Source organism: Parabacteroides bouchesdurhonensis (assembly GCF_900186615.1).
Taxonomy (GTDB): Bacteria; Bacteroidota; Bacteroidia; order Bacteroidales; family Tannerellaceae; genus Parabacteroides; species Parabacteroides bouchesdurhonensis.
Map to the genome: position 1 here is coordinate 3532024 of NZ_LT896588.1, position 57671 is coordinate 3589694.

Here is a 57671-nt window from a genome sequence, read left to right on the forward strand (position 1 = left end):
TAGAAACAACAAACTGGATACTTATCAATGCTGTACGCAATTTGCGTCCGGAAGGAGAAAGTCCGAAACTTCCCTTTAGCACCAATGCCGGAGGAAAAGAAGTTATATAGAAAGCAGGATACAGCCCTGCTATAATGCCTGTTAGCAGAGCAACCAATGCCGATAGGAAAATAACCGGAAGATTGTCTGATATACTGAGATCAGCCTCTATAAAAGGTAATGAGGCCGTTTCATTCAGTGTCCACACGATAAAAAGGCTGATAGACCAACTCACCATACATATAACAATTGCTTCCACCAGCAAAGAACCGCGCAATATACGGTCGGAACTTCCCAAAACCTTTTGTGTATTGATACTCTTAATACGCAATGGAGTAAGCGCCGTACTGAAATTAGTGAAATTAATAGCAGCCACAATAATAACAAGCAACGCGATCCAAAACAAAAGCATTGTAGCCTCTGTATTTCCGCTTCGGAAAATATTCCCGTCATGGTCTTCATTCAGATAATAAATATCAGTAAGTGGAACCAGTTTAATCTTTTGGTCCGAACGATCTATCTTTGAAAAATCGAAATGCTTATTAAAATTATCCGTCACATTCTGAGCCGACAATACATTATCCAGCAGCACATAACAAACATAATTACTGGATTGGTAATTCGTTAGCGAATATTGAGCATCTATGGCAGAATAGATAACATTCCTCAACTGCGTGTTGCCCGGAAAATCACGATAAACCGCCCCTACTACAAAATCCTGACGTTCCTTAGACCAAACGTATTCTTCCGCACGAATCGCCTTTCCTACAGCCGGTTCGTTCCCGAATAATTTATGAGCCAGGCTCTGAGGAATAATCACCTTTTCGGGTTCATTCAAACAATCGGCCGTTCCTTCGATAATAGGAAAATCAAACAGGCGGGTTATATCCGGATGGCATGTTTGCATTGTCTCCCGGAAACCTCTCTTTTCACCATTCTCCATTACCGAGAAATAAACCGGCGCAAGAAAAGGGTTTATAAGTGAACCCGCCTCAATATGAGGAGAAGAATGAATAACATCTTCAATAAAGGCACGAGGTAAAATAGTGGAAAAAGCCCCTGCTTCACTCAAATCCACCCGAAAAACCCGATCTGCCGTAGGATGGCATTTATCAAAATTACGCTCAAAATTTACTTGTACAAATATGACGATAAAGGCGGCAAAAGCAACCGCTAGTCCGGCGACATTCAACACGGTTGCCATCTTAAACCGCCTTAACACACTTAGAAAGTTACGTATGATCGTTTTCATCTATATTTATTTTTTATTTTGTTTCATGCTGATGGAACAAATGTTTCATGCCGACGGAACAAGTGTTTCATGCTGGTGGAACAAAAGTTTCACGCCGGTGGAACAAAAGTTTCACGCCGGTGGAACAAAATGGAACTTTTCTCTTTTTATTCACTCTTGATGCTGTTTACCGGATTCTCGTTAGCCGCCCGCCAATTCTGAAAGGTTACCGTAACTACAGTAATAAACGATATCAGCACAAAAGCGACAGCGTATACCCACCAATACATCGGGACTTTATATGCAAAATTCTCCAACCAACGGGATATCGAATATCCGGCAATAGGAGCTGCCAGAACAAAACATATTATCAAAATCCGGACGTATGATTTATTAAACATCACAATAATCTGACCGGTAGTAGAACCTAATACTTTACGTACGCCTATCTCTTTTTTCCGGTATTCACTGTCGAACACTACCAAGCCAAACACGCCTACCATAGAGATAAAAATAGCAATCAGGCTAAAGAGTGTAATAAGGGAACTCAAGTTCAATTCTTTTTCATAAAGGCTGTTCAATACTTCATTGAAAAAACGAATATTAAACGGATATTCCGGGTCCATCGATTTAAGAGTAGCCCTCACATGTTGCATCGCATCGCCTAAATCCACGCCTTTACTAACTTTAATATACGCAAAGTTAGCCTTCGTCCCCCAATTTCGGGTTCCCCATACGAAGAAAGCCATAGGAGAAACTTCGGTACGGAAAGATGCGAACTTTACATCCGGCATAAAGCCTATAATCTCAGCACCTTCAATCCGCTCTCCTATCGCAAGGTCATAACTTTCCTTTGCTTTCTGGTTAAAGATATAAACTCCTTCCTGGGTGTTTTTATCTTCTTCGCGGAAATTTCGTCCTTCTTTAATCTCCACGCCCATTACTTCAAGGAACTGGTAATCTACCGGCAGGCATTGGAAGTTGATTTCTTTATCACGATACGAACGCCCCCAACCCATATACTGATCGGAACTTGACAGAAGAGGTTCGGCAAACGCAACAGCCGTAATGCCTGAATATGACTTCAACTGGTTGGCAAAAGCCTCCTGGCTGTCTTTTATCTCCTTACTTAGATTCGTTACGATAATTTCATCTTTCTCATATCCCAACGGCGTATGTTGCATATAATAATTTTGCAAATACATAAACAAAGAGCCTATGACTAAGGAAAACGAAGCGATAAACTGAATGCTTATAAGGACATTTCGCAACTGCCTCCCTGTCGGCGATAAACCAAAACTACCCTTTAATACTAAGGCAGGAGGAAACGACGTCATATAATAAGAAGGATATAATCCGGCCAGCAAACCGGTAAGCAGAGCCAATACCGCTGTAATAGAGATCAACACCGGATGCACGGATATAGACAAATCGGCATCCACCAAAGAAGCCAAAAAAGAATATTGTAATGAATAAAGAAGGCCTAAAGAGCAGACAAAAGAAAGCAAGCTGATGATAACCGCTTCGGCAATCAACGACAAACGGATCATTTTTTCTTCGCTGCCCAGTACTTTTTGCGTATTAATACTTTTAATACGCATAGGAGTAAGAGCCGTACTAAAGTTTGTAAAGTTAATGCCGGCAATAATAACTATAACAATTGCGATGGCAAACAAAACAAGCAATGCCTGCTTGCTGGCCTTCGGAGTATGATCGTATGTAGTATCGGTAACAAAGTGCAAATCTTTGATCGGAGTTAAACGAAGTTCACGGCCTTCCAGAGACGCACCTTCTCCTGTAGCTGTAAAATTCTTCTTGAAATTAGCAAACAAACCTTCTCTGCTTTCGGGTTTATCCAGACGAACATAACACGTATAATTCCAATTCTCCCACGCATGCAGGTTCTCATCTCCCATTTGCAGGTAAATAGGGTTGTTTAATGATGTGTTTTTAGGAAAATCTTTATAGACGCCGCCTACGGTCAATGTCTGGAAATCGGTCTTTAATAGTTTATTTAAGGCAGATTCGTTACCAAACAATTTCCGGGCAATGCTTTCAGGAATCAATATTTTATCCGGTGCTTGCAAAACATCATCGCTTCCCTCTACCATGTCAAAATGGAAGACTTGGGTAATGGACGGATATGTCATTACAATGGGTTCTTTATAAGACTTTACGCCATTGGCATCATTAACGGTGAAGAAAATCTCACCCATCCACGGATTACATAAGGCTAATGCTTTGATGTGTGGAGATGATTGGGCAAAAGCATCACTAAGGGGACGGCAAATAACAACACCTGCTCCTCCTTCATAAGCATTCTCCACGCGAAATATGCAATCACCCTGAGGATGGCTGGTATCGAAGCTTTGGTCATAGTACCATTGCATCATAATCACCATAAAGGCGGTAAAAGCGACAGAAAGTCCCAGCATATTTAATAAAGCAGCGAACTTGAAGCGCCTTAATACCCCAAGGAGATTTCGTAGAATTGTTTTCATACGGGTTTTGTTTTAAATAAACTCACTGACAGACGAAACGATACTACCGTCGAACAAGTTAATAACACGATGTGCAAAACTGGCGTCATGCTTGGAGTGGGTTACCATTACAATGGTTGTGCCTTCCTTATTCAATTCCGTCAATAATTGCATAACTTCTGCTCCGTTCTTTGAATCCAAATTACCTGTAGGCTCATCGGCTAGGATTATCTTCGGGTTAGATACAACGGCACGGGCTATGGCCACACGCTGCTGCTGACCGCCGGACAACTGCTGAGGAAAGTGAGCCGCACGGTGACTGATGTTCATTCGTTTCAGGATGTCCGTTACCATTTGCTTACGTTCGGCAGCTTTTATCTTTAGGTAAGTCAACGGCAGTTCTACGTTCTCGAACACATTCAGTTCGTCAATCAAGTTAAAACTCTGGAAAACGAAGCCGATATTCCCTTTACGTACCTGAGTACGTTCTTTCTCTTTTAAATGGCCTACTTCCAGTTCTCCCAAGTAGTAATTACCCTCAGAAGGATTATCCAACAAACCAAGGATATTCAATAATGTTGACTTACCGCAACCGGAAGGTCCCATGATTGCAACAAACTCGCCGTCCTTTACTTCCAATGATACTTTATTCAATGCAATTGTTTCTACTTCCTCTGTGCGGAAAAACTTACTCAATCCTTCAATCTTGATCATAATCGTATTTGTTTATTTATATTTACATTTATAATTACAAATGAATATTCAAATAGTATGCCAAAAACAACAACTTATTATTTATCAAAGCATTAAATCATATATTAACAAACAAGAGTGTCCAATAATTAGACACTGTTGTCTAATTATTGGACACTCTTGTTTACTTTCCCTACATTTCGGGAACAGATCCTTACTTAACCGTTCATTGAAGCAAGGAATTCCATATTATCAGAAGTTTGTTCCATACGTTGCTTAACAAATTCCATCGCTTCAACAGAATTCATATCAGACAAGTATTTGCGCAAAACCCACATTCTATTCAAAGTACTATCGTCTTGCAGCAAGTCGTCACGACGCGTACTTGAAGCCGTAATATCAACAGCCGGATATATACGTTTATTAGATAACTTACGATCCAACTGTAACTCCATATTACCTGTACCTTTAAATTCTTCAAAGATTACGTCATCCATCTTTGAACCGGTTTCCGTAAGAGCTGTTGCCAGAATTGTAAGACTGCCTCCATGCTCGATATTACGAGCCGCACCAAAGAAACGTTTGGGCTTCTGCAAAGCATTTGCATCCACACCTCCTGAAAGAACCTTACCGGATGCAGGCTGAACCGTGTTATAAGCACGGGCCAGACGAGTAATTGAGTCTAATAAAATAACGACATCATGACCGCATTCTACCATACGTTTTGCTTTGTTCAAAACAATTTCGGCAATCTTCACATGGCGTTCTGCCGGTTCATCAAAAGTAGAAGCAATAACTTCGGCATCTACACTACGAGCCATATCTGTTACTTCTTCAGGACGCTCATCAATCAAAAGGATAATCATATATACTTCCGGATGATTGGCGGCAATAGCATTAGCAATGTCTTTAAGTAACATTGTTTTACCGGTCTTCGGTTGGGCTACGATTAAACCACGCTGTCCTTTTCCTATCGGAGAAAATAAATCGACTACACGGACTGCGATATTATCATACACTTTAGGTGCACGACGAGCAGTAAGCATAAACTTTTCATCCGGGAATAACGGAGTCAGGTGATCAAAAGGAACACGGTCACGAACTTCTTCCGGTCCGCGTCCGTTAATCTTATCAACCTTCACCAACGGGAAATATTTCTCCCCTTCCTTCGGAGGACGAATAGCGCCTTCCACTACATCACCGGTCTTTAGGCCAAACAGCTTAATCTGTGACTGTGATACATATATATCATCAGGAGATGTCAGATAATTATAATCAGAAGAACGTAGGAAACCATAACCGTCCTGCATCATTTCCAATACGCCGGTTCCGGTCAGGATACCGTCAAACTCATATTGTTTCTCTTGCTGTTGGTTATTATTGTTATTATTACGCTGATTATTATAGTTATTATTCTGACGATTATTCTTATTATTGTTGTTATTGTTATTTTGAGAAGGTGTATTTTGTTCGTTTTGTACCGGACGGTTTGTATTTTCAGATTTAGGATGTGAAGGAGAGAAAGGGAAAATCTGATCAAGCACGGAATTTGCATCCGGATGACGGAATACAACACGTTTTGGCTCATCTTCTGTATGATTGGAAGCCGGTGCTTGTGTTGTTTCCACAACATCTTCAACGGTTGTTGCTTCCGGCAATTTTACTTCTTCAACCACTTCCGGCATCACTGGCGGTAATAAAGGTTTTTCTTTCTTTTTATTTACTTTCACCACCGGGGCTTCTTCTACTACAGGAAGAGTTTCTGTAACTTTCTCTACAACAACGTCCTCAGTCGGGAGTACAGGAGCAGCAGCACCTGCTACTTTTTCTTTCTTTTCAATTCGAACTCTCTTTTTACGTTCGGGTTGTTCTTTCTTTTCTACTACTTGTTTGGTTTCTTCTACTGTTTTTTCAGAAATAGGTTCTTGTTTAGTTTCAGCATTTGTCTCAGCCTTTACAACTTTTGAAGTCTTTGCCGGTTTTGCCGGTTTAGGAGCTTTCTTAGTACGGGTTTGTTTTTCAGCTTTCTTAGCTTCTTTCTCTGCTTGTATACCAGCATATGAGATAGCTTGTTCATCAAGGATTCTATATACAAGTTCCTCCTTTTTCAAGCTGCTTACTTTTTTAATACCTAACTCTTCCGCTATACTTTGAAGTTCAGGAAGAAGTTTTTCATTTAGTTCTAAAATGTTATATTTTTGCATATTGAGAAGTGAATAATATAAACGTCACACGCACAGCCATAAATAAATGCGTGCACAACGCTTTCATTGTATCTTAATTAGTGAAATAATAATTTTTCATGTAAAAACCGGATTGTTTATCTAACCGAATCATTAGTAACACATCTGCGGAGTAAATCTTTGCAAATGTAAGAACATTTTTATAGATTCTACTTTATTCTGTAAAAAATTTTACGATCAAAGCCTGTTTCGTTGTTTTATCTATACGAAAACGATTATCGGATCGCTCTCCAACCAACCAAATAACATCATTACCACTACACAGTAACCACGTTTGTTCCTTATCAAAAAGACTATATTTATGATCGGAGAAATAATCACTCAGCTTTTTTCGGCCAGTCATTCCAAATGGTATAAACCAATCTCCTGCCTGCCATTTACGTAACACAAGGGGAAATGTAAGTTTATCATAATCAAAATAAGCTATATTCTTATCTTTTTCTATTTGGAATTCATTACTTAAAACAATTTTACGGAAAGATAGTTCAATCGGTATATGGCATTCAACGTTTCCCTCTTCTATCATATATTGAAACGTTTCTTCTTTTTGTAATGGAGCAAGAAGCAAATAATCCCGGTCTTTTATCAAACGATGAGTAGATGAATAAAAAGATTTACCTGATTCATGGCGTAATGACAAAAACAGGTCATCCGTAACTAACCGGGTAAAATTGAACGGTTTCAATAATTCATATAATATTGTCTCCGGAGCAGGATATCGAAGTAGAGCATTAATAGACAAACGCTGCTCTCCCACCATTACATCTCTGCGAGCTTCATTTATTACATTTATATATATGGTTTCAACAGCCGATAAATGTTCCGCGGTTCTGGCTATCGTATTTCTTACGGAAGGATTTATTTCCTCTAATAAAGGAAGCACCTTTAAACGAATAAAGTTTCGCGTATAAACATCAGACAGGTTCGAGCTATCCGTAACATACGAATAATGCTGCTCAGATAACCATGCAAGAATATCGTCCCTGTTTACCGGCAATAAAGGACGGACTATATAACCGTTTTTCGGACGAATCCCCCGCATACCTCTTATACCTGTTCCACGTACCAGATTCATCAGTAAAGTTTCAACACTATCGTCTCGATGATGAGCTACGGCAATAGCTTGTGCATCCAGTTTGCATCTCATATCTTCAAACCATTTATAGCGCAACTCCCGTGCAGCCATCTCTATGGAAAGATGCTTTTCTTCCGCATATGCAATCGTATCGAAATCTACTTTATAAAAAGGGACATGTAACGAGCGGGCAAATTCTTCGGCAAAATGCTCATCCCTGAGTGATTCATCACCTCTCAAATGAAAGTTACAATGAACGGCGATACAAGAATAATCCAGACGTACAAGTGCAGCCAGCAAAGCAACAGAGTCCGCTCCGCCACTCAAACCAACCAAAACAGGCTTATCATTATCAATAAGCAATTGGTATTTTTCTATATATGTACGTATGGTGCTTATCATAAAATACGGTAATAACCAAATCCCCTCTTGAACCACAAACTTTAAAGTCCGCATTCAAGAGGGGAATTCAATATCGTATATAGAACGTAATTATTCTTCTACGCCTGCCAATTCAGGGTCAATCATAATACGTCCGCAATATTCACAAACAATAATTTTCTTACGAAGTTTAATATCCATTTGTTTCTGAGGCGGAATCTTATTAAAGCAACCACCACAAGCATCGCGCTGGATATAAACGACAGCCAAACCATTACGAGCCCCTTTACGAATACGTTTAAACGCAGTAAGTAAGCGAGGTTCAATAGCAGCTTCGAGTTTCTTCGCTTTTTCACGAAGTTTTTCTTCGTCTTGTTTTGTTTCAGAAACGATCTGTTCCAATTCGCCTTTCTTCTGAACTAAATCAGCTTTACGGCCTTCCAGTTTCTCAGAAAGACCGGCAATTTCTTCTTTCTTTAAAGTTATTGCTTCACTAAATTCACGAATCTTTTTTTCTGAGAACTCGATTTCCAAACCTTGGAATTCAATTTCTTTTGAAAGATTGTCAAACTCACGGTTGTTACGAACGTTATCCAACTGTGACTTATATTTCTCAATCAGGCTGGTTGAGTCAGAGATTTTATTCTTTTGTTCTACAACAGAAGTCTCAAAATCTTTAATATCTGACTGATAATTCTGAAGACGGGTTTCCAGACCTGCTATCTCATCTTCCAAGTCTTGCACTTCCAAAGGAAGCTCGCCACGAAGCGTCTTAATTTTATCAATTTCAGTCATCATCGTCTGAAGTTGATACAGTGCAGAAAGCTTTTCTTCAACTGTATATTCTTTTTCAGCTGATTGTTTATCTGTAGCCATTCTATAAATATTTTACTGGGTTTGAATTAACACTCGATAAATGCACCGCAAATGTAGGAAATTTTTTCGATATTATATTATAAAAGATGTCTTTTGTACAGACTTCGGATTCATAATGTCCTATCACAGCGAGCAGAATGCGATCTTCCACATCGTAGAAGTCATTATACTTAGCTTCGCCTGTAATAAAAATATCCGCTCCATAACGAATTGCCTCATTTACAAGAAATGCCCCGCTTCCACCACAGATAGCAACTTCGCGAATCATTTTTCCCGTAAACGGAGAATGTTTGATACATCCTACGTGGAAAATATCTTTTATCCGTTGCAAGAAACTTAGTTCATTCTCGCTTTCCGGTAATTCGCCAACCACACCGGAGCCGGCCTGAGCCCATGAGTTCTCTAAAGGATAAAAATCAAAAGCAGGTTCTTCATACGGATGAACGGACAATAATGCCCGCATCACACTGGATTTCCGGTAAGCCGGCAAAATAGTTTCTATACGCACTTCGGGCTCTACATGCAATTCTCCTACCTCACCACAAAACGGATTGCAACCTTCGTTTGCCCGGAAAGTTCCTTCGCCTTTCAGATTATAACTGCATGAATCGTAATTACCTATACTTCCTGCTCCTGCATTAAACAAAGTATTCCTTACAATATCCGCATAAGCTTCAGGAACAAAAGTAACGAGCTTCAACAAAGCCTTTTGCTGCGGGCTAAGAATCCTGACATTTTGCAATCCTATCATTTCAGCCAACCTGTAATTAACGCCTCCCACTGCATTATCCAGATTTGTGTGGGCAGCATAAATAACAAGATCATATTTGCAAGCTTTTATCATACATCGCTCTATGTAGGTAGAACCAGTAAGCGACTTAAAAGGTTTAAAGGCTAAAGGATGATGTGAAATAATCAAATTACACTCAGATTCTATTGCTTCGTCTATGACTTCTTCCGTAACATCCAGACAAAGCAAAGCACCGGTAGCCGGTTGGTTTACATCGCCAACCTGCACACCTGCATTATCGAAACTTTCCTGCAATGGTAGCGGAGCATAATGCTCTATTTCTTTTATTATATCCTTAACCTTTACCATAATCAATAATTTATTAATTCGTCAATATGCCAATGTGCCAATCGGAGAAAGACTCTTTCATTGGCTAATTGGCACATTATCCAATTAACACATTATTCCTTTATATTTACTTGCAAACACAGTTCTTCCAACTGTGAATCGTCAATAACCGAAGGTGCATCCAGCATAACATCACGACCGGAATTATTTTTCGGGAACGCAATACAATCGCGGATAGAATCCAATCCTGCGAACAACGAAACCCAACGATCCAAACCGTAAGCCAATCCTCCATGAGGAGGAGCACCGTATTTAAAGGCATTCATCAGGAAGCCAAACTGTTCCTGAGCTCTTTCTTCCGTAAATCCAAGTAATCTAAACATTTTATCCTGTAATTGACTGTCATGAATACGGATAGAACCTCCACCCACTTCAACGCCATTGATAACCATATCGTAAGCACTGGCACGAACAGCTCCCGGATCTGTATCCAGCAATGGAATGTCTTCCGGTTTAGGAGAAGTAAACGGATGGTGCATTGCATAAAAACGCTGATCCTCCTCGTTCCATTCAAACAATGGAAAGTCGATCACCCACAAACAAGCAAATTTATTCTTATCACGTAATCCCAGTTGATTACCCATTTCAAGACGCAATTCACAAAGTTGTTTACGGGTTTTCATGGCATCGTCACCTGAAAGTATCAATATTAAATCACCCGGTTTCGCTCCGAATGCATTCTTCATTTCCTGCAACGTTTCCTGAGGATAGAATTTATCAACGCTCGACTTAACATTCCCGTCTGCTTCCACACGGGCATAGACCAAACCTTTCGCTCCTATCTGAGAACGTTTTACAAACTCCGTTAACTGGTCTAATTGTTTGCGCGTATATGAAGCTGCTCCTTCTGCGCAAATACCTCCAATATAAGCGGCATTATCAAATACAGAAAAGCCATATCCTTTCATTACATCCATCAACTCGACAAATTTCATACCGAAACGCAAATCGGGTTTGTCACTTCCATAATATTTCATGGCATCATGCCAAGTCATACGCTGAAACGGTTCTTTTATGGTAATGTCACGAATGACTTTGAACAGATGCTTTGCCATCCCTTCAAAAGTGGTAATTATATCTTCTTGCTCAACGAAGCTCATTTCACAGTCAATCTGTGTAAACTCCGGCTGACGGTCCGCACGCAAATCTTCGTCACGGAAACATTTTACGATCTGGAAATAGCGGTCGAAACCGGAAACCATCAATAATTGTTTCAACGTTTGCGGAGATTGGGGAAGTGCATAAAACTGTCCCGGATTCATACGGGAAGGAACAACAAAGTCACGTGCGCCTTCCGGCGTTGAATTAACAAGAACCGGCGTTTCCACTTCAAGGAAACCTTGCTTATCTAAATAATTACGTACTTCAAAAGCCATCTTGTGACGAAGTTCCAGATTAGCACGCACTACATTACGGCGTAAATCCAGATAACGGTATTTCATGCGTAAGTCATCACCTCCATCTGTTTCATCTTCAATAGTAAACGGAGGAGTAATTGCAGAATTCAAAACAGTTAACTTTGAAACAATCAATTCAATATCACCCGTAGGTATATGAGCATTCTTACTGGAACGTTCCCTTACTGTTCCTGTTACCTGGATAACATATTCGCGTCCCAGTTTATTCGCTTTTTCACAAAGAGAAGCATCTACTTCCTGATTAAATACCAACTGAGTTATGCCGTAACGGTCACGAATATCCACAAAAGTCATACCGCCCATTTTACGGGTTTTCTGTACCCATCCGGCTAAAGTAACAATAAGTCCTTCATCGGCCAGACGCAAGTCGCCACAAGTTCTCGTCCTGTACATCTTTGATTTATCTATTTAATTTTGAATACATACTAAACAGGTTACCTGATAATAAATAACCTCTCCTACCGCAAGCAAACCATATAAAGAGCAAACGGCAGCTGCAAAGATATACATTATAATAATATTATTATTCATTGCTTATTATTAATTTCGAACGAACATTTAATACTTTATATTAAAGTCCGGATAAGAAGTTTTGAACCTGATTATGTTTTTTACTGTTATTTACTCATAAACAAACAAACAATGAAAATCATATTATCCATATTCATTTTCATAATAATGATTCCTTTCAATGCATTTTCACAGGAACATAACCATGCCCACGCCAGAAATGAAATAGGCATAAGTCCCGGAGCAACCTATTCTTCATCTCATCATGAATGGGGATTTGGTGTACATGCGCATTATTTCAGGACATTAGGCAACCATAGTCCATGGGCATTAGGTGGCAGCATAGAACAGGTTTCATCACATGGTTCACATTGGACTCTTAGTGCAGGAGGAAAATATGAGTTATTTGATAAATTGAACATAGCTATAATGCCGGGTATTACTTTCTTCAATCATAAACATGAGCATAACGAAGAACATGAACATACAAAGAAAGTTCAATTCTCCACGCACTTCGAATTAGTTTACAACTTAATTCATTTAGAGCACTTCCATTTAGGGCCGGCCATAGATTTCTCTTGGACAAAACACGACAACCATTTTATGCTAGGCATTCATTGTGCCTATGGATTTTAATTCGGTTGTCGTGTTTCGGCATATAATTATCTCAACATTACCTCGGTAACATAGGAAACAATTGTAATATTTTTTCTCTGTCCGGTACATTTCCATATTCACAAACTTCAAAAGCTTCAAAATAAGTTATAGATTTAATCTGTTCCGGAGAATACCACTTTAACGCCGGCTCTGTATATCTATCAGACATCTTCTGCCACAAAAAATGATCAGCCGACAATTTTCTTTTACCCGGCGCGTCAGCAGGCACGTCATTTTCATAACCTCCATTCCATGGCAACCATTCATATACCTGTGATTCATGAGCACAAATAGCATCTAATTTCTTTTCTACCACAGGAGTTATATCAATTACGATATCTGGAGAAAAAGGATTTGGTTTTAGGAAACTATCCTGCATATATAAAAACACTGGAGCTTTTAACAAAGGTTCACCTCCCGGAACCATTAACGGAACAGAAATCATATAAGCTGCATCTTGTACGATTGTTGATGTATACCGATGATCCGGGTGATAATCATTCGGACGATGGGTAATTACAACATCAGCCTTCCAGTCACAGATCATACGGATTACCTTTTTCCTGTTTTCCAAAGTAGCCATTAATTCTCCATCATGATTATCCAAATTTTCATATACGATACCTAAACTGCGTCCGGCTTCTTGCATTTCCTTTTTTCTTCTGGCAGCTAAGGCTTCCGGCTGCATCTGATGGTGTCCTTTATCACCATTCGTCAAAGAAACGAACTTTACCTTATGCCCCATTTGCGCAAACAATGCAGCCGTCCCTCCAGCATTCACATCACAATCGTCCGGATGAGCCCCAAACACAATAACACGGATTGGCTCACCTGCACACAGACAAGAGAACAACGATACCATGACTAAAAAGATAGTACCTACAAACAGCTTTTTCATACTTAGCAAAAATTTTAATCTTACATCAACAAACTTATTATAAAAAATCACACTGATTCTATAGTTAAAATCAATTTTATGAATAATAGAGTCTTTTTATTTCGTACTCGCACAAAAATACAAAAAACAATACTAATTAAAGAAAAACATTTATTTATTCTTCAATTTTTCACTATTTATTATCAAAATACTTCTTCAAATCACCATTATTTATAAATTAAGTCAAATAAGATAGTCTTTTAATTATTATTTTTGCAGCATAAATATATAATTAACAACTTAATTTATTAATCTGGAGACATTTTATATTTAATACTAATTATGGATAGACGTAAATTTCTACAATTAACAGGACTAGCTGCCACTGCAGCATTGATACCGAACGACTTGATAGCATCAAAGTACAAACAAAACCCGAATATAAAACCGGTTGCCGGCTCCTGGTTCGAGTTTCTACATCATTCTCATGCTGCTGCAAAGTATTGGAACCCTATTCTTTATAAATACACTGATGAACAGTGGCGGGCAATGATAAAAGATATCCGCGACTTAGGTATGGAATATCTCGTATTACTTTCAGTTGCCGATGATGGAAAAACTTTTTATCCTTCCAAATTGCAACCCAGGTATGATTTGGCTTCTCCCGATCCATTGGAAACAGTCCTTAGCGCCGCTGATGAATTTGGGCTAAAATTCTTTGTCAGCAACGATTATTGGGGAGATCCCCGCGAATTGGGTAAAATGATGACAGGCAAAGAAATTGCAGCCTTACGTGCTAAGGGCATGGAAGAGGTTGCCGAAAAATACTCCCATCATAAGAGTTTTTACGGCTGGTATTATCCAAACGAATCAAACCTTGTTGAGACAATGGATGATATTACAATAGGTTATGTAAATGATAATTCCAGACTGGCTCATGAGTTGACTCCAAATTGTAAGACAATGATTGCTCCTTACGGAACACGTACTGTAAAAGCTGACGATTATTATGCAAAACGATTGGAAAAACTGGATGTGGATATTATCGCTTACCAAGATGAAGTTGGCGTACAAAAATCAAAAGCAGGAGAGGTAGGTAAGTATTTTGAAGCTTTGTCTAAAGCTCATAACAAAGCGGGGCGTGCAAAAATCTGGGCGGATCTGGAAATTTTTGATTTTGAAGGGCCTGTCTATACTAGTCCGGCAATTCCTTCTACATTCGACCGCCTTTTAGTGCAAATGGAAGATGTTTCTCCTTTCGTCGAAAAGATATTGATTTATCAATATAGCGGATTTATGAGCAAACCCGGCTCGATTGCAACATTAGGACAACCTAAAGCTGATAAGTTTTATTCTGATTATGCAGCCTGGCTGAAATCTCAGCGGTAATTAATCTTTTCGGGTTGCTTCCACCGACTAACACTTCTCAGCAAATAAATAAAAAAAGCTATCACAGCCGGAATATCCTTTCTGTGATAGCTAAAATATTTCAAGTATTATTCAAAAGGATCAGATATTCCACGGAGCACGCATCGGCTGATCGATCAGGCGATTTGCGGCCTCATCGTCAATAAACTCCAGTTTTACGGGATCAAAATTCAAAGTACGGTTCAAGCGGAGAGCAATTGTTCCCAAGTTGACAATTGTCGCCGAACGAAAACCATTTCGCTCGTTCAACGCAAATGGTTGACGGGTCTTCACACTTTCCAGAAAGTCTGTCACCTGAGGTTCCGGCTCAGGATAATCGGCCAGCTTCTTCTCCCAATTCGGAATATCACATACAAAATTCTTATACACGTTGCCTTTCGGGCCTGATACATAAGGTGTATTAGGATCACCGAAATCTTCACCCCAAAGTACGATCTGACAACCATCATCATATGTATAAGTGATAGAACGCCATACACCTACTGCATCAGGGTGTTGCTGCGGAGCATCTACCTCCACCTTCACAGGACTGGTTTCATCTTTACCCAAAAGATATTGAACAGGATCAATATAATGCTGCCCCATATCTCCCAGACCCCCTCCATCATAATCCCAATAGCCGCGAAAAGTCTGATGTACGCGATGAGCATTATATGGCTTATATGGAGCCGGCCCCAGCCAGAAGTCGTAATCCAGTTCCTTTGGTATTGGTTGCGGTTCGAGATATTCTTTCCCTACCCAGAAGAATTTCCAATCGAAGCCGGTGTGTTTACTAATGGTTACCTTCAATGGCCAACCCAGCATACCGCTTTGAATCAACTTCTTCAACGGTTTTGCAGGTGTGCCTAGTCCATAGAACATTGAATCGGCAAAACGGTATATCGTATTTAACCTAAACATACGTCCATTCTGCTTTATGGTTTCCATAACCCGTTTTCCTTCTCCAATGGTACGGGTCATCGGCTTTTCACACCAGATATCTTTTCCCGCCTTCGCCGCTTCAACAGACATAATTCCATGCCAATGAGGCGGGGTAGCAATATGGACTATGTCTACATTCGGATCTAAAATCAAATCACGGAAATCATGATAAGCCGCTATCTTTTCATTCACCAGCCGCCTACCCTGCTCCAAGTGGTTTTTGTCTACATCACAAACAGCAACCAAACGTGTCCCCGCATAGTTTACATGGCCACACCCCATGCCTCCTGTTCCTATAATTCCTTTTGTTAATTGATCACTTGGGGCAATAAAACCCCTTCCTAACACATGACGTGGCACAATGGTAAAAGCAGCCACCCCTCCAAGAGTCTTGAGAAATTCTCTTCTATTCGTTTTCATACATTATTGATAAAAGGCACATTGTTCTAAACCGGTTACAAATTTACAAAATAAAAAGAAATTACATCGAAAACCTGAGGGTATAAAAAAAATCAGACAGCTAATAACAGCTATCTGATCTTCTATGTCGGGGTACCAGGATTCGAACCTGGGACCCCCTGCTCCCAAAGCAGGTGCGCTAACCGGACTGCGCTACACCCCGTTTTGCAAATCAGGGACGTTGTTTATTTCTGATTGCGGTGCAAAGGTAGGCTTTATTTTTTAATCTCCAAACCTTGGACAACTTTTTTATAAAAAAAATGCAGATTAGAGATAAGTTATTGAAGACGAGCCATAGATTATGGCTTTGAAATTAGGTGGGTTATGCTTTGGCGAAAGTGCAATTGCTCTGTATTGCCGTGCTTTGCATATCTTTCAAATAACTCTATGCAAATATAAAAAACAATTTGAATATACACAAGAAAAAAGCAGATTAGAACACTATTGAAGGAATCTCCGCTTTTATTTGTTCGTTGCATTCTTATTCAATTTCATTTGCAAATGCTCGTTCGGGTCTTTGCCTCCGGCATAGACACCCGAACAATCTACGGCTTTTTCCTTGTATCGGGTACGCAGGCTCCTCCGTCCGGCTTGGTCGTAATCCAACCAGTCCAGATGTCGAAACGCTTTGGCGAGGTTGCCGACCAAATTAAGCACCACCGCATCGTTTCTCTTGGTCAGACCGAGCGTTACGGCGGAGTGGTTCGTCGCCTTCGAACTGTACCGAATTAAGAACAATCCAGCATTGGCGCACCTGTTGCAACATAAATAAGTACAATAAAAATAACGGCGGTTGCAGAAGATTCTGCCCTTATATGGAAACTTAATATTTCTCTAAAAATTTACTTTCACGCAATTCCTCTATGTGGTAGGCTAAATTACTTGACACTTTGTTAAATACTTTATCAAGGTACGGGATAACGTTTTCTAAATTAAGTTCTTTTTCTGGTGGGAAATGATGGTATTGGTTCAAGAATCTTTTAATATCATTCCTTTCAGTAATAGGCAAAAGCAAAAATGGATTACTGTTTTTGTAATACGTCATTGCAGAAAGATGGATAAATGCACATCCCAATTTATAAACACAAAAAGCCCACCCATTGAGTTCACCTGCTAAATCCACCATTTGCTTGTCGGTTATAACTCTCTTGGAGTCAGGATAAGACCATTTGATTCCATCTAACGTTTGACATATAAAATGGTTCCGAAGATTCAAATCGTTAAGAGATAATAAAAACATAACTCTTACCATCGAATCTAACTCCTGTCTCAATATAGACATTACTTGTCCATATAATTCTTGCTGCAATAAAAGATCAAGTGCGAGAGAATGTTCTTTCGATCTTTGAATAACTATATCGCAAAATAGATTAGTGTTACCCTTTGTATTCATTTCTTTGATTCTATACACTGTTCATGTTGCAACCGATAGAACTCCTTTTGTCGTTCGATCTCTTTGCGCAGTTCTTCCTCGGTCGGCATATAAAGCATGTATTTCGAAGCGAACAGACGGTCGTTGTCGTGCAGGACGGAGTAACGGGCGATGTCCTCGTCCGTTTCCGAACAGAGGACGATGCCAATGGTCGGGTTGTCGCCCTCGCCGCGTACCCGTTCGTCATACATGCGCACGTACATATCCATCTGTCCCACGTCCTGATGCGTGATGGTCGTCGTTTTGAGGTCAATCAACACGAACGATTTTAAGATATAATTGTAAAATACAAGGTCGATAAAATAATCGTTCTTCTCGGTGCGGATCAATTTCTGCCGGGCGACAAACGAGAAACCCTTGCCCAATTCGAGCAGAAATTTTTGCAGGTTACCGATGATAGCACCCTCCAACTCGTTTTCCGAAAAGTCGCTGTTGGGCGTCAAACCGATAAACTCCGCGACGGTCGGGTTTTTGATGAACTCCATACGGTCTTGCTCGAACGGTTTTGTCAGGGCGACCATTTCGGACTTCACCGCATCTTTATGCTGCGAGAGCAGCAACCGTTCGTAATATTGTGAGCCGATGTTGCGGTCGAGCGTGCGGTAGCTCCACATCTGTTCGGCAGCTTCTTTCAGATACCATGCGCGGGCATCGGCGTTGGGAACGCTCAATAGACGCTTGTAGTGCGACCATGTCAATATTCCCCACAGTGTAGGGAGTTTTTCGGGAAAGGCAAGATAAAATTGCCTGTAATAGTATAATGAATTGACAGAAAAGCCCTTGCCGAATTCTGCCGTTAATTCTTTAGACAGAGATTTTAATAACTGCGTACCGTAGTCGGCACGTTCTTTTCCGAGCTGTTCCTGCTCGACGACACGCTTACCCATCTGCCAATAGGCTTCGACCATTGCCGAATTGATGGCGGCATAGGCTTTCTGGCGGGCTTGCGTTACAATCTGCTTGATTTCCTGAATAAAATCGGAATTATATAAAGATGTTGCATTCTCTTTTTCCATTGTAAACAAACGATTTATATACAAAGGTATATAAAAAACGGAAGAACAATCGGTGTCCTTCCGTTTATTCGCAGTCTTACCGCCTCGCATCCTCTTTCGCATCGTCCCGCTGCATCCGCAGGTTCAGCCGCTCGCGCAGCTTGTCGAGAAAATACGTTTGGCTTATACTTGCAAATAGTGATACGCTCTATTCGGCTGTCTGATTTTCGGTTAGTGCTTTCCTGACATTGCTCGGCGTGTCGCCCAAGAAACGCTTGCAGAAATTGCTGAAATGCGCCGCCGAGGAGAAGTTGAACTCATCTATGATGTCCGCGAAAGGGATATAGGTTTGCGACAGTTTGTATTTGATGTTTTCCGCCCGTTTCATCATCAGCCATCGGTATGGCGACATTCCGAACTCCTTTTTGAATATCTTGCGGAAATTGTGCAGCCCGTAGCCGCACATCTCCGCCAGACGGTCGGTAAATTCCGCCTTGCGGTAGTGGGTCAGCACAAGGCTGCGGAACGGCACTTGCTCGTCTGTCATCGGGTGGAAGAAGATGCGCAACTCTTCCGCCGCGAAGTAGCGGGTGAACACCCAGATCAGCTCCTTGTGTTTCAGTTTCCAGAGGTCGGAATCGTGCGTTTCGTCCGTGATGTACGTAGCCACGGTGTCCATCAGCACCCGCATGGAGGTCGGGGCGGTCAGCTTGCAGCAATAGACTTTGGAATCCGGCAGCTTGTGCGAGTAGAGATAGGAGAGAATACATTTCTCCGCCCGGCAGACCGTGTTGTTGAATTTATGCACCAGCAGGGTGACGTCGCTCAAAGCCGTGCCGCTGCATTCGCTCCCGCGGGGAACGAACATCACCTCTCCGGCGCAGAGGATTTCGTCGTGGAACAGCGTGCTGGTAATCCGCGCATGTCCCGATTGGCAGAAAATAAGGTAGTTGATATGCGTATCCTCGTTATTTACGGTCGCACCCGCCGGATAGCTTTTTCTTTCAAAAGAGCAGTCGGCGGGAAACTCGTCGCAGAACGGAGGTTTGTGTTTATCAACGTGAGGCATACGCTATCTTATTTTCTGCTGAATCATCTTGTTTCGTTTCTTGTTTGCGCTATTCCCCGTTGCGAGGCGGGGAAGTGCCGTGATGACACCCGGACATTGACGCATGGCTGTCCGAATAGCTGTTTGCCGAAAATCGGTTCCGGCTTGGGGCGTATATGCGACGGAGACGGGATGCGGGGCGGGACAGGGTAAACGGGTAACTCTGTCCCCGTGCGTCTCCGTTACCGTAACCCGCACAGTGTGCCGCTGGCTGCATCCCCCGGCGGCTTGGGGCGTTATGGTGCGGGCGCAGGGACGGGCGGCGTGACGCACAACCCCCGTCCCCGTGCGTCAGATATCCGGTTAAAAAACGGATATGGCGCGAACTTTATACTCAGTTTTTTTCTCCGCTACTACTTCAACTGATGCTCCATTGTTTGCCTTAAATATAAGAGACTTGGCATAGTTTTGTTTACTTGAATTACCTTCATGGGAAGACCAATAATAACCTTTTTCTTCATTAGTGTCTAAAGTAGTCTTGTTGAGAGTAGTCAACGCCGTATTCACATTATCTGCATTTTGTGCCAAGATTTTCAGTTCTTCCACTGCAGGAAGATACCACGTCCGGCTACCATCGTTTTTATTAATACACCAATTGAAGGCCGGAAAATCGGCGAGAGTATTATTATCTGTATTGGCATCACTGGCAATCCAGGCTTGTACCGCTGTCATATTCGCAGCACCATCAGATGTGTTGCTGATTCCGGTTTCCTTGTTAACTGTACTCCATTTCAGATTCGTTTCATCCAGCGACACAATCTTTCCGCTCTTCCCGTCGGCATTGACAGTGAACACGATGCCGATGCAGGTCTTGTTCGCATCGAGGACGGTAGACCATGTGCCGTCGGCGTAATAGTAGTTGCCTACTTTGAGGGGATTCATATCTATCTCTTCGTCCGGCTTCGCCCAGTCGCTGTTGATGTCCACGGTCATGGTGACGGCATCGGACCCCGGTTCGCCGATGAGGTTTCCGGCGGCATTGATGCGGTGGTTACGCTTGACGGGGATTCCGGCGGGGATGGTGACGGTGGGCAGCGTCTTGGTGTTGTCCGTGGCGGTGAATGCGAGCTTGATGTCGCCCATCGTGCCGTCCGTGGCTCCGGCGAACAGGTAGAGGCAAATCAGTGTTTTGCACGTCTGGCCGCCGATGGTGATGTCGGTGCCATTGTTGAGCCAGCCATTACCCGCGCTTATACCACTACTTTTTGTTGCGGTAACGGTGCCTGTAGCAACGTCGAACTTGGAGGGGCGGTCAAATGTTACATTAACCTTAGAGCAGGAAGCGAAACGCTCCGCATTCTTTTCCGCGAAGGTCAGTTTCATAAGCGGACGGGTGAGCGTGACCTTGGGAATGGCCAGCGCCGTGGAGGCTTTGGTGAACTCTGCGCTGGCATAGAACGCATCCCATGCATCGGGAAGAGATGGGATGGAAACGCCAGCTTCCACCGCTTTCAGTCCGTTTTTAGTTATGTAGAACTCATCCTTATAATGTTCTACATCGCTTAATCCGGCTATCTCGGTGGATGATAGCGTATAGTTTTCGTTGATATAATCCGCCCAGAGCAGCGCCTTGTATGTTCCGGTGGTTGACAGCTCGAACGAGAAGTCGATTTGGGTAGCGCTGGCAGCGGGGCAAATTTCCTTCCGCACTTTGAGCGCGGGTGTCGCCTCCGTGTCCCATATTTCGAGGATGCAGCGGAGTTTGTAGTCGGACGGAGCTGTGGGCAGGGCGCGGCTCTGGGGCTGCGGCTGCACGAAGTCGGCGGGCAGCGCGGCGGTGAGGGTCACGCGGTTACTTTCGTTAGCGGTTTGCAGCGCGTCGGTTTCGTCCTGGCTGCACGAGGTCATCAGCCCCACGAGGGCGATAATCCAAAGGTAAAGATGATACTTTTTCATGTGCTTGGTAATTTATTATTGGTAATTCACTCGTTTTATCAATGTAGCAGACCGTCGAGGTCTATGTCTATATCTCCTTCAAATTCGTCGTCGATATCCACGCCGCCCTGCATCTCGTTGGTGAGGAAGCGGGCACGGACGGTGGTGAGGTGTCCCCGCCGGTAGGGTACTTCCAGCCCCGTGGTGCGGCTGATGACGTTGCCGCCGCTGTCGCGTATCTCCATCGAGAGGCTGACGAACGATTCCGCACCGTTCACAAACACGAAGTCCGAGCCGATAAGACATTCTTCCGTGCCATCATCGGGGACGGTGAGCGGAGTGGTGTACGTGACGCCCGTGCGCGAATCGGCAGGCTTTCCCGCGAGGACGTTGAACACCGTGGGCAGGTAGAAGCCATAGGAGAACGTGATAGTGAATGTTTCATCATCGGCACGCTGTTTCTTTGTCTTACGGAAGAAGTCTTTCACGTCCGTAGCTATCACTTCGTACTTCGCCAATGGACGCACCATATCCACTTTTATCTGAACCTTGGCGTTCCATTCGTCACGGTATTGCCGCAGGTCGAGGGCGGTAGTTCCGTAGAGGCAATCGCGGTAGTCGGTGCTGCCCGTGTATGGGTCGGTGCAGGCTACATATTGCAAGTCCTCCGTATTATAATAGAGGTCGGTTTCCGTGCCTGCCGCCACATAATCCGTCCATACGGCAAGAGTGTATTCCACGGCGTGCAGTTTCAGACGGATGGGGAGCGTGATTTTCCCGTCGCCGTCATCTTCGCCATCCTCCATCACGGTCACCTGCCGGGCGTCCGGCTTGCCGTCGCGCCATGCCTCGATGATGAAGCGGCGGCGGTAGCCGTCGTCGGCCCGCGTGGTTCCGCTGCGGGCGTTCTGGGTGGCAATTTGCAAGGGAACCAGCGAAAGGTCGAGCGTCACTTGGGTTTCCACCTCCACCAGCGTGGGGTCGATGCCCCCGTCGTCGGGATCGTCGTGCACGCAGCCGACAAAACCTATTGTCAGCAGCAGGATAAGCAGATTTATGCCGTATTTCTGTTTCATAAGCCGTTACTTTTTAAGGTTAAACCGATAGACCACGGAGATGCCCACGCGCGTGATGCCCCAATAGTTCTTGGTGCGGGTGTCGATGCGGGCGCCGTTGTTCCTATTATAGAAGGTGTCATAGCGCAGGTTGGCATAGCCTGCGCCGAGGGTGAATTCGCCCGCCCAATGCTCATTGAACGGCAACAGATAACCGTAGCTGATGCCTGCGCCCAAAAGCGGACGCCCCGCGTCCTGATAGCGGTCGCGGTTCCAGCGCACGTTGAACCACCCCACATGGGCATGGACGCCGAAGAAATGCCCTGCGCCGGGCCGTCGGAGCCAATAGCGGGCTTCGGGCTGGATGGTAAAGGTCTTGATGGCGTGATTGTCGCTGATGTACCATGGGCACCACAGCACGGGAAGCTCCACCGACCAATGGCGGCCGACCTGCACGTCCACCGCCACGTTCATAATCGTGCCTGCCCATGCCGCGAGGTTGGTCTTTACGCCGAGGTAACGGCCGGGGGATTGGGATCGACTTGCATCGGTCAGCGCGGACGGCTGCGAAACGGGAATGGAAGCGGAAGTGTCGGCAGGGGTGGCGGTTTCCGTCGAAGTTGCGGCGGCGGGTTCCGCCGAAGACACGGGAGCGGTTTCCGGGGCGAAATCCTGCGGCCGACGGGCAAGGCGCGCCGTATCCGGCTGCGTGTTTTCTGCCGTCGGCAGCTCCGCCGAATGCGGTGCATTTTCCGCATCCTGCCCCGTGCGGACAGCGGCGGAATCGGGAGCAGGGACAATGGAAGACGGCGCGGCGGGGATCGTCGCGTGGGGTGTGTCGCCGGAAATCGGCGGCGCGGTATGTTCGCCCGGTTCGCTCTGCGGCGCGGTTACGCCCTTAGTAATAGATGGTTCCGCATTTTGCGGGGGGGGGATTTTTGCACCGCCAGCCTGCGCCGAAGCGGTCGGCGTTTCGGTGCTTTCTGTAGGCGCTGCCGACGTTTCGGTGTTATGTGGGGTCGCCGCCGCATTCCCGATCGACGGTCCGTTCGCCACGAACGCCGTCATCTCGACCCGCCGTGCCCGGTCGGGCGGAAGCGTCGCATCTTCCCCGCGTCCCTCGGTGCGGATGCGTGCCGAGGCAATGCCCTTGCGCACCAGATAGCGCCCGACGGCGGCGGCACGCTTTGCGGAAAGGTGCCGCCGCCGTTCCCGTGGTGTCCGCCCATCCCGTGAGCCGGATTTCGGTTTCGGGATGCGCTTGCGCGGCACGCAGGAAGCGACCCACAGTCGCGTATTCCGACCTCTCGATCCAGTCGCCGTTATTGGGTGAAAAATAAAGAGTGCCGGAAAAGAGCGTCCGCACGCTGTCCACCGGCTGGCCCTGCTGTTCCTGCTCCGACGGCTGTTCCTGCTCCGCCTGTTGTCCCGCGGCAGCCGCAACTTGCACGTCTCGGGTCGGCGCGGCATACGCCCCGCGAGCAAAACCGGACACGCCGCCCAAGAGCAGACAGACGAGGAAAAGGCGATGCCGCAGCGGCGAAGGCCGCAGAGCGGATGTCCCGCCGGATCGTATCGAAAAAACTCGTATCATTTTATCGGTATTTTTAGGTATCGGGCATGAAAAAAGGCGGAAATGAATTCGCAATTCATTTCTGCCTATAAAATTAGCAATTCGGAAGATACGGGAGGTACCAAACCGGAATTAGTTTGGTTTCATTACGACAAGATGATAATTTTTTAGGTACAGTTGCGACAATGAGGTTTCATTGCGACAAAATGCGGGGGTTTACCCCCTTTTAGAGAGCCTGCGCAGCCAGTCCGACGGCGTGGTTCCCGTCTCGCGCCGGAAGTAGCGCAGGGCCGTGATTTTGGAGCGGAAGCCGACCCGGAAGAAGGTGTCCTGGATGCTGATGCGCGGATCGGCGCGGAGCGCCTTGAGAAACTCCCCGATGCGGCGGCGGCTGATGAAATGGCGGTAATTCTCGTACCCGTGCTGCCGGATCAGCCGGGCGAGTGTCGTGCGGTTGCTCGCGAGGCGTGCCGCCAGCGTTTCGAGCGACAGGTCGGGATTGCGCCACGGCTCCTCTTCGTCCATCAGCCGCAGCAGCGCATCCCAAAGCGGGTTCGGCTCCGACGAGTGTTCGGTCGGGCATAGCGGTATTTCGGGCATTTGCACGGTAGCGGGCATCGTCTGCGGCAGCTCCTCCTCGGCGGGAACCCGCATGCGCAGGAAAAGCTCCTGATAGGTCACCACCAGGCAGAAGCCCATGCAGTAGGCGATATGCACGGCGTTCACCAGCGTATCGCCCGTGAGCATCGAGAGCAGGTACAACACGGCGATCCCCTGCGTGCCGACCGTATAGAGGCTGATCCACCGGTTGTCGGCGCTGCTCTTGCGATAATTCCGAGGAATGTAGAGCAGCACGAAGCATAGCGGGACGAACATCGCCAGGAACACGAGCCGTATCCACACGTTGAACTCGCCCGCATACATCGTCATCTCGGAGAAGGACGCCAGAGGCCGGAACGGGGTGAAGACCCACAGAAGGCTGAAAGCGATCCACGGAAGCGCGATGACGGCGGTTCGGCGAGCATCGAGCCAGCCGGGGTGGATCACTTCGATGGGATAGAGGAAAAAGACGAAAAGCGTCAAAAGGCCGCTGTCCAGATCCGTCGGCAGCAGCACCTCCCCGGAGACGGGGCAGCCGGCGCTTCCCATCCATGCCCTAAGGGCCACGACCACGCCACAAAACGCGAAGCACCACCCTAACAGCCGCCGAGAACGGTCGCCGTACCCGCGCCGCAGGTAGAGCAGCAGCGAGCACAGAAGCGTCCCGAAGGCCGTCAGGCAAAGCGACTGAAAGAGGATGTTCTCCGCAATTCCCATGATGGCAAAAATACGGTTTTTATCGCAAAAACCCTCAAAAAGAAACGGAATTCGACATCCCGCAGACCTTATCCGCAGGGGACGCAAGCCCGACGGGGCACTCGCCCTTCTCTTCGGGCATGGTGTCTGACACGCGGTCGGTTAATGATGTTCATTTTTCATCAATCGCCCGACTTCGGAAGAGCGATTTCGCCCCGTCAGGGCAACGTTTTCAGCAAGCCGAGCGCAGAGCAGAACGAAGTTCTTGCTATGCTGAGGCGAGAAAACGAAGGCGAATAGCCAAGGCTTTCGGGAGTAACCCGAAAGGTGTCGAGTAACTCGATACACACCTTGCTGTTAGTCGATGCTAACAAAATCGGAGAGCTATTGCCCTCCGATAATTGAACTGCTTTTCACTATACTCGCTATGCCGAGTGTACACACTGTATTATCCTATGAAAAACGGATAGCGGAGCTATAATTTCCGCCACCGTTCGATGTCCTCGCCGTAGGTTTCCAGATGATGCCGTGCGAGGTTCTCGATCAGTCCCGAAACGCTCATCCGTCTGCCTCCCAACCTGCGGACGATCTCGTCCAGTCGGTCGCGTACCTCGCAACTCACGAAAACGGGTTTGCGGTTCTCGATTCTCGGCACCCGGAGGAATGTTTCTCGGTATTCTTCCAACGTTGCTCTTTTCTGCTTCATTCCGGCGCGATTGGATATAGCATGCGCTGGTTCTGTTGTTAAGGTCGTGTCCGTCGGCAGCGTCGTTGCTGTTTGCACAATCGGTTCGCTCGTTACACGCTGTGTACCCGGTACACTCTCTAAACCGACATCTGTCGGCTTCAATCTTCTCATTTCAGGGCGGAACATCTCGATAATCTCTTCGGCATCGATGTCCGGCGTTCTTTCATTTTTGGTCATAAGGTATCTATTTAACAGGTTAATATTATTTCTTTTTTCATAGGAAACCGTCAGTTGGGAATATGTCGGCTGTACTCGTCCGTTTTACGAGAGCAGGTCATCAGTATATTTATTGCAGGCCGTTTGCTCATTGTACCGAGTGTACGGAGTATATACTCCCGTAATCTCATTGCACCCTGCGCATGGATACGGAATGCAAGGGCGACAACCGCCTCCATATTATACACGTCTGCACCGTTGCCGTTTTCCAGACGAACGTACTTGCAGACCTCGTAATCGTGCAGCGTATCGCTTTTAATGATTGCCTTGATACCTGCGTTTACCGCTCCGGCAGTCGTACCGAACAGCTCGGCAAGCTCCATTGCCGTCATCCATACCTCGCTCCCCGTCAGGGTTACGCCGTTCTCGCCGATTGTGATTTTATCTCTTTTCATATCCTGACACTTTTAGATTGCTACTCCTGCAAATTCCTCGATGTTGTTCAACTGCCGGGCAAGGGCACTCATATCATTTTTGACCTTCTCTTTGGTAATCTTCGCGTAGATTTGTGTCGTGCGAATGTTCTTGTGTCCCAAAATAGAACTGACCGTTTCGATGGGCATATTGTTCGACAGACACACGGTTGTAGCCATCGTATGCCGCCCGGCGTGCCATGACATGGATTTTTCTATACCGCAGATTTTCAATATCTTTTTAATGTTCGAGCGGATTGTGCTGTATTTGGGTACGGAAAAGATTTTCCCATTTTCACTTGTGCCACGATACTTTTCGAGAATTTTCATCGGTATATCCAACAACTGCACCTCCGATACGACCGTCGTTTTCTGTCGTGCGATATGTATCCATTGGTTTTCATCGAAATAGGTGCGGATATTCTCCTCCGAAAGATTATACAGTTCGCAATAGGACAACCCCGTAAAGCAGCAGAACACGAACAGATCACGCACAAGCTCGTGCTTGGGATTTGCAAAGCGCGTTTCCATCAACGTGCGGATTTCCTCTTTCGTAAGAAATTCCCGTTCGGTTTCCTCCGGGCTTATCTCGTGTTTGACGAAGGGATCATGTACCAACCACCTATTCTCAATAGCTATATCGATCATTTTTCGTAGCGGCATCAGATAAACCCAAACCGTGTTATGCGTGCAGCCTTTTTCCGCACGCAGGAACATTTCAAAGTCGTTGATGAAAGCTGGAGAAATCTCTTTTAGGGCTATATCGCTGACCTTATACCTTGTCAGGAGAAAATCTTTCAGATGTCCGTAAACCGTAAGATACTTTTGAAAGGTGCTTTTAGCCCGCATTTTCGCCTGCACCCAGTTATAGAAATCACTGTTGAATTGATCGTAAACTTTCAGTAGCGTTTCGTGACGGTATTCCAGCCCCAAGAAAGCATTTCTCACTTTCTCGGAGGTAACATACCCGTCCCGCTCCATGATTGCGCGGTAGTGGCCGTTGATTTTTACGCGGATGCCGTCGAGCATCTTGTTCGCCTCCTGTGCGGCGATACTCCGGCCTGTCATCCGTCCCGATTCAGTATCCCACAAAGCGGGATTTACGGTGAATTTGCAACTGAACTGCGAGGGCTTGCCTCCGTCGATGGTGATACGCCCCATAACCGGAACCGTACCGTCTTTTCTGACATCTTTCCTTTTCAGATAAAATAAAACGCTGAACGTACTTCTCATAACTCACAATTTTAATGGTTCAAAACTATTAACTATGGAGTTATTCGTCGATACGCAAATTGCAGCCAATCAGCGCAAAAGAATCCGAAAGCACTCTTTTTTGCAACGTCCACCGAAAGATTGTTTACCTTTGCTTTCAGCAAAGGCCGGAAAACTGTCGCAGACTACCTCTTTCGCCTCATCCTCCCGGTTCCGTTACCTCCACTCAATTCCCGAAAACGGTTATGACTTGGTAACGCAACCGAGGTTTCAGGTGGCTTTTCGACGGTTTCACTTGGCTTCGCGCTTTGCCCAGCCTCATACCTTAAATCCTTGTTCTACAATTCTATTGCTCTGTCTCGCGCTTTTTTCTTATCTACTGCACTTTTTTTTCGAAAAATTACAACATCTTCCTTTTTCCATATTTCAAACGTATCTTGCTTCCATTAATCATTTACTCTAAATTTATATTGTCATGGAAAAAAGAAATATCACATTATATACGGTAATTGGCAATCAAGCCCGCATTCCGGAAGCCATCAAAAAGCATTTTAATCCTGTAACTAAAGAATATGACGAAAAAGACAAACAACTAACCTTGATATTGCAGGACGATAGCGAAATGACATTCTTTTTCAATCACAGCAACACCGATCCCCAATTTGTAAGCAATCATCAAACCGGTATGGCAAATTACTTCGCGCAAGCTGAGACCAAGCATGAAGACATAAAGAAGAATATCATATACCAGATTCAATATTTTAATTCCATAACAGGAATCACTTTTGAAGAAAACGAAGATCAGAATCGTACCAATTACCTTATTAACACAATGTTTGCTATAGCAAATGAGATAAAAGGGTTCCTACTTTTCCCGGCTATGGAAATATACAACGGAACAGGCGAACTGGTCTTTTCCATAAAAGGCGAAACAGAGTTGGAAAAATTCTCTCCTGTTGCAAATGCCGACTATCTGGATACCAACCGACCGGAAGACACCGAAGCCGATAAAGCCAGGCAACGACGCTCTATTGAAAAGTTAAAAGAAAAAGACATACCTTATGCTTCACATTTACGCAGTTCCATAACAGAAGCAGAAGCTCAAATACGCATGCCGGAAGAAATATTGAAACGTCTCGCATCCCTGTTTGCAGTTTCTGTTTATTCCGAAGTTATGTTATCAGAAGAAGGAAGCCGCGAAAATGCATTGGAATATATAGACGAAGTGAAAAAACGATACCCTATTTCCCTTTCACCTGCCGAAACAGCTTATATTGACAACGAATCTCCCGAAAAAAACGAATGCGTCCAGTTTGTCTGGAGGTACGAATGTTGTACTGTATTGCTTTGGGCATTAGGACTGGATAAATTAAATTACCCAGACGAAATATGCGACGTTCGCGGAATCGCTTCTATTTTATGGAACCACACTCTGGATTCTTTGCAAGAGAAAATCCGGATGCGGGGAAAAGACGAAATATTAGATGAAGCCGACCTGATTCTCCGCTATAATTGGGCTTGTGTAGATGCCAGAATACACGGGAAAGAAACACCGGCATCTCTGGAAAGCGGAGTTGTACAAGAACGCCACTATGTATTCAACTGGCTAATAGGTGCCAATAATCAAGCAGAATGGGACGACATACAACCTAATACATAATATGAAAAAAGATCCCGATGATTTAGTCAAATCATCGGGATCTTTTTTATAAATGGCCGGGATGAATTCCCGAAACACCAATTCTACATTTCATTATTTATAAATACGGGCAGCATAACCACCGCCGGGAGCCATTTTTATATTCAACTTGCGATCAGCCGGAACAGAAAGAACTTCCTTTTTATAATCACAAGCCGCACGATCGGCATTGATACCATCCTTAAATAATTCTATTTTATAATTGCCTTCGCCCAAGAAAGAAAGGTCAAGAGTCAACTCCCGCGGTTCCCAGTTTGTCAAAGCACCAACATACCAATCATCACCATGCTTACGCGCCATAGCGATATATTCGGCTACTTTGCCATCCAAAGAAACAGTTTCATCCCATACAGTAGGAACATTGGCAATAAACTCCGTGCATTCTTTTTCGCGCATATAGTTAGATGGATTATCACAAAGCATATTAAACGGCGATTCAAATATCACATAAGTAGCCAACTGGCGGCAACGCGTTCCCTGACTCATAGGCTCAGAATTAACTGGACGATAATTCCAACGGGATGCATTACGCATAGCTCCCTGTGTGTAATCCATCGGACCAGCCATCATACGAATATACGGAATTGTGACGTCATACGTAACCATATCATACGATTCGGGCGACCATTTCAATTGCTCCAAACCGTTTACACCTTCATAATTCAGCACATTCGGATATGTACGCTGTAATCCGGTCGGTTTAAATACACCATGAAAATCCACAAGCATCTTATTTTCGGCACATACTTTAGCAGCTTTGTAGACAAACTCAACCATCTTCTGGTCATCACGATCCAGAAAATCTATCTTAAATCCTTTCACACCCATATCTGCATAATGCTTGACCACATTTTCCATATCACGCGCAAAAGCCCAATAACCAGCCCACAAAATAATATCTACATTCTTTGCTTTTCCATAGTCTACCAATTCTTGCAAATTGATTTCAGGAATCACCTGGAGCATATCCGCCTGTAGATTTACAGCCCAACCTTCATCCAATATAACATACTCGATACCATGAGCCGAAGCAAAATCTATATAATATTTATAGGTTTCGTTGTTTATCCCAGCACAAAAATCGACACCATATAGATTCCAGTCATTCCACCAGTCCCAAGCGACTTTTCCGGGTTTGATCCACGAAATATCGCTCACTTTGGAAGGGGAAGCCAGACGATATACCATATCACAATCGGCCAGTTCTTTATCATCTGTAGATACAGTAAACACACGCCAAGGGAAAGAACGCGTACCTTTTGTTTTTGCAATAAAATTCTCACGTTCTTTGACAAGCATCTGCAAACGGTTATGTCCGCCTTGTTCTTCTATTTTAGGATAAGGAGCATGTATTGCTTTCAAACATGGCTTATCTGCTGAGTTATTCAGAAACATTCCGGGAAACTCTTCAAGGTCGGCTTCTGTAATACAAACTTTCTTACCATTATCCAATTCCACCAAAAAAGGAAGTATCATTAAACGCTGGTTGTTCAGCTTAGTAATAGATTCGTTTACATAAGGTTGCTCAAATGAATTAAAATATTGCTTCTCAAATGTTTCAGCCTTATTGTTCACATAAGCAGCAAATGTTTTATGGTCTTTAGAAAAGTTATATTCAGCTTCCTCTCCTACCACAATAATATCACCTTTCTTTTTTGTTACAAAACGATATGCCAATCCTTCGTTATACAAGCGGAATACAATACTGTAATTACCCGCAAAGGAAATGGTAGCTTCGTTATATTCATCCTTTACTACGGATTTCTTGTAAAAAGGAGAAAGTATCTCCTTATCAACCGAAGCCTTCACCACTTTTAATACTTTGGGTTTAGCTCCCAATACTTCACCATCCTGTAATGTCATAGAAATAGTGGATGGAGCCAAAACCTCAGTCCCGTCATGAGTTAACGAAAATTGAATATCGTCGCCAACCGCGATCTGCGCCTGCAATACTTTATTCGGCGATTGCAGATTATAGCTCTTTTGGGCCATTGCAGGCATACTTCCCAGAAGAACACAGAAAAACAATAATGCTTTTACATTCATGGTATTATGGTATTAAATATTGACGTCTTAATCAGTTGTTTACTTCTTCCACCGTTTGAGTTTTGGGAAAAACTCTTTCATCTGTGCAATCGCTTCTTCTTTCGAGAATTGAGTATTACAGGCTCCGTTAAACTCGTCAAGATATTTAACGCAATGTTCAATCATCCCGTCCATTGTACAATCCTGAGTAAATCCTCCATCCTTGTAGCAATAACAACAATACTCCTGATTTACCGAACCGTCTTTGTTTGTTCCGAATAATTCAGATGTTTGCATTGGCATACCACAACTCTGGCAGAAAAGATTCATATATTTCCCGTCTTTTACAAATACATTATCAATCCAATAAGTGGCAGATTTCGGAGTAAACTTCAGCACGCAATATTCAGGATCATTCACACCTCCCGGAAAATGTTCCAGCATCCAGTCTCCCCAAAGAGATTGTTTCAGCGCTTCGTCAGTTACAATTTCCACATCACCAGTGTAAACAATACTATTTCCACCCTCTACAATGGACATTCCGGCTTTCGGATTAGCTCTGAAGTGGGCTGTCTTTGCCGAACTAGTTCCGGTAGATACATAAATATCTCCTTTCTCATCCTTGATTTTTACCATTGCAACCGGACGCGGGTAACCATTCTCATCAATAGATGCCAATGTGATAATTTGTGCATTGGTTACTATTGCAGCAGCTTTTTCCTGTATTGATTCCATTTTCTATTATTTTAATTATACGCAAATCTAATCATAACTTCTTATAGTTGAAAAGTATCTGTTGATATTTTTTCGCAGTTATTAATTTCTTATCTTTGCCCTTATTCAGAAACAAATGTTCTATTTTATCTATCACACACATGAGACCACTCTATCTATTACTATTTTGCTTCACATTTTCTCTGGCAAATGCACAATGGCGCTGGTATAATCCGCAGAAAACAGATATTCCGGTTATTCAGAATCAAGGCTGGACAAATGAAATAGGAAAAACATATGTAAGACTTCCCAACCGGGCTGAACAAGCCGTCAGACCGATAGTATGGGAACTGTCGCGCAACTCGTCGGGCCTCTCCATTCATTTCTACAGTAATGCACCCCGGATAAAAGTCCGCTACACGGTAAGCGGTCCGTTAAACATGCCTCACATGCCATCTACCGGTGTATCAGGTGTAGATATGTATTGTAAAGACGAAAACGGGAAAAGCCATTTCTGTTACGGCGGATATTCTTTCGGCGACACAATCCAGTATTTTTACAATATCACAGAAAAGAGTCCGCTTCATTCCCATGGATATGAGTATAGTTTGTATCTTCCACTGTATAACAGTGTACAATGGATGGAAATAGGTGTACCCGATAGCTACGAATTGACGTTCATTCCTGTTTTTCAGGAGAAACCTATTGTTCTGTACGGAACATCCGTTTCCCAGGGGGCATGCGCCTCACGTCCGGCAATGGCGTGGAGTACCATCATGCAGCGATCTCTGGAATACCCATTGATTAATCTGGGCTTTTCGGGCAATGGACGTCTTGAACAAGGTGTTTTGCAATTCATTACCGAAATAGATGCCCGTCTCTATATTCTGGATTGCCTGCCCAATATATATGGAAAAACAGAACCGGAAATAATCCGGTTGGTATGTGATGCCGTACATCAGATACGAGAAACAAGAAATACCCCTATCCTGTTAATCGATCATGCAGGATGTAGTAATGCAGACACAGACAGTAGCATGTTTAATGCTTATACGCAAAAAAACATAAGCCAGCACAAAGCATTTGATCAACTGATAAAGGAAGGCGTAAAAGACATTTTTTATCTTTCGCATGACGAACTCGATCTGCCAGCCGATGGATGGGTAGATTATGTACATCCCTCCGATTATGGAATGGAAGCACAAAGTCGCGCCATTGAAAAGAAAGTACGTGAAATATTAAAACTACCTGTTGGCAAGTTATCTACCACTACGCCCGTAACCCAACGCAGAGAGCCGCACAATTACGAATGGCAGGCACGCCATCAGGATATTCTGGCTTTAAGCCAAAAAGAAACACCCAAAGCCGTTATATTAGGAAATTCAATTACCCATTTTTGGGGAGGAGAGCCTATCGGGCCACGCCGGAACGGCACAGATAGCTGGAACAAAGTGATGCGGAAAGAAGGTTTTCACAATATGGGATTTGGTTTCGACCGTATCGAGAATGTTCTTTGGCGTGTCTACCACGACGAATTAAACGGCTTCGAAACCGAAAAGATTGTATTAATGATAGGAACCAACAACGTGGACATAAACAGCGACAATGATATTATCGAAGGCCTTCGTTTTCTCCTGTCGGCCATTCGCGAACGCCAACCAAAGGCTACTATCAAAGTTGTAGGCATTCTCCCGCGAAAGGATCGCGAAGCACGGATCAAACAACTTAACGAACAAATTAATAAAATGGTCGATAAAGAAAGCTGTATTTATATTGATGCCGGTGTAGCTCTTCTTGGAAAAGATGGCAAAATAGACGAATCCCTATTCAGCGACGGGGTACACCCAAATGAAGAAGGATACCGGCTCATTGCGCCGGCCATCGCTTCATTTTAAAGTAGATTCAGCAACATCAACAGTGCAGTGTTGGCAGAACGTTGGATATTTTGTTCGCGAATAGCCCCGAAATGATAACATTCCGACACCACTTTATCCTTATAAGCGGCTGCAATCCAAACTGTACCTACAGGCTTATCAGGCGTCCCTCCCCCGGGTCCGGCAATGCCTGATGTAGCAACCGCACAGTCACAACCTAAAACCCGAATAGCTCCCATAGCCATCTGTTCCACAACAGGCTGGCTCACTGCTCCATATTGCTTCAAATCATCTTCGGAGACTCCGAGTACATTATGTTTTACCTCATTACAATAAGACACCACACTGCCTGAAAAATATTCAGAGCTACCGGCCACAGAGGTAATCATTCCTGCAATACGTCCTCCGGTACAACTTTCGGCCGTTCCCATCATTAAATGCAAAGAGCGTAACTTCTCCCCTATCAATTCTTCCAACGGTTTGTCTTCTTCCACCAGAATACTTCCTTCCAATAAGGCATGCAATTTGTTTTTCTGTTCGGATATAACCTGTTCCGCATCTTCTTCTGCGGATGCGTAAACTGAAAGACGAAGACGGATAATTCCGGGTTGAGGAAGATAGGCCAGTTTAACAAATGAAGGTAATGCATTTTCAAAATCGGTCAGTTTAATTGCCAGAGCCGATTCCGAGTAGCCGGTCACCCAACAAGTCTGATGCTTGATAAACAGATCCCGGCGATACTTATTTTTCAAACGGGGAATAACTTCATTCGTCATCAACCATTTCATCTCATAAGGAACACCCGGCATGGAAACCAGTACCCTGCCATCCCTTTCAAACCAGGTACATGGAGCCGTACCTGCCTGATTCTGGATTACGGTACATTTATCAGGAACCATTGCCTGGCTACGGGTAAGTTCATTCATTGTACGCCCTGTCCGGCAAAAAATGCTCTCTATATTTTTATACACTTCGTCCGAAAAATACATATCGCTATCAAAGTATTTGCAAAGCGTCTTCTTGGTAATATCATCTTTAGTAGGGCCGATACCGCCGGTAACAAGTACAATCTGTGCCCTGTGCATGGCAGCATCAAAAGCATCCAGCATGTCTTGCTCTTCATCCCCAACCGTAGTGCGCCATACAACATGGAAGCCTTCATCACCCAATTTCCGGCCCATCCAGGCCGAATTCGTATCAATCACCTGGCCAATAAGCAACTCGTCGCCTATTGTTATTATTTCTACATTCATATCGCTTTATTTCTTTATTATCAGATAACAACGCGCGAGAACGGAGCGGCATCCATCGGGCAGAAATCTTTATCCAGATATTTATAATATCCTGTAATAGCAACCATTGCCGCATTATCAGTAGTAAATGCGAATTTAGGGATATGTACTTTCCATCCGTATCGTTCGGCATGATCTAAAAAAGCATCCCGAAGCCCGGAGTTGGCCGATACACCTCCGGCAACTGCAACTTCCTTAATATTCAAATCTTTCGCCGCTTTTCTCAATTTATCCATCAGTATGTCTATAACCGTGGCTTGCAAAGAGGCGCATAAGTCTTTCTTATTCTTTTCAATGAAATCCGGATCTTCTTTCAAGCAATCGCGCAATGTATAAAGGAAAGAGGTCTTCAATCCGCTAAAACTATAATCATATCCGGGAATATGAGGTTTGCTGAAACGGAAGGCTTTCGGATTTCCTTCGTTCGCCAAACGGTTTACTACAGGACCACCGGGATAGCCCAGCCCCATCACTTTGGCACATTTATCGAATGCCTCACCGGCAGCGTCATCTATCGTCTGCCCTATTACTTCCATATCATTATAGGCTTTCACTTTAATGATTTGAGAATTCCCTCCCGAAACTAACAGGCAAAGAAAAGGAAAAGAAGGTGCGTGATCGTCTTCCGGCGTTTCTTTGATAAAATGAGCCAGTACATGCGCTTGCAAATGGTTAATTTCTATCATCGGAATATCCAGCGAGGCAGCCAGTCCTTTAGCAAAAGAAGTTCCTACCAGCAAAGACCCCATCAAACCCGGTCCACGGGTAAAAGCAATCGCACTTAATTCAGACTTATCAATGCCCGCGCGCTTTATAGCTTCTGCAACAACCGGAATAATGTTTTGCTGATGCGCCCGGGAAGCCAGTTCCGGAACAACACCGCCGTATGCTTCATGTACGGCCTGGCTGGCTATTACATTAGACAGCATCACGCCGTCGCGGATAACAGAAGAGGAAGTATCATCGCAAGAAGATTCTATCCCCAATATAGTCACACTCATATATTCTTCTTTTTTTCTGCAAATTAACGAAATCTATCGCGATATTATTGTAGTTTTGTGCTTAAAATATAGTAAAGATATCAGAGGGCTAAAATACATAATCATATTCCTGCTTACCTCGTTCTGGATATTCTACGCTCTACCGACTATCTTGGTGAATGTTCCTTATATTCAAAAGAAGATATCGACAACGGCAACAAATGAATTATCCTCACGTCTAGGCGTTCCGGTAAAGATTGGGAAGGTAGACATCGAATGGTTTAACCGTTTGGTGCTGGAAGGCTTGTACCTGGAAGACCAGAATGGGAAAGTAATGTTCGAAGCCAACCACGTAGCAGCAGGCTTTGAGGTATTGCCTTTACTAAAGGGCCGTTTCGTATTTACCACAGTCCGGCTCTTCGGCTTCTCGGTAAACTTATCCAAACAAACGCCAAACGATAAACTGAATCTGCAATTCGTTATCGACGCCTTCGCAAACAAGGATACGATAAAGAAAGACAAGAACATTGATTTACGTTTCAACTCCATATTAATCAAACGGGGAAACTTCAGCTACAATGTAGGCAGCGAAAGTATGACTACGGGGAAATTCAATCCGAAACACGTTAACATCAGCAATCTGAGTGCCAAGATTTCTCTAAAAGCATTTAATAAAGACAGCTTGAATGCCAACATTAAGAAAATGAGTTTTGACGAGGCTTCCGGATTTTCCCTTAACAAGTTATCATTAAACATAGTAGGGAATCAAGACAGTGCTTTTATCAACAATTTTGAGGTACAGCTTCCGCAGACCGATCTAAAGATAGACCGTGCGATCATCAACCTGACGGAAGTAGACAGTATCTCACAACTGTTGAACAATGCTCCGGTCAATCTAAACATTGCTCCTTCTCAAATATGCCTGAAAGATTTATCCCCTTTTGTTCCTGCATTCAGTAATTTCATGGAAACAATCGAGCTTTCGGCAGAAGCATCCGGCTATATAAACAATATAGACCTGAAACGTTTGACACTGAAATACAGTGACAAAATGTTGTTTGTAGGTAAGATGGACTTGAAGAATATAGCCCATCCGGAAGAGGCTTACGTGTTCGGACAAGTAAATAAAATGTACATCACCACCGAAGGATTATCCGGTTTGGTAAACAACTTCAACAAGCAACCGGTAGAACTCCCCGCTCCTATTACCCGTTTAGGTACAATCAATTTTACGGGAGAAATATCCGGATTCTTCGATAACCTGGTAGCCTTTGGCAAACTGTCTTCTTCCATCGGTTCTATACAAACGGATATGATTTTCGGAAGTAACAAGGAAAAAAATATCGCGGCTTACCTGAAAGGGCACATAGCCTCATCCGACCTTCATATTCATGAGCTTTTCAATGAAGATAATCCGTATGGCAACGCCCGTTTCGATATTAACCTGGACGCTAGCCGTCCGATAAACGGTAATTTCTCAGGTACTATACATGCGAATATCGGCGAGCTGGATTATAAGAAATACAAATATGAGAATATACAGCTGTCCGGTAAGTTTAAAAAGAATGGGTTCAATGGAACTTTGCAAATAGACGATCCTAACGGAGTGCTTTATGCAGAAGGTATATTTCAACATCAAGGAAAGAACTCAATCTTTAATTTCACTGCCGACCTGCAACATTTCCGCCCTCAAAGTCTGAACCTTACTGATAAATACGAAGCACCGGAAATATCCGTATCCCTGAATGCGGACTTTACAGGGGATAATATCGACAATATAGAAGGAAGCGTTACTGTTAATGATTTGTCATTCAAAACCACCCCCAACAGTTTCTTCCTGAAAAAGCTGGAAGTTGCCGCTTCCGGATACTCCGAAGACCGCCACCTGACCATTCAATCCGATATATTGAACGGAGAGATTACAGGAGCTTATTCCTTTAAAACAATTGTACCCAGCTTCATGAATACATTTAAAGGATATGTTCCAGCACTGATCAACGTAACGCAAAAAGAGCAAAAGGTACAGGAAAACAATTTTTCATTGCTTCTTTCCCTCGAGAACACAGAGGCACTATCCCAAACGTTGAAACTACCTTTTACCGTACAAACACCCGGCCGGATTACCGGACATTATAATAACATCTATAACCGGTTTCGTATAGAAGCTTATTTGCCGAAATTCAAAATGGGCAAGTCTATGTTTGAATCCGGTTACTTTACCTGTGAAAATCCGGAAGATAAAATCAAGATGGAGTTGAGAGCCATCAACTATAATGCCAAAGGTTTACGCAATTACCTTCATCTGAAAGCCGACGCCAAAGAGAACCGCCTTAATACATTTATCGGGTGGGCGAATAATAAACAACGTTTATTTAAAGCGGATTTGTCAGCCTCCACCCTTTTTGTTGAGGAAGAAAACGAGAAAGGTCCAGCAACATTGCGGACAGAGATAGCTATTAATTCAAGCCCTCTAATCATTGCCGACTCATTATGGAATATAGCTCCTGCCAACGTTATGATCCGGAATGGTAAAATAGGTATAGAAGATATTCACATCTCACATGCCGACCAATATATTCATCTGAACGGTCTCGTCTCCAAAGAACCTCTTGATACTTTAAATCTGGATTTAAGACAAATAGAACTTAGCTATATATTCGATATTTTAAATATTCCGGTTTTACAATTCGGAGGAAAAGCAACCGGCAAGTTTAATATCAACGATGTGTATGGCAGCCGTATGCTGAATACGGATTTGGAGATACAGGATTTTTCATTTAATCAGGTTAAACTGGGGCGTCTTAATTTGTTCAGTGAATGGGATGACATGCAAAAAGGTATTCTTATGCTAGGAAGTATTTATAAGAATGACAGTACCTGGACAGACGTAAACGGATATATCTACCCTGTCGGCCCTAATGCAGGCCTGTCCCTTTATTTCGATGCCAATGATATAAATGTAGCATTCTTACATCCTTTTGTGGATAAAGTAATAAAAAATCTTCAAGGCCGTGCATTCGGTAATATACATTTACATGGTCCTTTCAAGGCCTTAACGGTAGAAGGAGACGCTTTCGTTCAGGATGGCGGCTTAGGTATCGAGTTTTTAGACACCTATTATACGTTTTCCGATTCTGTTCATTTGGATTCAGCATCGGTCAATCTGCGGAATATTACAGTACACGATAAATTCAACAATTCCAGTAAGGTGAATCTGAAATTTAACCATAAACATTTCCATGATTTCGACTTCCTTGTCAATGTACAAGCTAATAATATGTTGATGTATGACGCGTCTGAAAAGCATAATCCGATGATATACGGAACAGTATTCGGCAGTGGGTCTGCAACAATCAAGGGAAATGACAAGTTGATAAATTTTGACATCAACATGCAAAGCGAGCCTAAAACGTCAGTATTCTTAAACTTCATGAATAATAATTCCGCGGCTGATTACGACTTTATTTCTTTTGTAGACAAAAAGAAGATTACCCGGAACTCTACAGCATTATCTACGGATTCGATAAAAGAAGTTTCTCCCTTTACGGAAAATGAAGGCGCTGAACTCCGCATGAATTTTCTATTGGATATTACTCCTGATGCCAATATTGAATTAATCATGGACCCTATTGCCGGAGACCGCATAAAAGGTAATGCCAACGGAAGCCTGCAAATCCAGTATGGTACAAAATCAGACTTGCGCATGTACGGAGGCGTAAATATCATTAGCGGTAATTATAATTTCAGCCTCCAGCAAATTATACATAAAGACTTCAAGATACGTGAAGGAAGCAGTATAGACTTTCGCGGTGATCCGTTCAATGCCAATATGAATATCAATGCAATATACAATTTAACGGCCAACCTTTCAGACTTGGACCAAAGCTTAGTAATAGAAAGCCCTCGTCCCAGTGTTCCTGTAAACTGTGTGCTTAAATTAGACGGTATGTTGCGCAGCCCTACTATTTCTTTTGACTTGGAGCTGCCCGGGTCTAATCAGGAACTGGAACGTCAGATGAGGAGTTTTATCGATACGGAAGATATGATGACAAGGCAAATTGTCTATTTATTGGTTCTAAACAAGTTCTATACACCGGATTATTCTACAACAGCTTACCGTTCCAATGAATTAAACGCGGTTGCCTCTTCTGCCATTTCATCGCAGCTATCCAGTATACTGAACAGCTTTACAGATAAAGTACAGATCGGAGCGAATATACGTGCCGGTCAAGACGGATTTAGTGACAGAAGCACAGAAATGGAAATGTTATTAAGTAGTCAATTATTGGATAACCGTTTGTTGATTAACGGAAACTTTGGTTATAAGAACAGTTATTATAATAATCAGAAAAACGTCTTTATCGGCGAGTTCGACCTGGAATATAAACTGACTAAGAACGGAGACATACGCCTGAAAGCTTATAATCATGCGAATGATATGTACCAATATCTCAAACAGTCACTTACAACTCAAGGAGTAGGTATCATGTTTAAGAAAGATTTTACGCGTCCTTCCGAGATATTCAGACGTAAAAGATATACTTTACCATCCGTACCAAAAGATTCAACAATTGTAACTCCTTCTGTGAAAGATTCTATTAAATAAAAGGATAAGCCTGGAATAAATCAGTGACAGCCTGCGTATAGGACGCTAAATTATTGCTTTTTATTACTTTCTTTCGTAATTTCTTGTCGGCCTCCGGTAATAAATAATCCCAACAAGTCTTCAACTTATCCAGAATTTGGTGCTCCCCTCCTTCCAAACGGGATTGATACCCTTCCAATAACAAAGAATGGAATGTCACTAATTTATCTTTCTTTTCTATATCAGTAAGGTTTTTTCCTTCTATATATTCCGCAGCCAACCAGGGATGGGCAAGTAAGCCTCGTCCAACCATAACGCCTTTTAACAGAGGGAAACGGGTTAATAGCGTCTGAATATCTTTCTTATTCTCAATATCACCATTATAGAAAAGCGGGTGTTTGCATAAATGATAGAAAGCAGTAAACCCGTCCATATCGACCTTTCCTTTATATTGCCGGATTCCTAACCGGGGATGCAATGTTATATGTTCTAACGGAAGTTGATTTAATAAAGGTATCAATTCTATAGCGTCATCTACTCTTTCCCATCCCAGACGAAGTTTTATGGAAAACCGCATATCGGGGAATTCAGAAATAACGTCCAGTAAGGTAGTTACTTCTTTCTTAAAGGGTAAAATACCGGCACCTCTATGCTGGCGAACCTGCATAGGAAAAGGACAACCCAAATTAATGTCGGCCCTTCTATAGCCTTTTTCATAAAACAAAGTGGCGATTGTCCTAAACTCTTCCGGCACAGAAGCTATTAATTGGGGAACTACTTTGCTTAAAGAAAAATCGGAAACGGCTATATCACGCAATTCTTTATTCCGGAATGCACCTTTCTCCAAGCGCACAAAAGGTGTATAATAGGTTTCAACTCCACCAAACACACGGGCGTGAGTTTCACGATATACCGTATCCGTATATCCTTGTAACGGAGCAAAATGAATTTCATATTCCATCAAGCGAACAATTCTCTAAAGATTGAAAGAAGACGAGATTTAGCTAATTCAAAATCCTGTTGAATACCTAGCTCTTTTTCTAAAGAGGTAACGCCCTTGTCTTTAAAACCACAAGGATTAATCAAAGAAAAATAGTTTAAATCGGTATTTATATTTAATGCAAAACCATGCATCGTAACAAAGCGGCTACTTTTTACACCAATCGCACATATCTTACGGGCCTTACCTGGAATATCCGGTTGTATCCACACTCCGGTAGCGCCGTCCAATCTCTCTCCTTTAATGCCATAAACAGCCAAAAAACGTATTATTACTTCTTCTAAACGTCCGATATATTGTTTAAGTCCCAGATTCCAATATTCAAGATCAAACACAGGATAACCGGTTATTTGACCGTAACCGTGATAAGTTATATCTCCACCTCTGTTTGTATGATAAAAAGAGATTCCACGTTGCCGTAAAAGCTCGTCCGAGACAAGCAAGTTTGAGTCTTTTCCACTTTTCCCGATAGTAAGCACGGGGGCATGTTCACAAAAGAATAATTGATTTTCTTCCGTCCTCCCCTCTTTCTTTGCTACTATTAATGATTCAAATACCGATATTTGACGTTTTAACGCATCAGCATAATTAATACGCCCTAAATTATGGTAGATAAAGCTCTCCATTTCTTTCTCTTTTTTACTTTTCCTGAATCTTTATTCTGTTCCTCAATCCCATATCCCATTTCTATTTTGAGCAATTTACCCATTAAAGAGATAATCTTAGCTTGCCTTTTGAGCATATAAGGAGAAGGTTTTCCAGAGTTAAACTTACGTGGATTAGGTAAAGACGCGGCAATCAAAGCCGCCTCATCTTGCGTAAGCTTAGATGCTTTTTTATGAAAATGAGCTTCCGCCACAGCTTCTGCGCCATAAATTCCATCACCCATTTCAATAGAGTTCAGATAAACTTCCATAATCCGCTCCTTTCCCCATATCCATTCTATCAACAACGTAAAGTAAGCTTCTATGCCTTTCCGGATGTAAGTTTTACCGGGCCATAAAAAGACATTCTTTGCCGTTTGTTGCGAAATGGTACTTGCTCCACGTACTCGTTTTCCCTTTTCAGCATCCACTCTGGCCTTTTGTATCTGCTCCATATCAAAACCATGATGATCAAGGAATAGATTATCCTCAGAAGCAACGACTGCTTGCACTAAAGGTTGAGCTATTTCCGATAAAGGGACCCATTTATGCTCCAGTTTCATTTTCTTCCCATCATGGAACTGTTCATATAAACGAATAAACATCAACGGAGTATAATATACCGGAATATACTTATATGCAACAACAGCCAATATACTGGATAAAAACAGAAATATCAGTATATTCCTACACCAGATTAATATTCGCTTTATTATACACATATTACCGATTTCGTATTAAACAGCCATTTCTCTTAATAAATGATCTTTCCAAATATCAAAAGCACCGCAATATTTATCGGCCATCAATCCATCCGGTTCTATTACATTAATCTTTTTCAATGAAGCAAATGCTTCTTCTGCCGATTTATAAATACCTGCTCCAATACCTGCTCCCTTAGCAGCGCCGGCAGCGCCGTTTGTATCATATAGCTCAATAACCGTACCGGTCACTCCTGCCAAAGCATCCCGGAAAATAGGACTTAGGAACATATTTGTATTACTGGCACGAATAATCTGAATATCAATACCCATCTCATTCATAATATCCATACCATATTTAAATGAAAAAACAATACCTTCCTGCGCTGCCCGGGCAATATGCGCCTTATTGTGTATATTAAAGTTCAATCCATGCATGGAACAATGAATTTGCTTATTATGTAACATTCGTTCCGAGCCATTTCCAAAAGGAAGAATAGAAAGTCCCTCAGAACCAATAGGTACTGTTGCTGCCAATTCGTTTAACTCATAATAATTAATTCCTTCCGGTGCCACATTTCGCTTTACCCAGGAATTAAGTATTCCCACACCATTTATACATAACAAAACACCCAGATGTATATTATCTACCGAATGATTAACATGAGCAAACGTGTTCACACATGAAGAGGTATCATAACGAACTTTGCCATTCACCCCATACACAACACCGGATGTTCCGGCGGTTGCTGCAATCTCTCCCGGATTTAATACATTTAATGACAAAGCATTATTTATTTGATCACCTGCCCGATAAGTTACGGGAGTGCCTTTCTTTAATCCTAATTCTGACGCAACGGATGCTAACAACTCACCCTGTAAACCAAAGGTAGGACATATATCGGGTATCAAGTCTTTGCCAAACCCATAATAGTTCATCAAATCTTCCGATAATGTATTCTCGGCAAAATCCCAAAAGATCCCTTCCGACAAGCCCGATATAGTAGTTACAATATTGCCCGTCATACGCATGGCAATAAAGTCTCCCGGTAACATTATCTTATAAATTGAATTGTACAATTGCGGTTCATATTCTTTTACCCATGCAAGCTTAGAAGCGGTAAAGTTTCCGGGTGAATTAAGAAGATGCGAAAAACATTGTTTTTCCCCTATGTTCAACAGTGCCCGTTCACCGTATGATACAGCACGGCTGTCACACCATATAATAGAAGGACGTAAAACTTCCATTTTCTTATCTACAACAACCAGTCCGTGCATCTGATAAGAAATGCCTATCGCTTTTATATCCGTGCCACTTACAGGTGCTTTTTCCAAAGCACCTTTTATCGCTATTTTTAAATAAGTCCACCAATCATCCGGATTTTGTTCGGCCCATCCCGGTTGCAAAGCTTTTATAGGCGCTTCTTCTTTAGGATAAAAATCAGAAGCAATGGTTAATCCACTATCTTCATCAACAATAGACACTTTCACTGAAGAACTGGCAATATCACACCCTAATAAACACATTTCAATACTATATTAATTCTTAATTAAATTCGAACATTCTCTGCATTGTGTTTTTTTGATTCAGGCATAAGAAGTATGCAAATATAAACAATTCTCAACATTATTCATGTTATAGTGGTTTTATTAATACTTTTGCTATCTATATACAAAAGAAGATCAATTTATGGATATAAAAGAGCTATATTTCTCTTTTCGAATATATTGGACGAAAACAAGGGGTATTATTAACGGGTTAGCGGAAGCCCTCATTCTACTGGCATCAATCGCCTCTTTCTTTGTTCTGATATATCAATTCGGTTTCGTGCAAACTCCTGAAACAGCCAAACTTCTTTACACGACACGAATATCTATATTAATGGCTTTCTTTACCGGTATCACCCTCAGGTATATTCTTCGTTTTAAGGACGTAATACAAGAGAAATTGTTATATCTGGATATAAGCATTTATTTCCTTTTGTTTGCTGTATTATCCGCTAAAATATTTTTTAAAGAATCAATTAGCCAATCTTTGCCTTATTTGTCGTTTATGACAAGTCCGATATTTGTATATATCTTACTTATTTTATTAAGTACAATACATTTATCCAGGCAAATTTTTACATTAATGCAAAGTCATATAAAACCGTCTTTGTTATTTCTTTTAAGTTTTGTGTTCGTTGTATTGGTTGGAGCCGGATTATTGATGCTACCTAATGCCACAAACCATGGCATCAACTTTATAGATGCTTTATTTACTTCTACCACCTCCGTCTGCGTAACAGGACTTACAACAGTTAACATAGGAACCACTTTCACCCGAACCGGGCTAATTATCATAATGTTACTAATACAAATAGGAGGTATAGGAGTAATGACCTTCACTAGTTTCTTCGCTCTATCTTTTATGGGAAAATCATCATTCATCAGTAAAATGATGCTTAAAGATATGTTGAACGAAGAACGTATAAGTGGTTTATTCCAAGTAATCATTAACATATTATTTGTTACTCTATTTATAGAATGTATAGGAGCTTATTTTATTTATCTGGATATCAGAGGTTCTATTCCTGGAGGATTCAAACAAGAAATATTCTTCTCTGTCTTCCATGCAATATCAGCTTTCTGTAATGCAGGCATTTCAACTCTTCCTGATAATTTATATGATCCACTGGTTGTTCATAAATATAACTTTCATTTTTGGATAGCTATATTAATTGTTTTCGGAGGATTAGGATTCCCTATTGTCTTTAATTACTTAAAACTGCTACACCATTTATTACTCAATGGCATAAAGATGTTGCTAGGACAGCAAAAACATTACATTCATACTCCACGTATTATCAATATCCATACTTATATCGTTGTAATCTCTACATTGATATTATTAGTAGCGGGGACTTGTCTTTATCTCCTTTTTGAAACGGACAATACTTTACACGGATTACCTTGGAAAGGGAAAATAGCAGATGCCTTCTTAGGAGCTGTTACACCTAGAACAGCAGGTTTCAATGTTGCAGATATGACAAAATTGGCCTCTCCCACTCTTATGTTGACTCTTATTTTAATGGTAATTGGCGCAGGCCCTATGTCTACAGCAGGCGGATTAAAAGTAACCACTATATTTGTTGCATTAGTAACTGCATATAATACAGCCAGGGGAAAAGAAAAAGTAGAAGTACGAAAACGAGAAATAGCGCCTTATGCTATAAGACGTGCATTTGCCATCATTGTGCTTTACTTTATTTATTTAAGTATTGCCGTCTGGATTTTATCGTATACGGAAAAAGGGATTCCTTTATATACATTATTATTTGAAGTTACTTCTGCATTAAGTACCGTTGGGCTCAGTCTCGATTTCACACCTTCGCTCACTGACATTGGAAAGATAATCATTATCTGCACGATGCTCATTGGGCGTATTGGCGTATTCACCTTCTTTGTAAGTTTCTGCAAAGAATACACCAAGAAGAATTATACATATCCACAAGAAAATATACTCATGTAATTAAAATATACGACTCATGAAATACCTTATCATCGGATTAAGCAATTTAGGACGTTCCATAGCGGAAAACCTCACACGTATTGGGAACGAAGTTATTGGTGTGGACATTGATCTCCACAGGGTAGATTTAGTTAAACAAACTATTTCCGGAGCTATTGCATTAGATACAACTGACCGTACAGCATTAAGTACTCTACCTCTAAATGAAATGGATGCTATCATTGTAACATACGGTAAAGATTTTGGAACTTCTGTACAGACTGTGTCATTACTAAAAAGCCTGGATGCCGGTAAACTGATTGTCCGTTCAATCTCTCCTATACATGAAACCGTTATTCGCGCAATCGGAGTAACAGAAATAATTTCACCGGAACAAGATTTTGCAGCCAACTATGCATCCCAGGCGGCACTCGGAGATTTATTCAAACATTGGTATCGGGTAACAGATACTCATCATCTATACAAAATAAAAACGCCATCCGTTTTAATAGGACAAAATATTGGCACGATTAATTTCGAAGAAAACTTCGGAGTCAGACTGGTAGGTATAGAACGAGCCAAAGAAACCCGCAATCTGATTGGGCTTAAACAGACTCAATATTCCGTCATTGATCATCTAACAAACGAGATAACCCTTGAAGAGAATGATTTACTCATTTTATTTGGAAAGATGGAAGTACTACATAAATTAGCTGAGGTATAAGTTAAGATTTAGCTGGTGAATCTAGTTTCTTCACCAGTATCTTATCTATACGTGCACCGTCCATATCCACAATTTCAAACTCGAAGCATAACCAGGTAAGAGTTTCTCCGGTTTTCGGTACATGTTCCAATATCTCCAGAATCAATCCGCTTAACGTATTATAGTCATGATCTCCATAAAGATCTTCCATGTCAAAATGTTCCAAAAATTCATAGAAGGACAGTTGTCCATCCACTAACCAAGTTCCATCGGCACGCTGAACGATTTCCGGTTCTTCTCCAACATCAGGAACTTGTCCTATAAGACCTTCCATAATGTCCTTTAGAGTAACAATACCTTGAATTCCTCCAAATTCATCCGTAACAAGTCCGTATTTTACACGAGCCTGTTTAAAAAGCTCCAAAGCATTATATACACTTTGGTTTTCAGGAAGAAACTGAGCCGGACGAATTACTTGTGTCAATGAAAAATCGGGAGATTCAATACGTCCAAACAAATCTTTCAAGTAAACAACTCCGACTATATTATCAAATTTTTCAGATGCGACCGGATAAATGTCAAACAAATTAGCTTGAACTTTTTTGTGAATTTCATCTATACTATCCGTGATGTCCAACCAAATCAAATCATTTCGATAGGTCATAATAGAACCGACATTACGATCCCCCAAACTAAATACACGCTCTACAATATCTTGTTCAACCTCCTGTACCTCACCACCGTCAAAGCCTTCCTTCACGATGGCCTTAATTTCTTCTTCCGTTACCTTATTGTCTTCATTTGTATTAATACCAATCACTTTCACCGTCAAAGCGGTACTCTTAGAAAGTAACCATACAAAAGGAGAAGCTATCAAAGAAAGGAAATTCATAGGACGCGCGATCAACATAGAAACCTTTTCCGCACATCCCAAACCAATACGTTTCGGAACAAGTTCACCAAATATAAGGGTAAGATAAGTAACAACAATTACAATTGTAGTTTTAGCTATCCCCAAAGCATAGGGTTGTAATGAAGGAGAAACAGCTATTACGTCAGCAAAATCATGTGCGAAAGCTTCACCGGAATATAAACCGGTTAAAATACCAATTAAAGTAATACCTATCTGAATAGTAGAAAGAAATTTATCAGGCTCATTAGCCAGCTGTATAGCTGTTTGTGCTGATTTATTTCCTCGTTTTGCTTCCATTTCCAAACGAGCCTTACGAGCAGAAACCAGAGCGATTTCAGACATTGACAGAACTCCATTTAATACAATAAGACCAATAATTATAACTATTTCCATTTACGATAATAAATATTTACTATAGGGTACGAAGATAAAATAAATATCAATCTCTACCAATTCTTTTAATATGGAAAGATTGATAAATATCCAGTAAAATATTCCATAAAAACAGACATAAAGAAGAAAAAACATATCATATCAATTGCACTATCCAAGAGAAAAAAGTACCTTTGCACACTGAATACAAAAAGGATTAGTAATGATCGATAAGATTAAAGCTCTACTCCAGGAAGTAGAGAATATGAAAGCCGCAAATGCTGAAGAACTCGAAGCTTTGCGTATTAAATACCTCAGCAAAAAAGGAGAAATCTCTGCACTGATGAATGATTTTCGGAATGTGGCAGCCGATCAAAAGCGAGAGGTTGGTAAATTCCTTAACGAATTAAAGGAAACTACCCAAAACAAAATAAATGAACTAAAAACTAGCTTTGACAACGTGCAGACAGTAGATGACGATATCGATCTGACTCGAACAGCTTATCCTATTGAACTAGGTACGCGCCATCCTCTTTCTATCGTAAAAAAAGAAATATGTGATATATTCGGAAGATTAGGCTTTAGTATTGCCGAAGGTCCGGAAATAGAAGATGACTGGCACGTCTTCTCTTCTTTAAACTTTGCAGAAGACCATCCGGCCCGTGATATGCAAGATACATTCTTTATTCAACATAATCCGGACGTATTATTACGAACACATACATCCTCCGTACAAACTCGTGTTATGGAAAAGCAAGAACCGCCTATCCGTATTATCTGTCCGGGACGCGTATATCGTAATGAAGCCATTTCTTATCGTGCACATTGCTTTTTTCATCAAGTGGAAGCGTTATATGTGGATAAAAATGTTTCATTTGCCGATTTGAAACAGGCTTTACTATTCTTTGCAAGAGAAATGTTCAGTCCGGAAACAAAAATCCGCTTACGTCCGTCATACTTCCCTTTCACCGAACCATCTGCAGAAATGGATATTTCTTGTAATATCTGTGGAGGAAAAGGATGTCCGTTCTGTAAAGGAACTGGGTGGGTAGAAATTTTAGGATGTGGTATGGTTGATCCGAATGTACTCGAAAATTGCGGTATCGACAGTAAAGTATATTCCGGCTACGCATTGGGAATGGGTATCGAACGTATAACAAACCTAAAATATCAAGTTAAAGACTTACGCTTATTCTCAGAAAATGATATTCGTTTTTTGAGAGAGTTTGAGTCGGCCAATTAAATTGAGAACCTAATTCATTACCATGCCCCGGGCTCATTAACCCGGCCCGGGGAAAAACACCAAAGGCTTATGATAAAGGTTTTATTTTTAATCGCAGGAGGAGCAATAGGCTCCGCTTTTCGTTATGGAGTATCTATGTGGGTACAAAGAACTGTATCTTATTCTTTTCCTTTCGGCATTCTTTCAGTCAACGTAATAGGTTCTTTTCTAATAGGCTTTACCTGGAGCTTGGCCGAAGCATTCAATTTTTCAACAAATACTCGCGCATTTCTTTTTACCGGATTGTTTGGTGGATTTACAACATTTTCCTCTTTTGCTCTCGATACTGCAACTTTAATGAAGACAGGAGAGTATAAACTAGCTTTTATTAATATCTTTGCAAGTAACCTACTTGGTTTAATCGCCGTATTTCTAGGTCTATTATTAGGTAAGAATACGCTAACTTTAATAAAATGATTTATGCGTAAAGAAGAAAGATACAAAGAAGTTATAAATTGGTTCAAAGAAAATGTTCCGGTTGCAGAAACAGAATTACATTATGACAATCCATATGAATTACTTATTGCGGTGATCTTGTCTGCGCAATGTACTGATAAACGGGTCAATATGATCACCCCTGCTTTGTTTGAAGCTTTTCCTAAACCGGAAGTTATGGCTGCATCAACTCCGGAAGTAGTATATGAATATATTAAAAGTGTTTCTTATCCAAATAATAAAGCGAAGCATCTTGTTGGAATGGCGAAGATGCTAATTTCCGATTTTAAAGGTATAGTTCCATCCGATATTGACGAATTACAAAAATTACCTGGTGTTGGGCGTAAAACAGCCAATGTAATCGCATCAGTGGTATATGATAAACCTGCCATGGCTGTAGATACGCATGTGTTTCGGGTGTCCAATCGTATTGGTCTGACCGACAACAGTAAAACGCCTCTTGAAACAGAAAGAGAATTAGTTAAGCATATACCAAAAAATTTACTTTCTATTGCCCATCATTGGCTAATTTTACATGGCAGATACATATGTATCGCCCGTAAACCGAAATGTGAGCAATGTGGATTAAAGCCTTGGTGTAAATACTTTTTACAACAATGAGATAAATGAAAGCATACCAACGGGAAATAATAATCTGCATCATAGCCTCTCTGGTGACAATACTGGCTGTTTGGTTCTTCTTCGGTACTGTAGAGGACGAAAAATCAGTTGTACAGACAGATTTATATGATGTGGTTGCTCCCTCTCCCAATGGACTTTTAGTCATAAATCGTCCCAACATACTGACAGGAATAATGCTTAAACATCCAAAGATATCGGAAGCCTTCTCTACTTATTTACCTGATATTTATTTATCCATATTACAAACAACAACAATAAAACCTCCTATCCTGTTTTCATTTCATCCTCAAGGAGTCGTAATGTATTCTCAAACGGATGGAAGTTTGGACGCACAAATAGAGAATGATGTATTAAAACCTATATTGGGAATATATAATCCCCATAAAACGATAAAAGACGATATTATGTTTACTTATTATCCAGATGCAAAAAATCGTTTTTTAGGGTTTTACCAATACAATGACGTATTTGTTGCCAGCTATAGTAAAAAATTATTGGAAGAAGTTGCTACTCAACAATCGAAAAAGAAGAAAATTCTTCCGAGAGAAATAAATAAGATACGTCAATTTGCAGACAAAAGTGCTCCTATAAATCTATATATACCAGCCGATATCTTGAACTTACATATTAATATAAACGATTCACTCCAATGGCGTATCTACGATAAATGGTTGCTCACCGACATATTCACAGGAGAAGGTAATATATGTTATTTCGGAAGTCAACCTTACTTCGCTCACCTTGACACACTTTATGCTCCCATGGCAGATACTCTGTCTAAAAGAATAGAATCATATTTTCCACAACTCCATATCACTCCAGAAATTAATCATGATGAAAATATGATTTATTACACAGGATGTAGCCCTATGGAATAAGAACTAAAATTCAACCTCCAATCCATCATAAGCATAATGTACATGAGGAGGAAGCTCTTTTTCCACCACAGCATGAAGGCCTATTTTATGGCTCATGTGAATAAGGTAAGACTCTTTAGGACGAATACGTCTGATATTTTCAAGTGCTTCATCCAATGTTTCGTGCGTCGGATGATATTCTTTCCTAAGGGCTGTAATAATCAAAACATCTAATCCTCGTAATTTGTCATATTCTTCTTCCGGTAGATATTTTACATCTGTAACGTAAGCCATATTACCTATACGGTATCCCAAAATAGGAAGATTACCATGCATCACCCGAATAGGAATAATCGGAATAGTTGCTGCTTCAAAAGAATTTAAATCAATACGATGCAATTCCAAATTAGGCACACCTGGATATTTATTTGCACGGAAAACATAAGGAATGCGTGTCTCTATTGCTTCCGCCACATTATCTTCTGCATAAACAGGTATTCCACCTTGACGACAAAAAGGACGAAGGTCATCTAGCCCTCCCACATGATCGTAATGTTCATGCGAAATAAGAACAGCATCCAAATGGTAGATTTTATTTGTAATCATCTGCCAACGAAAATCCGGACCACAATCCAGTAAAATTCTTTTATTTCCAGTTTCTACCATGACAGAAGTACGCAAACGCCAATCTCGTGGGTCTTTACTTGTACAGACCTCACACTTACAACCAATTTCAGGAACACCGGTAGAAGTTCCGGTTCCAAGAAAAGTAATTTTCATCATCCTACATATTTTACTTCAGGCATAAGTTCTATTCCAAAACGTTCATTAACCGCAGAACGGATACTTTCGGCAACTAATGCAATCTCATGCCCTTTCGCATCACCTAAATTAACTAATACTAATGCCTGCTTTTCATATACACCTACTGCCCCATGAGATTTACCCTTAAAACCACATTGTTCGATCAACCAGCCAGCTGGTATTTTTATTTTATTTTCTGTAGTTGGATAAAACGGTATAGATGGATATTGTTTTTTTATTCTTTCAAAATGTTCTATCGAAATAAGCGGGTTCATAAAAAAACTTCCGGCATTACCTAATACAGCCGGATCGGGTAATTTCTCTTTACGAATAGTAATTATGGCCTCACGTATTGTTGCCAATGTTATCTCCGGATACTTGGCCAACTCCTCTTTCAAATTACCATAATTAATAGAAAACTGAGTATTCTTTTGTAGACGAAGATTTACATAAGTAACAATATGAGGATCATTATGCTCATTCTTAAAATAACTTCTGCGATAAGCATACTCGCATTCCTTATTCGTAAAAATCCGTTTCTCAAATGATAACTGATTATAAGTTTCCACTGTTTCTACCACATCTTTAATCTCTACACCGTAAGCACCTATATTCTGAATAGCGGCTGCTCCCGTTTCCCCCGGGATAAGAGAAAGATTTTCTATTCCAGACCAGCCATTTGAAACAGCATAAGCGACAACATCATCCCATTTCTCGGCGGCACCTATACGAAGCAAAACGGAATTATCCGTTTCTTCTACCAAATTGACTCCTTTAATATTGGAATGAAATATAATTCCATTGTAATCATTCAAAAATAATAAGTTACTTCCACTTCCTATATGCAACGATAAACATTCTTGAAAATATTCATCATGTAATACACGTTGCAACTCTTCCTCATTGTTATATTCTATAAACCAACGTGTTTTTACCGGAATATGGAAAGTATTATGTTGCTCTAAAGAATAATTTTGTTCAATTCTCATTTTATTATAATTTGTAGATAGACAAAAGTAAGATTTTGTTTTGTATTCCGCAACCAAACGTTACTTAACATTTTTTATCACCAAATTCGTAACAATTTGGGAAAAGCCTTGTTTAATAAGAAGTATAGACAAACTCGTATATTCTAAGTAATGGAAATTAACAAATCCACAAACGAATGTACTTTTATTAATGTTTAATAATAAAAAAAGAGCACACATGAACAAAGCTGAACTTATCGATGCTTTGGCTAGTAAAGCCAAAATGCAAAAGCTAGAAGCTAAAAAATTATTGGATGCGTACATTCAAGTAGTAACAGAACAGATGTCGAAAAATGAAGAAATTGCACTTATCGGCTTCGGCACACTTACCCCTAGAGCGCAAACAGAGCGTTTGGCTAGAAATCCAAAGACTGGAACACCGGTTATGATTCCTCCACGTACAACCGTGAAATTCAAACCTGGAAAGTATTTATTGGAAGCAATGAACAAGAAAAAGAAAGGATAAACAAAAAATAATACCTGTCAATAACTCTACTGATATATTGGCAGGTATTTCTATATTTACTATTTTTGGAACCGAGAAATAAAAAAGTATGAAAATAGTTAATCTCGGAAAATCCAATTCGATCCTAAACAGGTTTGTATCTGAACTAAGGGATTTAAATATCCAGAAAGACAGTTTACGATTTCGTAGAAACGTTGAACGTATCGGTGAAATAATGGCTTATGAGATAAGCAAGGATTTTACCTATAGTACAAAACAGATTCAGTCTCCATTGGGAATAGCTCCAATGAATACACCTGACGATAAAATAGTAATAAGTACCATTTTACGTGCAGGGTTACCTTACCACCAAGGTTTTCTTAGTTATCTGGATAATGCGGAAAATGCTTTTGTTTCTGCTTATCGAAAATATAAAGACCGTTTAAACTTCGATATTCATATTGAATACATCGCCTCTCCCCGATTAACAGATAAGACATTAATTATTACCGACCCAATGCTTGCAACAGGCAGTTCTATGGAATTGGCATACGAAGCATTACTAACAAAAGGAGATCCGGCGCACATCCACGTAGCTTCTATTATCGCAAGTGAGCAAGCAATAGCATATCTTCAACAGAAAATGCCAGATGATAAAACAACAATCTGGATTGCCGCTCTTGATGAAAAGCTGGACGATCACTCATACATTGTACCAGGACTGGGAGATGCTGGGGATTTAGCTTTCGGAGAAAAAGAATAATCAGAAAAAAGAACTAATAAAAAAGCGACTGCTTACTCAGTCGCTTTTTTATTGTATTATTTAAGTTCCTTTACTCGAATATTGCGGAATTTGACAGGAGAACCATGTCCTAAGAAACCTATATGCCCTTTCTTATTGAAAAGACCCGGATGTTCTTTGTGGTCTGCTGTGCCGTTCTTTGTTGCTTCACGAATATTACCATCAAGTATCACAACACCATTCACTGTTACGCGGATATGATCTCCATCTGCAACAATTTCTTCACTATTCCATTCACCTACTGGCTTAATAGCCTTGTGGTGATCCGGGTTAGAAGGGATAATACCATATACGGAACCATGATGCTGTAAAGGAGTAATATCCTTATAAATAGGATGTTCACAATCCAATATCTGAATTTCCATACCATGATAAGCAGCATCCACATCCATCGGCGTACGAATACCTACACCATTGTTTGCCCCAGGTGTTAACTGGAATTCGAAACGGTAAATAAAGTTTCCGTATTCTTTCTTTGTATATAAGTTCCCACCAAAACTCTTGCTTGGAATCATAGAAATACAACCATCTTCCAATGTATAGTCTACAGTGTTACCTGTCCATTCGTGCATATTTGTTCCGTCAAACAACACTTTAAAGCCTTCTTTTTCTTCTTCGGCGGAAAGTTTAAACGGCTCTTTACGTTCCAGTTCTTTTATATAAATATTACGGTAATACACTTTACTGCCGTGAGCCTGCAATTCAATCTGCTCAATTGCAGGTATAGGCTGACTACGATCCCAGAAGTTTTCAAGGATTACATCATCCACTACTTTTTCGCCATTCAAGACTACAGTTACACGGTCACCAACCATTTTTATATAGAATGAATTCCATTCACCCAGCTTATTATCAGCAACTTTAGACGGAGTACTTGGATTAACCTGATTATTGTATAAGCCACCGGAACCAACTTGTGCACCTACATTTACACGGGCAGTATCCCATATCTGAACTTGAGGTGTTCCACGCAGATAAATACCAGCGTCAGCTTCCGGACCAGCCGGATCAAGCATCCAATCTATATACATTTCAAAGTCGCCATATTGTTTCTCTGTACAGATGTTATCATATCCTGTACCTTCATATATCAACGAGCCATTTTCTACTTTCCAGTCACGACGCATCATATCATCAGCTTTTGCCTGAGCTTTTGCCAATTGGGCCGGTTTCATCTTAGCACGAGCAATAGGATTTTCAACCAATCCTTTCCAACCTGTTAAATCCTTACCATTGAAAATTGAGACAAAACCTTCACATTCCGGCATCTCCGACAAATGTTTCTTAATAGCTTCTTTTTGATAATGAGCATCCGGATTATCCAGAACCTGCATTACCTTATTTAATAGAGCTTTTACATTCTGACCTGTATAAGCCTTATTTCCTAAAGCAATATTCATAACAGCATTGGCAGCAGCTTGTTGCAATGGCTTCTGATCCAAAAACTCACCTGCATATAACAAAGCAAGGAATGTTCCCGTTTTTTCAATCTGTTTCAGAATTTCCACTTTCTGAGCATCAGTCTTTGCTATTTCCATTGCTTTACGCAAACTTAGCAGGCGATTTTCTCCTGTAAATACAGGATTAGAAACCAACTGTACATAACGGTTCAAAGCTTTATCAAAATGTTGACCGGAAGAAGACTCTTTACAAATAGCAAACAATTCGTCGGCAGCATCAATTCCTTGCCAGCTTAACAAAGCGTCAAAAGCAGCTTCTTTAGCAGCACCATTTCCGTTTTTGTAACCGGTAACTATAGTAGATAAAGCATCTTTATCTCCCGTTGAAGCCAATACAATATAATACAAATACTTTTTACTTTCTCCGGCCTGTATCATACGGCGAGAAATAGCGGATACTTGTTGAGATGCAGATTGATTAGCTATAGCAGCGATAATAGCCTGCTGTATAGGTGCTACAACTGAAGCATCTGCTGTTTCCAACATACCACATAATTGCGTCAAATCTTTTTCGGAAACTACATCTTTTAAAGCTTTATAAGCAGCAGCTTTCACCTCAGGAGAGCCAGCTTTTA

Annotated in this window: 46 protein-coding genes, 1 tRNA gene and 3 pseudogenes (2 of these 50 only partly in view); 13 read left to right on the forward strand and 37 right to left on the reverse strand. The window is 41.8% G+C overall.

From position 1 onward, the window contains the following. From C1721_RS15225 to aspS, 8 genes are all read right to left on the reverse strand, one after another. Positions 1–1291, reverse strand: the 5' portion of a protein-coding gene (locus C1721_RS15225; protein WP_102409036.1) for an ABC transporter permease. Its footprint begins 1070 nt before the window's first position; 1291 of the gene's 2361 nt are visible here — the first part of the coding sequence; it begins with the start codon at positions 1289–1291; the stop codon falls past the left edge of the window. 146 nt (positions 1292–1437) lie between these two features. Further along, complete coding sequence (locus tag C1721_RS15230; RefSeq protein ID WP_102409037.1) at positions 1438–3771, reverse strand: ABC transporter permease; 2334 nt, start codon at positions 3769–3771, stop codon at positions 1438–1440. A 12-nt stretch (positions 3772–3783) separates the two neighbouring features. Continuing rightward, positions 3784–4464: an ABC transporter ATP-binding protein gene (locus C1721_RS15235; protein WP_102408619.1), complete on the reverse strand. Its 681-nt coding sequence runs from the start codon at positions 4462–4464 to the stop codon at positions 3784–3786. Positions 4465–4661: 197 nt separating this feature from the next. After that, positions 4662–6647, reverse strand: coding sequence for a transcription termination factor Rho (gene rho / locus C1721_RS15240; protein ID WP_102409038.1), 1986 nt, complete (start codon positions 6645–6647; stop codon positions 4662–4664). A gap of 193 nt (positions 6648–6840) precedes the next feature. Next, a complete protein-coding gene (gene tilS / locus C1721_RS15245) occupies positions 6841–8163 on the reverse strand; it encodes a tRNA lysidine(34) synthetase TilS (protein WP_102409039.1) in 1323 nt (440 codons plus the stop codon). 90 nt (positions 8164–8253) lie between these two features. Further along, entirely contained in the window at positions 8254–9018 is a 765-nt protein-coding gene (locus C1721_RS15250; RefSeq protein ID WP_102409040.1) for a zinc ribbon domain-containing protein, read from the reverse strand. A gap of 1 nt (position 9019) precedes the next feature. Beyond that, entirely contained in the window at positions 9020–10117 is a 1098-nt protein-coding gene (locus tag C1721_RS15255; RefSeq protein ID WP_102409041.1) for a Nif3-like dinuclear metal center hexameric protein, read from the reverse strand. A gap of 92 nt (positions 10118–10209) precedes the next feature. Continuing rightward, positions 10210–11967, reverse strand: coding sequence for an aspartate--tRNA ligase (gene aspS / locus C1721_RS15260; protein WP_102409042.1), 1758 nt, complete (start codon positions 11965–11967; stop codon positions 10210–10212). Positions 11968–12216: 249 nt separating this feature from the next. On the opposite strand from aspS, the gene C1721_RS15265 reads away from it, so the two are divergent. Continuing rightward, on the forward strand, positions 12217–12720 hold the full coding sequence (locus C1721_RS15265) for a hypothetical protein (RefSeq protein ID WP_102409043.1): 504 nt from the start codon (positions 12217–12219) through the stop codon (positions 12718–12720). A 37-nt stretch (positions 12721–12757) separates the two neighbouring features. Here the strand turns inward: C1721_RS15265 and C1721_RS15270 are convergent, their stop codons facing one another. Next, entirely contained in the window at positions 12758–13639 is an 882-nt protein-coding gene (locus tag C1721_RS15270) for a PIG-L deacetylase family protein (RefSeq protein ID WP_102409044.1), read from the reverse strand. 321 nt (positions 13640–13960) lie between these two features. Between C1721_RS15270 and C1721_RS15275 the strand changes: the two genes are divergently transcribed. Then, on the forward strand, positions 13961–15007 hold the full coding sequence (locus tag C1721_RS15275) for a DUF4434 domain-containing protein (protein ID WP_102409045.1): 1047 nt from the start codon (positions 13961–13963) through the stop codon (positions 15005–15007). A 120-nt stretch (positions 15008–15127) separates the two neighbouring features. Here C1721_RS15275 and C1721_RS15280 read toward each other — a convergent pair whose 3' ends face one another. The 15 genes and pseudogenes from C1721_RS15280 to C1721_RS15345 form a co-directional block, all read right to left on the reverse strand. Next, positions 15128–16387 carry a Gfo/Idh/MocA family oxidoreductase gene (locus tag C1721_RS15280; RefSeq protein ID WP_102409046.1) on the reverse strand — a complete coding sequence of 420 codons (1260 nt, stop codon included), beginning with the start codon at positions 16385–16387 and terminating at the stop codon, positions 15128–15130. Between the two features lie 127 nt (positions 16388–16514). After that, positions 16515–16589 (reverse strand) — tRNA-Pro (locus C1721_RS15285). Positions 16590–16888: 299 nt separating this feature from the next. Beyond that, positions 16889–17083, reverse strand: a complete 195-nt coding sequence (locus tag C1721_RS15290) for a hypothetical protein (protein WP_159063601.1) — start codon at positions 17081–17083, stop codon at positions 16889–16891. A 166-nt stretch (positions 17084–17249) separates the two neighbouring features. Then, entirely contained in the window at positions 17250–17819 is a 570-nt protein-coding gene (locus C1721_RS15295) for a hypothetical protein (RefSeq protein ID WP_102409048.1), read from the reverse strand. Beyond that, positions 17816–18874 carry a PDDEXK nuclease domain-containing protein gene (locus C1721_RS15300; protein ID WP_102409049.1) on the reverse strand — a complete coding sequence of 353 codons (1059 nt, stop codon included), beginning with the start codon at positions 18872–18874 and terminating at the stop codon, positions 17816–17818. Before C1721_RS15300 ends, C1721_RS15295 begins: the two co-directional genes overlap by 4 nt. 76 nt (positions 18875–18950) lie before the next feature. Then, positions 18951–19037 (reverse strand): annotated as a pseudogene (locus C1721_RS16360) (RteC domain-containing protein); the annotation flags it as partial. A gap of 24 nt (positions 19038–19061) precedes the next feature. Further along, the gene (locus C1721_RS15310) at positions 19062–19922 is read right to left on the reverse strand and encodes a helix-turn-helix domain-containing protein (protein WP_102409050.1); all 861 of its coding nucleotides are present in this window, start codon (positions 19920–19922) and stop codon (positions 19062–19064) included. A gap of 342 nt (positions 19923–20264) precedes the next feature. Continuing rightward, positions 20265–21857, reverse strand: coding sequence for a DUF6562 domain-containing protein (locus C1721_RS15315; protein WP_159063602.1), 1593 nt, complete (start codon positions 21855–21857; stop codon positions 20265–20267). A gap of 38 nt (positions 21858–21895) precedes the next feature. Then, a complete protein-coding gene (locus C1721_RS15320) occupies positions 21896–22912 on the reverse strand; it encodes a DUF6562 domain-containing protein (protein ID WP_102409052.1) in 1017 nt (338 codons plus the stop codon). A gap of 6 nt (positions 22913–22918) precedes the next feature. Continuing rightward, the gene (locus C1721_RS15325) at positions 22919–23959 is read right to left on the reverse strand and encodes a DUF3575 domain-containing protein (protein ID WP_234347526.1); all 1041 of its coding nucleotides are present in this window, start codon (positions 23957–23959) and stop codon (positions 22919–22921) included. A gap of 90 nt (positions 23960–24049) precedes the next feature. Beyond that, a pseudogene (locus C1721_RS16550) lies at positions 24050–24361 on the reverse strand (hypothetical protein); the annotation flags it as partial. A gap of 319 nt (positions 24362–24680) precedes the next feature. After that, positions 24681–25781 carry an AraC family transcriptional regulator gene (locus C1721_RS15330; RefSeq protein ID WP_102409054.1) on the reverse strand — a complete coding sequence of 367 codons (1101 nt, stop codon included), beginning with the start codon at positions 25779–25781 and terminating at the stop codon, positions 24681–24683. A 454-nt stretch (positions 25782–26235) separates the two neighbouring features. Further along, on the reverse strand, positions 26236–26685 hold the full coding sequence (locus C1721_RS15335) for a DUF3408 domain-containing protein (RefSeq protein ID WP_159063604.1): 450 nt from the start codon (positions 26683–26685) through the stop codon (positions 26236–26238). A 50-nt stretch (positions 26686–26735) separates the two neighbouring features. Next, entirely contained in the window at positions 26736–27119 is a 384-nt protein-coding gene (locus C1721_RS15340) for a virulence RhuM family protein (protein WP_102409055.1), read from the reverse strand. A gap of 12 nt (positions 27120–27131) precedes the next feature. After that, positions 27132–28370 carry a site-specific integrase gene (locus C1721_RS15345; RefSeq protein ID WP_102409056.1) on the reverse strand — a complete coding sequence of 413 codons (1239 nt, stop codon included), beginning with the start codon at positions 28368–28370 and terminating at the stop codon, positions 27132–27134. A 454-nt stretch (positions 28371–28824) separates the two neighbouring features. Between C1721_RS15345 and C1721_RS15350 the strand changes: the two genes are divergently transcribed. After that, the gene (locus C1721_RS15350; protein WP_102409057.1) at positions 28825–30009 is read left to right on the forward strand and encodes a DUF4272 domain-containing protein; all 1185 of its coding nucleotides are present in this window, start codon (positions 28825–28827) and stop codon (positions 30007–30009) included. Positions 30010–30102: 93 nt separating this feature from the next. On the opposite strand, the gene C1721_RS15355 is transcribed toward C1721_RS15350, so the two are convergent. The 3 genes and pseudogenes from C1721_RS15355 to C1721_RS15365 all read right to left on the reverse strand — a co-directional run. Then, positions 30103–32094: a glycoside hydrolase family 97 protein gene (locus C1721_RS15355; RefSeq protein ID WP_102409058.1), complete on the reverse strand. Its 1992-nt coding sequence runs from the start codon at positions 32092–32094 to the stop codon at positions 30103–30105. 39 nt (positions 32095–32133) lie between these two features. After that, a complete protein-coding gene (locus C1721_RS15360) occupies positions 32134–32403 on the reverse strand; it encodes a zinc ribbon domain-containing protein (RefSeq protein ID WP_102409570.1) in 270 nt (89 codons plus the stop codon). A 42-nt stretch (positions 32404–32445) separates the two neighbouring features. Then, a pseudogene (locus tag C1721_RS15365) lies at positions 32446–32808 on the reverse strand (pyridoxamine 5'-phosphate oxidase family protein); the annotation flags it as partial. Positions 32809–32948: 140 nt separating this feature from the next. Between C1721_RS15365 and C1721_RS15370 the strand changes: the two are divergent. Next, the gene (locus C1721_RS15370) at positions 32949–34682 is read left to right on the forward strand and encodes an SGNH/GDSL hydrolase family protein (RefSeq protein ID WP_102409059.1); all 1734 of its coding nucleotides are present in this window, start codon (positions 32949–32951) and stop codon (positions 34680–34682) included. On the opposite strand, the gene C1721_RS15375 is transcribed toward C1721_RS15370, so the two are convergent. Together C1721_RS15375 and tsaD are read right to left on the reverse strand one after the other, a co-directional pair. Beyond that, positions 34679–35914 (reverse strand): CinA family nicotinamide mononucleotide deamidase-related protein, encoded by a 1236-nt coding sequence (locus C1721_RS15375; RefSeq protein WP_102409060.1) that lies wholly within the window; start codon positions 35912–35914, stop codon positions 34679–34681. The two genes, C1721_RS15370 and C1721_RS15375, sit on opposite strands and share 4 nt — an antisense overlap. 20 nt (positions 35915–35934) lie before the next feature. Next, positions 35935–36954 (reverse strand): tRNA (adenosine(37)-N6)-threonylcarbamoyltransferase complex transferase subunit TsaD, encoded by a 1020-nt coding sequence (gene tsaD / locus C1721_RS15380; RefSeq protein ID WP_102409061.1) that lies wholly within the window; start codon positions 36952–36954, stop codon positions 35935–35937. A gap of 109 nt (positions 36955–37063) precedes the next feature. Between tsaD and C1721_RS15385 the strand changes: the two genes are divergently transcribed. Further along, complete coding sequence (locus C1721_RS15385; protein WP_420872739.1) at positions 37064–41539, forward strand: translocation/assembly module TamB domain-containing protein; 4476 nt, start codon at positions 37064–37066, stop codon at positions 41537–41539. On the opposite strand, the gene C1721_RS15390 is transcribed toward C1721_RS15385, so the two are convergent. From C1721_RS15390 to C1721_RS15405, 4 genes are read right to left on the reverse strand one after another with little or no spacing between them, the layout of a single operon-like run. After that, entirely contained in the window at positions 41532–42479 is a 948-nt protein-coding gene (locus C1721_RS15390; protein ID WP_102409063.1) for a tRNA-dihydrouridine synthase family protein, read from the reverse strand. The two genes, C1721_RS15385 and C1721_RS15390, sit on opposite strands and share 8 nt — an antisense overlap. Then, entirely contained in the window at positions 42479–43144 is a 666-nt protein-coding gene (lipB, locus tag C1721_RS15395) for a lipoyl(octanoyl) transferase LipB (protein WP_102409064.1), read from the reverse strand. Before lipB ends, C1721_RS15390 begins: the two co-directional genes overlap by 1 nt. Then, a complete protein-coding gene (gene mtgA, locus C1721_RS15400; RefSeq protein WP_102409065.1) occupies positions 43117–43884 on the reverse strand; it encodes a monofunctional biosynthetic peptidoglycan transglycosylase in 768 nt (255 codons plus the stop codon). The genes lipB and mtgA overlap by 28 nt, the downstream gene beginning before the upstream one ends. Positions 43885–43899: 15 nt before the next feature. Next, positions 43900–45390, reverse strand: a complete 1491-nt coding sequence (locus C1721_RS15405) for a xylulokinase (protein ID WP_102409066.1) — start codon at positions 45388–45390, stop codon at positions 43900–43902. A gap of 163 nt (positions 45391–45553) precedes the next feature. Here C1721_RS15405 and C1721_RS15410 point away from each other — a divergent pair, with 163 nt between their 5' ends. Beyond that, positions 45554–47374 carry a TrkH family potassium uptake protein gene (locus C1721_RS15410; protein ID WP_102409067.1) on the forward strand — a complete coding sequence of 607 codons (1821 nt, stop codon included), beginning with the start codon at positions 45554–45556 and terminating at the stop codon, positions 47372–47374. Positions 47375–47390: 16 nt separating this feature from the next. After that, the gene (locus C1721_RS15415; protein WP_102409068.1) at positions 47391–48077 is read left to right on the forward strand and encodes a potassium channel family protein; all 687 of its coding nucleotides are present in this window, start codon (positions 47391–47393) and stop codon (positions 48075–48077) included. 1 nt (position 48078) lies between these two features. On the opposite strand, the gene C1721_RS15420 is transcribed toward C1721_RS15415, so the two are convergent. Continuing rightward, entirely contained in the window at positions 48079–49362 is a 1284-nt protein-coding gene (locus tag C1721_RS15420; protein WP_102409069.1) for a hemolysin family protein, read from the reverse strand. A 202-nt stretch (positions 49363–49564) separates the two neighbouring features. Between C1721_RS15420 and pheS the strand changes: the two genes are divergently transcribed. The 4 genes from pheS to C1721_RS15440 all read left to right on the forward strand — a co-directional run bounded on the left by pheS (position 49565) and on the right by C1721_RS15440 (position 52578). Beyond that, positions 49565–50584, forward strand: a complete 1020-nt coding sequence (pheS, locus tag C1721_RS15425) for a phenylalanine--tRNA ligase subunit alpha (RefSeq protein WP_102409070.1) — start codon at positions 49565–49567, stop codon at positions 50582–50584. 69 nt (positions 50585–50653) lie between these two features. Next, complete coding sequence (gene crcB / locus C1721_RS15430) at positions 50654–51040, forward strand: fluoride efflux transporter CrcB (RefSeq protein WP_102409071.1); 387 nt, start codon at positions 50654–50656, stop codon at positions 51038–51040. A gap of 3 nt (positions 51041–51043) precedes the next feature. Next, complete coding sequence (gene nth / locus C1721_RS15435) at positions 51044–51679, forward strand: endonuclease III (protein ID WP_102409072.1); 636 nt, start codon at positions 51044–51046, stop codon at positions 51677–51679. A gap of 5 nt (positions 51680–51684) precedes the next feature. Beyond that, positions 51685–52578: a hypothetical protein gene (locus C1721_RS15440; RefSeq protein WP_102409073.1), complete on the forward strand. Its 894-nt coding sequence runs from the start codon at positions 51685–51687 to the stop codon at positions 52576–52578. A gap of 3 nt (positions 52579–52581) precedes the next feature. Here the strand turns inward: C1721_RS15440 and C1721_RS15445 are convergent, their stop codons facing one another. Both C1721_RS15445 and murB read right to left on the reverse strand, forming a co-directional pair. Next, positions 52582–53337, reverse strand: coding sequence for an MBL fold metallo-hydrolase (locus tag C1721_RS15445; protein WP_102409572.1), 756 nt, complete (start codon positions 53335–53337; stop codon positions 52582–52584). Continuing rightward, positions 53337–54350: a UDP-N-acetylmuramate dehydrogenase gene (gene murB / locus C1721_RS15450; RefSeq protein ID WP_102409074.1), complete on the reverse strand. Its 1014-nt coding sequence runs from the start codon at positions 54348–54350 to the stop codon at positions 53337–53339. Before murB ends, C1721_RS15445 begins: the two co-directional genes overlap by 1 nt. A gap of 217 nt (positions 54351–54567) precedes the next feature. On the opposite strand from murB, the gene C1721_RS15455 reads away from it, so the two are divergent. Then, the gene (locus C1721_RS15455; protein WP_102409075.1) at positions 54568–54855 is read left to right on the forward strand and encodes an HU family DNA-binding protein; all 288 of its coding nucleotides are present in this window, start codon (positions 54568–54570) and stop codon (positions 54853–54855) included. Between the two features lie 88 nt (positions 54856–54943). Next, positions 54944–55597, forward strand: coding sequence for a uracil phosphoribosyltransferase (gene upp, locus C1721_RS15460; protein WP_102409076.1), 654 nt, complete (start codon positions 54944–54946; stop codon positions 55595–55597). Positions 55598–55653: 56 nt separating this feature from the next. Here upp and C1721_RS15465 read toward each other — a convergent pair whose 3' ends face one another. Next, positions 55654–57671, reverse strand: the 3' portion of a protein-coding gene (locus C1721_RS15465) for a DUF1080 domain-containing protein (protein WP_102409574.1). It continues 1441 nt past the right edge of the window; only the last 2018 of its 3459 coding nucleotides appear in the window; its start codon lies off the right edge, out of view — the gene reads right to left on this strand; it ends in the stop codon at positions 55654–55656.

What these genes read in the sequence shown, in the direction of transcription:
- C1721_RS15295 (WP_102409048.1), bottom strand. Translation starts at nt 17,819, where the DNA reads ATGAATACAAAGGGTAACACTAATCTATTTTGCGATATAGTTATTCAA.
- C1721_RS15390 (WP_102409063.1), bottom strand. Translation starts at nt 42,479, where the DNA reads ATGGAATATGAAATTCATTTTGCTCCGTTACAAGGATATACGGATACG.
- pheS (WP_102409070.1), top strand. Translation starts at nt 49,565, where the DNA reads ATGATCGATAAGATTAAAGCTCTACTCCAGGAAGTAGAGAATATGAAA.
- C1721_RS15230 (WP_102409037.1), bottom strand. Translation starts at nt 3,771, where the DNA reads ATGAAAACAATTCTACGAAATCTCCTTGGGGTATTAAGGCGCTTCAAG.
- C1721_RS15320 (WP_102409052.1), bottom strand. Translation starts at nt 22,912, where the DNA reads ATGAAACAGAAATACGGCATAAATCTGCTTATCCTGCTGCTGACAATA.
- C1721_RS15270 (WP_102409044.1), bottom strand. Translation starts at nt 13,639, where the DNA reads ATGAAAAAGCTGTTTGTAGGTACTATCTTTTTAGTCATGGTATCGTTG.
- C1721_RS15235 (WP_102408619.1), bottom strand. Translation starts at nt 4,464, where the DNA reads ATGATCAAGATTGAAGGATTGAGTAAGTTTTTCCGCACAGAGGAAGTA.
- C1721_RS15410 (WP_102409067.1), top strand. Translation starts at nt 45,554, where the DNA reads ATGGATATAAAAGAGCTATATTTCTCTTTTCGAATATATTGGACGAAA.
- C1721_RS15440 (WP_102409073.1), top strand. Translation starts at nt 51,685, where the DNA reads ATGAAAGCATACCAACGGGAAATAATAATCTGCATCATAGCCTCTCTG.
- lipB (WP_102409064.1), bottom strand. Translation starts at nt 43,144, where the DNA reads ATGGAGAGCTTTATCTACCATAATTTAGGGCGTATTAATTATGCTGAT.
- C1721_RS15350 (WP_102409057.1), top strand. Translation starts at nt 28,825, where the DNA reads ATGGAAAAAAGAAATATCACATTATATACGGTAATTGGCAATCAAGCC.
- C1721_RS15300 (WP_102409049.1), bottom strand. Translation starts at nt 18,874, where the DNA reads ATGGAAAAAGAGAATGCAACATCTTTATATAATTCCGATTTTATTCAG.
- C1721_RS15360 (WP_102409570.1), bottom strand. Translation starts at nt 32,403, where the DNA reads ATGAATCTTTTCTGCCAGAGTTGTGGTATGCCAATGCAAACATCTGAA.
- C1721_RS15250 (WP_102409040.1), bottom strand. Translation starts at nt 9,018, where the DNA reads ATGGCTACAGATAAACAATCAGCTGAAAAAGAATATACAGTTGAAGAA.
- nth (WP_102409072.1), top strand. Translation starts at nt 51,044, where the DNA reads ATGCGTAAAGAAGAAAGATACAAAGAAGTTATAAATTGGTTCAAAGAA.
- C1721_RS15275 (WP_102409045.1), top strand. Translation starts at nt 13,961, where the DNA reads ATGGATAGACGTAAATTTCTACAATTAACAGGACTAGCTGCCACTGCA.
- C1721_RS15340 (WP_102409055.1), bottom strand. Translation starts at nt 27,119, where the DNA reads ATGAAAAGAGATAAAATCACAATCGGCGAGAACGGCGTAACCCTGACG.
- C1721_RS15445 (WP_102409572.1), bottom strand. Translation starts at nt 53,337, where the DNA reads ATGAAAATTACTTTTCTTGGAACCGGAACTTCTACCGGTGTTCCTGAA.
- tsaD (WP_102409061.1), bottom strand. Translation starts at nt 36,954, where the DNA reads ATGAGTGTGACTATATTGGGGATAGAATCTTCTTGCGATGATACTTCC.
- mtgA (WP_102409065.1), bottom strand. Translation starts at nt 43,884, where the DNA reads ATGTGTATAATAAAGCGAATATTAATCTGGTGTAGGAATATACTGATA.
- C1721_RS15280 (WP_102409046.1), bottom strand. Translation starts at nt 16,387, where the DNA reads ATGAAAACGAATAGAAGAGAATTTCTCAAGACTCTTGGAGGGGTGGCT.
- C1721_RS15335 (WP_159063604.1), bottom strand. Translation starts at nt 26,685, where the DNA reads ATGACCAAAAATGAAAGAACGCCGGACATCGATGCCGAAGAGATTATC.
- tilS (WP_102409039.1), bottom strand. Translation starts at nt 8,163, where the DNA reads ATGATAAGCACCATACGTACATATATAGAAAAATACCAATTGCTTATT.
- rho (WP_102409038.1), bottom strand. Translation starts at nt 6,647, where the DNA reads ATGCAAAAATATAACATTTTAGAACTAAATGAAAAACTTCTTCCTGAA.
- C1721_RS15405 (WP_102409066.1), bottom strand. Translation starts at nt 45,390, where the DNA reads ATGTGTTTATTAGGGTGTGATATTGCCAGTTCTTCAGTGAAAGTGTCT.
- C1721_RS15255 (WP_102409041.1), bottom strand. Translation starts at nt 10,117, where the DNA reads ATGGTAAAGGTTAAGGATATAATAAAAGAAATAGAGCATTATGCTCCG.
- C1721_RS15325 (WP_234347526.1), bottom strand. Translation starts at nt 23,959, where the DNA reads ATGACGGCGTTCGTGGCGAACGGACCGTCGATCGGGAATGCGGCGGCG.
- C1721_RS15345 (WP_102409056.1), bottom strand. Translation starts at nt 28,370, where the DNA reads ATGAGAAGTACGTTCAGCGTTTTATTTTATCTGAAAAGGAAAGATGTC.
- C1721_RS15355 (WP_102409058.1), bottom strand. Translation starts at nt 32,094, where the DNA reads ATGAATGTAAAAGCATTATTGTTTTTCTGTGTTCTTCTGGGAAGTATG.
- C1721_RS15330 (WP_102409054.1), bottom strand. Translation starts at nt 25,781, where the DNA reads ATGGGAATTGCGGAGAACATCCTCTTTCAGTCGCTTTGCCTGACGGCC.
- C1721_RS15315 (WP_159063602.1), bottom strand. Translation starts at nt 21,857, where the DNA reads ATGAAAAAGTATCATCTTTACCTTTGGATTATCGCCCTCGTGGGGCTG.
- C1721_RS15415 (WP_102409068.1), top strand. Translation starts at nt 47,391, where the DNA reads ATGAAATACCTTATCATCGGATTAAGCAATTTAGGACGTTCCATAGCG.
- C1721_RS15375 (WP_102409060.1), bottom strand. Translation starts at nt 35,914, where the DNA reads ATGAATGTAGAAATAATAACAATAGGCGACGAGTTGCTTATTGGCCAG.
- aspS (WP_102409042.1), bottom strand. Translation starts at nt 11,967, where the DNA reads ATGTACAGGACGAGAACTTGTGGCGACTTGCGTCTGGCCGATGAAGGA.
- upp (WP_102409076.1), top strand. Translation starts at nt 54,944, where the DNA reads ATGAAAATAGTTAATCTCGGAAAATCCAATTCGATCCTAAACAGGTTT.
- C1721_RS15265 (WP_102409043.1), top strand. Translation starts at nt 12,217, where the DNA reads ATGAAAATCATATTATCCATATTCATTTTCATAATAATGATTCCTTTC.
- C1721_RS15370 (WP_102409059.1), top strand. Translation starts at nt 32,949, where the DNA reads ATGAGACCACTCTATCTATTACTATTTTGCTTCACATTTTCTCTGGCA.
- crcB (WP_102409071.1), top strand. Translation starts at nt 50,654, where the DNA reads ATGATAAAGGTTTTATTTTTAATCGCAGGAGGAGCAATAGGCTCCGCT.
- C1721_RS15420 (WP_102409069.1), bottom strand. Translation starts at nt 49,362, where the DNA reads ATGGAAATAGTTATAATTATTGGTCTTATTGTATTAAATGGAGTTCTG.
- C1721_RS15310 (WP_102409050.1), bottom strand. Translation starts at nt 19,922, where the DNA reads ATGCCTCACGTTGATAAACACAAACCTCCGTTCTGCGACGAGTTTCCC.
- murB (WP_102409074.1), bottom strand. Translation starts at nt 54,350, where the DNA reads ATGAGAATTGAACAAAATTATTCTTTAGAGCAACATAATACTTTCCAT.
- C1721_RS15455 (WP_102409075.1), top strand. Translation starts at nt 54,568, where the DNA reads ATGAACAAAGCTGAACTTATCGATGCTTTGGCTAGTAAAGCCAAAATG.